The sequence below is a fragment of the Roseateles sp. GW821-FHT03B02 genome (assembly GCF_059421025.1).
Genome location: NZ_JBWKUV010000002.1, coordinates 591002 through 648672, shown reverse-complemented (window position 1 = coordinate 648672; position 57671 = coordinate 591002). Strand labels below are relative to the sequence as shown.

The 57671-nt window shown below is 68.4% G+C and carries 39 protein-coding genes (2 of these 39 running past the window's edge); 19 read left to right on the top strand and 20 right to left on the bottom strand.

The features are described 5' to 3' along the window. On the bottom strand, positions 1 to 560 hold the 5' portion of the coding sequence (locus tag AC07VX_RS09305; RefSeq protein WP_493164424.1) for an efflux RND transporter periplasmic adaptor subunit. Its footprint begins 595 nt before the window's first position; the window shows 560 of its 1155 coding nt (coding positions 1-560); the start codon lies at positions 558 to 560; its stop codon lies off the left edge, out of view. 154 nt (positions 561 to 714) lie between these two features. Continuing rightward, the gene (locus AC07VX_RS09300) at positions 715 to 2628 is read right to left on the bottom strand and encodes a glucokinase (RefSeq protein ID WP_493164423.1); all 1914 of its coding nucleotides are present in this window, start codon (positions 2626 to 2628) and stop codon (positions 715 to 717) included. Between the two features lie 349 nt (positions 2629 to 2977). Here AC07VX_RS09300 and glk point away from each other — a divergent pair, with 349 nt between their 5' ends. The 8 genes from glk (at position 2978) to AC07VX_RS09260 (ending at position 13821) form a co-directional block, all read left to right on the top strand. Further along, on the top strand, positions 2978 to 3970 hold the full coding sequence (glk, locus tag AC07VX_RS09295; RefSeq protein WP_493164422.1) for a glucokinase: 993 nt from the start codon (positions 2978 to 2980) through the stop codon (positions 3968 to 3970). A gap of 442 nt (positions 3971 to 4412) precedes the next feature. Next, on the top strand, positions 4413 to 7244 hold the full coding sequence (locus tag AC07VX_RS09290; protein WP_493164421.1) for a TonB-dependent receptor: 2832 nt from the start codon (positions 4413 to 4415) through the stop codon (positions 7242 to 7244). Between the two features lie 98 nt (positions 7245 to 7342). Continuing rightward, the gene (locus AC07VX_RS09285; protein ID WP_493164420.1) at positions 7343 to 8863 is read left to right on the top strand and encodes a tryptophan halogenase family protein; all 1521 of its coding nucleotides are present in this window, start codon (positions 7343 to 7345) and stop codon (positions 8861 to 8863) included. 15 nt (positions 8864 to 8878) lie between these two features. Continuing rightward, positions 8879 to 10381, top strand: a complete 1503-nt coding sequence (locus AC07VX_RS09280) for a tryptophan halogenase family protein (RefSeq protein WP_493164419.1) — start codon at positions 8879 to 8881, stop codon at positions 10379 to 10381. Between the two features lie 15 nt (positions 10382 to 10396). Beyond that, the gene (locus AC07VX_RS09275) at positions 10397 to 11686 is read left to right on the top strand and encodes an alpha-amylase family glycosyl hydrolase (protein ID WP_493164418.1); all 1290 of its coding nucleotides are present in this window, start codon (positions 10397 to 10399) and stop codon (positions 11684 to 11686) included. A gap of 182 nt (positions 11687 to 11868) precedes the next feature. Continuing rightward, positions 11869 to 12615, top strand: coding sequence for a sugar nucleotide-binding protein (locus AC07VX_RS09270; protein WP_493164417.1), 747 nt, complete (start codon positions 11869 to 11871; stop codon positions 12613 to 12615). Next, on the top strand, positions 12608 to 12985 hold the full coding sequence (locus AC07VX_RS09265; protein ID WP_493164416.1) for a Rid family hydrolase: 378 nt from the start codon (positions 12608 to 12610) through the stop codon (positions 12983 to 12985). Before AC07VX_RS09270 ends, AC07VX_RS09265 begins: the two co-directional genes overlap by 8 nt. Continuing rightward, positions 12982 to 13821 carry a PA4780 family RIO1-like protein kinase gene (locus tag AC07VX_RS09260; RefSeq protein WP_493164415.1) on the top strand — a complete coding sequence of 280 codons (840 nt, stop codon included), beginning with the start codon at positions 12982 to 12984 and terminating at the stop codon, positions 13819 to 13821. The genes AC07VX_RS09265 and AC07VX_RS09260 overlap by 4 nt, the downstream gene beginning before the upstream one ends. On the opposite strand, the gene AC07VX_RS09255 is transcribed toward AC07VX_RS09260, so the two are convergent. Genes AC07VX_RS09255 through AC07VX_RS09215 form a run of 9 tightly spaced genes read right to left on the bottom strand, consistent with a single transcriptional unit; the run spans position 13818 to position 25478 of the window. After that, positions 13818 to 14705 carry a hypothetical protein gene (locus tag AC07VX_RS09255; protein ID WP_493164414.1) on the bottom strand — a complete coding sequence of 296 codons (888 nt, stop codon included), beginning with the start codon at positions 14703 to 14705 and terminating at the stop codon, positions 13818 to 13820. The two genes, AC07VX_RS09260 and AC07VX_RS09255, sit on opposite strands and share 4 nt — an antisense overlap. A gap of 43 nt (positions 14706 to 14748) precedes the next feature. Then, the gene (locus AC07VX_RS09250; RefSeq protein ID WP_493164413.1) at positions 14749 to 15849 is read right to left on the bottom strand and encodes a protein kinase family protein; all 1101 of its coding nucleotides are present in this window, start codon (positions 15847 to 15849) and stop codon (positions 14749 to 14751) included. Beyond that, a complete protein-coding gene (locus tag AC07VX_RS09245) occupies positions 15831 to 16709 on the bottom strand; it encodes an aldo/keto reductase (RefSeq protein WP_493164412.1) in 879 nt (292 codons plus the stop codon). Before AC07VX_RS09245 ends, AC07VX_RS09250 begins: the two co-directional genes overlap by 19 nt. Further along, complete coding sequence (locus AC07VX_RS09240; protein WP_493164411.1) at positions 16706 to 19093, bottom strand: glycoside hydrolase family 13 protein; 2388 nt, start codon at positions 19091 to 19093, stop codon at positions 16706 to 16708. The genes AC07VX_RS09245 and AC07VX_RS09240 overlap by 4 nt, the downstream gene beginning before the upstream one ends. A gap of 50 nt (positions 19094 to 19143) precedes the next feature. Next, positions 19144 to 20700: an alpha-amylase family glycosyl hydrolase gene (locus tag AC07VX_RS09235; protein WP_493164410.1), complete on the bottom strand. Its 1557-nt coding sequence runs from the start codon at positions 20698 to 20700 to the stop codon at positions 19144 to 19146. Beyond that, on the bottom strand, positions 20697 to 21587 hold the full coding sequence (gene malG, locus AC07VX_RS09230; protein WP_493164409.1) for a maltose ABC transporter permease MalG: 891 nt from the start codon (positions 21585 to 21587) through the stop codon (positions 20697 to 20699). The genes AC07VX_RS09235 and malG overlap by 4 nt, the downstream gene beginning before the upstream one ends. 5 nt (positions 21588 to 21592) lie before the next feature. Further along, positions 21593 to 23188, bottom strand: a complete 1596-nt coding sequence (malF, locus tag AC07VX_RS09225; RefSeq protein ID WP_493164408.1) for a maltose ABC transporter permease MalF — start codon at positions 23186 to 23188, stop codon at positions 21593 to 21595. Then, on the bottom strand, positions 23185 to 24354 hold the full coding sequence (gene malE / locus AC07VX_RS09220) for a maltose/maltodextrin ABC transporter substrate-binding protein MalE (protein WP_493164407.1): 1170 nt from the start codon (positions 24352 to 24354) through the stop codon (positions 23185 to 23187). Before malE ends, malF begins: the two co-directional genes overlap by 4 nt. After that, complete coding sequence (locus AC07VX_RS09215) at positions 24351 to 25478, bottom strand: ABC transporter ATP-binding protein (RefSeq protein WP_493164406.1); 1128 nt, start codon at positions 25476 to 25478, stop codon at positions 24351 to 24353. Before AC07VX_RS09215 ends, malE begins: the two co-directional genes overlap by 4 nt. A gap of 350 nt (positions 25479 to 25828) precedes the next feature. Here AC07VX_RS09215 and AC07VX_RS09210 point away from each other — a divergent pair, with 350 nt between their 5' ends. From AC07VX_RS09210 to AC07VX_RS09190, 5 genes are all read left to right on the top strand, one after another. Then, positions 25829 to 28285, top strand: coding sequence for a glycogen/starch/alpha-glucan phosphorylase (locus tag AC07VX_RS09210; protein ID WP_493164405.1), 2457 nt, complete (start codon positions 25829 to 25831; stop codon positions 28283 to 28285). Positions 28286 to 28287: 2 nt separating this feature from the next. After that, positions 28288 to 30465, top strand: coding sequence for a 1,4-alpha-glucan branching protein GlgB (glgB, locus tag AC07VX_RS09205; protein WP_493164404.1), 2178 nt, complete (start codon positions 28288 to 28290; stop codon positions 30463 to 30465). Positions 30466 to 30476: 11 nt separating this feature from the next. Then, positions 30477 to 32555 (top strand): glycogen debranching protein GlgX, encoded by a 2079-nt coding sequence (glgX, locus tag AC07VX_RS09200; protein WP_493164403.1) that lies wholly within the window; start codon positions 30477 to 30479, stop codon positions 32553 to 32555. Continuing rightward, positions 32552 to 34060, top strand: a complete 1509-nt coding sequence (malQ, locus tag AC07VX_RS09195; protein WP_493164402.1) for a 4-alpha-glucanotransferase — start codon at positions 32552 to 32554, stop codon at positions 34058 to 34060. Before glgX ends, malQ begins: the two co-directional genes overlap by 4 nt. A gap of 138 nt (positions 34061 to 34198) precedes the next feature. After that, a complete protein-coding gene (locus AC07VX_RS09190) occupies positions 34199 to 34870 on the top strand; it encodes a PEP-CTERM sorting domain-containing protein (protein WP_493164401.1) in 672 nt (223 codons plus the stop codon). A gap of 78 nt (positions 34871 to 34948) precedes the next feature. Here the strand turns inward: AC07VX_RS09190 and AC07VX_RS09185 are convergent, their stop codons facing one another. Genes AC07VX_RS09185 through AC07VX_RS09175 form a run of 3 tightly spaced genes read right to left on the bottom strand, consistent with a single transcriptional unit; the run spans position 34949 to position 40112 of the window. After that, on the bottom strand, positions 34949 to 36859 hold the full coding sequence (locus AC07VX_RS09185; protein ID WP_493164400.1) for a glycoside hydrolase family 13 protein: 1911 nt from the start codon (positions 36857 to 36859) through the stop codon (positions 34949 to 34951). Then, positions 36856 to 38454: an alpha-amylase family glycosyl hydrolase gene (locus AC07VX_RS09180; RefSeq protein ID WP_493164399.1), complete on the bottom strand. Its 1599-nt coding sequence runs from the start codon at positions 38452 to 38454 to the stop codon at positions 36856 to 36858. The genes AC07VX_RS09185 and AC07VX_RS09180 overlap by 4 nt, the downstream gene beginning before the upstream one ends. 5 nt (positions 38455 to 38459) lie before the next feature. Beyond that, on the bottom strand, positions 38460 to 40112 hold the full coding sequence (locus AC07VX_RS09175; RefSeq protein ID WP_493164398.1) for an alpha-amylase family glycosyl hydrolase: 1653 nt from the start codon (positions 40110 to 40112) through the stop codon (positions 38460 to 38462). 115 nt (positions 40113 to 40227) lie between these two features. Here AC07VX_RS09175 and pulA point away from each other — a divergent pair, with 115 nt between their 5' ends. After that, positions 40228 to 42915, top strand: coding sequence for a pullulanase-type alpha-1,6-glucosidase (gene pulA, locus AC07VX_RS09170; protein WP_493164397.1), 2688 nt, complete (start codon positions 40228 to 40230; stop codon positions 42913 to 42915). 9 nt (positions 42916 to 42924) lie between these two features. Here the strand turns inward: pulA and AC07VX_RS09165 are convergent, their stop codons facing one another. The 3 genes from AC07VX_RS09165 to AC07VX_RS09155 all read right to left on the bottom strand — a co-directional run bounded on the left by AC07VX_RS09165 (position 42925) and on the right by AC07VX_RS09155 (position 47686). Then, entirely contained in the window at positions 42925 to 43449 is a 525-nt protein-coding gene (locus AC07VX_RS09165; RefSeq protein ID WP_493164396.1) for a c-type cytochrome, read from the bottom strand. Positions 43450 to 43541: 92 nt separating this feature from the next. After that, positions 43542 to 44096: a PEP-CTERM sorting domain-containing protein gene (locus AC07VX_RS09160; RefSeq protein WP_493164395.1), complete on the bottom strand. Its 555-nt coding sequence runs from the start codon at positions 44094 to 44096 to the stop codon at positions 43542 to 43544. Then, positions 44093 to 47686, bottom strand: coding sequence for an alpha-1,6-glucosidase domain-containing protein (locus tag AC07VX_RS09155; protein WP_493164394.1), 3594 nt, complete (start codon positions 47684 to 47686; stop codon positions 44093 to 44095). The genes AC07VX_RS09160 and AC07VX_RS09155 overlap by 4 nt, the downstream gene beginning before the upstream one ends. A 273-nt stretch (positions 47687 to 47959) precedes the next feature. On the opposite strand from AC07VX_RS09155, the gene AC07VX_RS09150 reads away from it, so the two are divergent. Next, the gene (locus AC07VX_RS09150; RefSeq protein ID WP_493164393.1) at positions 47960 to 49174 is read left to right on the top strand and encodes a tetratricopeptide repeat protein; all 1215 of its coding nucleotides are present in this window, start codon (positions 47960 to 47962) and stop codon (positions 49172 to 49174) included. Here AC07VX_RS09150 and AC07VX_RS09145 read toward each other — a convergent pair. Then, positions 49171 to 49497, bottom strand: coding sequence for a YkgJ family cysteine cluster protein (locus AC07VX_RS09145; protein WP_493164392.1), 327 nt, complete (start codon positions 49495 to 49497; stop codon positions 49171 to 49173). The two genes, AC07VX_RS09150 and AC07VX_RS09145, sit on opposite strands and share 4 nt — an antisense overlap. Before the next feature lie 62 nt (positions 49498 to 49559). On the opposite strand from AC07VX_RS09145, the gene AC07VX_RS09140 reads away from it, so the two are divergent. Further along, positions 49560 to 50231, top strand: coding sequence for a cupredoxin domain-containing protein (locus tag AC07VX_RS09140; RefSeq protein ID WP_493164391.1), 672 nt, complete (start codon positions 49560 to 49562; stop codon positions 50229 to 50231). 5 nt (positions 50232 to 50236) lie between these two features. On the opposite strand, the gene queF is transcribed toward AC07VX_RS09140, so the two are convergent. Then, the gene (queF, locus tag AC07VX_RS09135) at positions 50237 to 50677 is read right to left on the bottom strand and encodes a preQ(1) synthase (protein ID WP_310265053.1); all 441 of its coding nucleotides are present in this window, start codon (positions 50675 to 50677) and stop codon (positions 50237 to 50239) included. A 162-nt stretch (positions 50678 to 50839) separates the two neighbouring features. Here queF and smc point away from each other — a divergent pair, with 162 nt between their 5' ends. From smc to paeA, 3 genes are read left to right on the top strand one after another with little or no spacing between them, the layout of a single operon-like run. Further along, a complete protein-coding gene (smc, locus tag AC07VX_RS09130; protein ID WP_493164390.1) occupies positions 50840 to 54355 on the top strand; it encodes a chromosome segregation protein SMC in 3516 nt (1171 codons plus the stop codon). Next, complete coding sequence (locus AC07VX_RS09125) at positions 54352 to 55401, top strand: cell division protein ZipA C-terminal FtsZ-binding domain-containing protein (RefSeq protein ID WP_493164389.1); 1050 nt, start codon at positions 54352 to 54354, stop codon at positions 55399 to 55401. Before smc ends, AC07VX_RS09125 begins: the two co-directional genes overlap by 4 nt. Continuing rightward, positions 55401 to 56702, top strand: a complete 1302-nt coding sequence (paeA, locus tag AC07VX_RS09120) for a polyamine export protein PaeA (RefSeq protein ID WP_493164388.1) — start codon at positions 55401 to 55403, stop codon at positions 56700 to 56702. The genes AC07VX_RS09125 and paeA overlap by 1 nt, the downstream gene beginning before the upstream one ends. Here the strand turns inward: paeA and AC07VX_RS09115 are convergent. Beyond that, positions 56692 to 57671, bottom strand: the 3' portion of a protein-coding gene (locus AC07VX_RS09115; protein ID WP_493164387.1) for a carbohydrate-binding module family 20 domain-containing protein. 883 nt of this gene lie beyond the right edge of the window; 980 of the gene's 1863 nt are visible here — the last part of the coding sequence; its start codon lies off the right edge, out of view; its stop codon occupies positions 56692 to 56694. The two genes, paeA and AC07VX_RS09115, sit on opposite strands and share 11 nt — an antisense overlap.

The window sequence follows — 57671 nt, the reverse complement described above, 5'->3', positions numbered from 1 at the left end:
GTGTACGAGAGGTTGACCTTGCGCTTGTCCGCTTCAGCCTGCAGCCGCGTGAGGTTGGCGGCCTGGCCGCGCAGATCGGCCTCGATCTTGGCCAGCTCGATCTCCGCCTTCTCGGCCTCATTGCCCGAGGTGGCCTGGCCAGCCAGCAGGCGCTGCTGGCGCTTGAGCTCGCGGCGGGCGGCCTCGGCATCGACGCGGCGGCTGTCGATGGCGGCACTCGCCTGGGCCACGGCGGCCTCGGCCTGCGCCACGTCGCTGCGCGCCAGCTCCGGGTCGAGGCTGACGAGCAGGTCGCCCCTCCTGACCTGCTGGCCCAGCTCGACGTGGATGGTCTGGACCTGGCCGCTGACCTGGGCGCCGACGTCGACCTTGGTCTTGGCCTGCAGCACGCCGGCGGCCTGTACGGCCTGGGTGATGTCCGCCGGCGCCACGACGCCGCTGGGCGGCGGGGGCGGCGGGGGCGGCGTGCGGGTGAACCACCACGCGGCGCCACCGGCCGCGAGCAGGGCGATGACGATCAGGCGCAGGCGCCAGCGCCTCAGAAACGATGCCTTCTTCATGTCCCTCCCAGGACCTCGGGTCTGTGCCCTTTGTCGAACTTGGGGCTAGCCTATCGGTTGAACGGCGGCCAGTTGGCCCGCGAATGGCTCATCGTCGTGAGCGAATCGGGGCTTGGCGAAAGTCATGCGCCCGGGAGAGGCAGGCCCTGCCAGTTCAACGGCTGTGCGAAGTCAGGCGTGCCAGCGGCGAGGCCATGCTGACGCCGGGCGCTGCGGTGCTGGCGCCACGGGCTGGCTTGGCGTCGTCATCCTCGGGCGCGTCGGCCGACAGTGCTGCGATGCTGTCCGGGTTGCGCCGCATGGCCACGCCCACGGCCAGGATGTCGATGACCAGCAAGTGAAGGATGCGGCTGACCATGGGCAGGTGGGTGGCGATGTCTTCGATGTGGTCGACGATCAGCGTCACATCGGCCTTCTTGGCCAGCGGGCTCTGGCTGGCCGTGATGGCCACGACCTTGGCGCCGCGCTCCTGCGCCTTTTCGACGACGGAGATCAGCTCAGGCAGGCGGCCGCCGCTGCTGATGACGACGGCCACGTCGCCCTCGCGCAGCACGTCGGCAGCCAGCAGTTGCAGGCGTGGGTCGGTGTAGGCGCCGCAGGGCATGCCGAAGCGCAGGAACTTGAACTGCGCATCTTGCGCGACGACGCCGTAGTGGCCCAGCGCGAAGAACTCGATGCGGCTGGCGGCCAGCAGCATGTCGATGGCGCGGTCGATGGTGTCGCGATTCAGGTGGCTGCGCACCTGCAGGATGGCGCTGGCCGTGTTGCCCAGCACCTTGGCGCCGAGCTCCAGCATGGAGTCGTTGGTGTTGACCTGGGTGTGGGTGACGGGCACGGTGCCGGTCAGGCCAGAGGCCAGGCGCAGCTTGAAGTCCGACAGGCCTTCGCAGCCGAGGGAGCGGCAGAAGCGGATGACGGTGGGCTGGCTCACGCCGGCCGCGCGGGCGATCTCGGCGATGGGGTCGTTGAGCACCGAGCGCGGCTGGGCCAGCACGAGGTCGGCCACGCGCAGCTCGGCGGGCGACAGCTCGCTGCGGGCGCGGCGGATCTGGCCCAGGATGGCCGAGCCGGGCGAGGCCTGCAGGGTGCGCAGCTGGTTTTCCAGGATGGCCGAGGCGCCTTTGAAGGTGGCGTTCTCGGCGGTGATGACGAAGGTGGGGATGGCCGATACGTAGTCGCGGAATCGACCCTTGTCCTCGAAGCGCTCGCGGAACGGACTGCGGTCGAAGTACTCGCCCAGCCGCGGCACGATGCCGCCGCCGATGTAGATGCCGCCCAGCGAACCGAGCGTCACGGCCAGGTTGGCCGCGGCCGTGCCGAGCAGGCCGCAGAACACCTCGAGCGTTTCCAGGCAGAGCTTGTCGCTGTCCTCCAGCGCGCGCTGGGTGATGGCGGGGGCGAGCAGGGGCTCTGCGTTGACGATGCCGTTGCGGTCGGCCAGGGCCTTGTAGATCAGCTCCAGGCCGGGGCCGGAGATCAGGCGTTCATAGGAGACATGGTCCAGCGTCTTCCAGGCGAACTTAAGGATGTCCATCTCGCGCTCGTCGCGCGGTCCGAAGTTGACGTGGCCACCCTCGGTGCCGAGGGCAATCCAGCCTTCGCCGGCGGGGATCAGGCCGGAGACGCCCAGACCCGTGCCCGCGCCCAGCAGGCCGATGACGCTGGGTCGACGCGCCTGGCCACCACCGACCTGGCGCACGTCCACCTCGGCCAGGCGGGGCAGGGCCATGGCCAGGGCGGTGAAGTCGTTGACCACCACCAGCGTGTCCAGCCCGAGGCGCTGGCGCATCTCGTCGATGGAGAACTGCCAGTGGTAGTTGGTCATGCGCACCCGGTCGCCCTCGACCGGGTTGGCGATGGCAATGGCCGCGTGGGCGATCTGCTGCGCGCTGCCGTCCTGCCAGCTCAGGCCAGTCAGATAGGCGCGCACGGCGGCGTGGAAATCGGCATGGTCGGCGCAGCGCAGCGAGGCCATCTGCGTGAATTCACCGGGGCCCATTTCCAATGCGAAACGGGCGTAGGTGCCGCCAATATCGGCAAGCAGACGGGGGCTGTCGAAACGGGGCATGGGCGCTGGCGAAACCTGAGGGAATAGGACGGGCGATTATTCAGCAGGCCCGCAGGCCGCCCGGAGGGGCCGTCATCGGGGAAGGCGGGCTGGGTGCCAAACAGGTTGTAGCTTCACTACAGGCTATCGGCAATCGAGTTTCCCCAGGGCGAGGGACGAGTTGCCGGGATTTGAAAGCGTTTTCTGCGCCGCAAATCGAAACCTCGGGTGAGGCTGTATTGTCGATTTGATGTAGTTTTGCTACCGTCCGCTCCGACCGTAATTTCACCCTTTTCAGTCCTGTGTTTGCCAACGTCCGACTCCTGAATATCCGCAGCCTTTCAATCGTTCTCGTTTCGGGAGTCCCGGCATGAGCGCCGCCTATCCCTGGCTGGTGGCGGATGTTGGTGGTACGAACGCCCGCTTCGGCACGGTGGCCGGCCCGGGCGCGGCGGTGGAGGATGTGCGCGTACTGCCCGTGGCGGGCCACGCCGGCCCGGCGGCCGCGGTTCGCGCCTATCTGGACGGCCAGCCTGCCGGCAAGGCCGGGCCTCAGAGCGCTGCCTTCGCCCTGGCGACGGCGCTGGACGGCGATCGCATCGAGCTGACCAATGGCGCCTGGAGCTTCTCGCGCTCGGGAACCCAACAGGAGCTGGGCCTGAGCACGCTGCTCTGCCTGAATGACTTCGAGGCCCAGGCCCTGTCGCTGCCGCGCTTGCGCGCCGGTCAGCTGCGCGCCTGGGGAGCGCCGCCGCCGGCGACGGGCGACGTGGCCGTCGGCACCGTCATGGCCGTCATCGGCCCGGGCACCGGGCTGGGCGTGGGCGGGGTCGTGCGCGCGCCGGGGCGCTGGCTGGCGCTGCCGGGGGAGGGGGGGCATGCCACGCTGGCGCCGGCCGACGATTTCGAGAGCGCCGTTTTGAGCCAGGCGCGCCGCGAGTTCCCGCATGTGTCAGCCGAGCGTTTTCTGTCGGGCATCGGCCTGCCGGTGCTTTGCCGCTGTGTCGCAGCCGTGCTCGGCGAAGGCGAGGACGTCGGCACCCTGCCCACCGAGCAGATCGTCGCGCGTGGCCTGTCGGGCGAATCGCCGGCCTGTGTGCGCACGCTGGATGTGTTCTGCGCCATGCTGGGCGGCTTTGCCGGCAGCGTCGCGCTGACGCTGGGATCCCGTGGCGGCGTCTTCATCGGCGGCGGCATCGTGCCGCGCCTCGGCGAGCGTTTCTTCCAGTCGGAGTTTCGCCGCCGTTTCGAGGCCAAGGGCCGCTTCCAGGCCTTCCTGGCGGGCATCCCGACGGCCCTGATCACCGACACGCTTGCCGCGTTGTCTGGCGCCGCCCTGGCGCTGGAGCAGGCCGACGCCTGACCTGCCGCGCGCAGTCAGCGCGACGGCCCATCCCTGATCTGCACCCGTATCGCCACCCCGGATGGGATGGCGGTGCGGGTGTGCCTGCGCGGGCTGCGGTCGATCGCGCGCCCCGGCCGCCGTGGCTTTCTTCACGGATCCCGGGCTTGTTGTTAACCCCTAGGTTTGTGCTGTAGTTGAGCTACACATTGGTCATTGCCTCACCGTTCTCGTTGGCGTGCTTTGTTCGTAAATATCAATTCCATGCTGGTTTACCCTCGGATTCAAGCCGAAATCAGGTCGCTTCTGCGCAACGTCTAGGGTTTACGCAGGTGCGGAAAAAAATCTAGTTTTGATACAAAGCTGGTCGAGACGTTGGGTTCTCGCCCACCAGACGCAGGCCGATACCTCGGCGGGCGGACTTCGGGCCAAGCCGTTTTCCAATGAACCAGAGGAGACATTCATGACCATGAGCAAAGACAAGCGTGGCTCGGTTGCCACTGCGTCCTTCCGCATCAGTCCGGTGGCCGTCGGCTGCACGCTGCTCATCGCAGCCACGGGCGCGATGGCGCAGCAGCAGGAACAGCCCCAGCAACTGGAGACCGTGACGGTCACGGGCATCCGCAAGGGCATCGAAGCCGCGATCTCCGTCAAGAAGAACAGCGATTCGATCGTCGACGCCATCTCTGCCGAAGACATCGGCAAGCTGCCCGACACCAGCGTGGCCGAATCGGTGTCGCGCCTGCCCGGCGTCGCCGTGCAGCGCAACAAGTCGACCGGCAAGGCGTCGACCATCAGCATCCGCGGCATGTCGCCGGACTTCAACGGCTCGCTGTTCAACGGCCGCGAGCAGGCCTCCACCGGCGACAGCCGTTCGCCCGAGTTCGACGTCTACCCGGCAGAACTGCTGTCCGGCATCGTCGTCTACAAGACGCCCGACGCCACGCTGGTCGGCCAGGGCCTGTCGTCCACGGTCAACCTGACGACCGTGCAGCCGCTGAACTTCGCCAACCGCGTGCTCGCGGCCGGCTACCGCCGCCAGAAGACGGGCATCAGCTCGGGCGCGCCGCAGGAAGGCAGCGGCGACCGCTACTCCTTCTCCTACATCGACCAGTTCGCCGACCGCACCATTGGTGTGGCGCTGGCCGTCACGCGCCTGGACGAGCGCAACAACCAGCAGCTGAAGTTCGACAGCTGGGGTGGCTGGGCCGCCGACGTTCCCTACAACGGCAGCAACGTGAAGGTGCCGGGCGGCTTCAAGTCCGACATCGAGACCAACGACAACAAGCGCGACGGCTTCCTGGGCATCTTCCAGTTCCGTCCCAACAAGGACTTCAAGAGCACCGTCGACGTGTTCCAGTCGCGCGGCACGAACAAGCTCAAGCGCACCGGCCTTGAAGGCGGCATCCCGTTCGGCGCGAGCGGCGCGGGCAGCCTGTCGGACCAGTACGACCCGGCGGGCGTGCTGTCGGCGGCCACCATCACCAACGGCGTGGCCACCAGCGGCACGATGTCCAACTACAAGGCCGTCATCCGCAACCACCTGACGACCGACAAGGACAAGCTGACCAACTTCGGCTGGAACAGCGAGCTCAAGCTCAGCGACACCTGGAGCACCAATCTCGACCTGTCGCGCTCCAAGGGCGAGCGCCACACCAACCGCTACGAGACGACGGCCGGCCAGGCCGGCAACACGCCCGCCTCGCAGCTGAGCTCCATCTCCTGGACCGGCTTCAACGGCAACAACTTCCAGGACGTCAAGTACAAGACCAGCGTCGACTTCTCCAACCCGGCCAACGCACGCCTGACGGACGTGGAAGGCTGGAGCGGTGGCCCGAGCTCGCCGCAGGCCGGCTATCTGGCCCGCCCGGTCACGACCGACACCATCAACAACGGCCGCCTGACGTTCACCAACAGCACCGAGTTCGGCCCCATCCGCGCGACGACCGTTGGCCTGAACCTGTCGGACCGCAAGAAGATCCGCACCTCGGACGAGTACCGTCTGGCCATCAAGGGTGGCGACCCCTACGGCACCGCCCAGATGACCAACCCCAGCCCGGTGGTCGCCGGCTACAGCGGCGTGCCCATCCTGTCCTGGGACCCGACGGGCTCCGAGGGCGGGATCTACGACCTGGTCAGCAAGGTCGACGAGCCCATCCGCGTCAAGTTCTGGGACGTGAAGGAAAAGGTCTCGACCGCTTTCATCAAGGGTGACCTCGATGGCGAGCTGTTCGGCCTGAACTACCGCGGCAACGTCGGCCTGCAGGTCGTGCACACCGACCAGCACGGTGGCGGCTACTCCGTCGACAAGAACAAGTGCACGGGCAACACCGCGACGACCTGCCCGGCCGACTATGTCTCCGGCGACACCAAGTACACCGATGTGCTGCCCAGCCTGAACGTGGCGTTCGACCTCGGCAATGACCAGGTCATGCGCATGGGCCTGGCCAAGGTGCTGGCCCGCCCGGTCATGAACGACCTGCGCGCCGGTCTGTCCTTCAACCTGAGCACGCCCACCAACGGCGATCCTGCCCAGCTGACCGGCGGCGGCGGCAACCCGACCCTTGAGCCTTTCCGCGCCAAGGCCTTCGACCTGTCCTACGAGAAGTACTTCGGCAAGAAGGGCGTGATCAGCATCGCCGGCTTCTACAAGAAGCTCGACAGCTACATCCTGAACGTCGGCCGCCGCTTTGACTTCTCGCCCTATGTGACGCCGAGCACCCCGCTGCCCCCGAGCGGCTCGAAGATCGGCACGCTGACGATGCCGTTCAACGGCTCCGGCGGCAACATCAAGGGCATCGAGTTGAACGCCGACCTGCCGTTCTCGCTGGTCACCAGCTGGCTCGACGGCTTCGGCTTGCAGATCAACCACTCGGACACGCAGAGCTCGGTCAAGCTCCCGGTCAGCGGCTTCAACGGCGCCGACATCGGCAGCATCGACCTGCCGATGCCCGGCCTGTCGCGAAAGGTCACGAACGCCAAGCTGTACTACGAGGCCAACGGCTTCCAGATCGGCGTGGCGCGCAAGTACCGCTCCAAGTTCCTGGGCGAGATCCGCGACTACGAAGACACGCGCAAGCTGACCTTCGTCAAGGGCGAGGCCATCGTCGACCTGCAGGTCGCGTATGAGTTCCAGACCGGCTGGATGAAGGGCCTCTCGGTCAACTTCTCGGCGCAGAACCTGGGTAACACCGAGTTCAAGCGCTACCTGCCCGATGCCAACGGCAACGAGAACGTGGTCGAGTCCGTCAAGTACGGCAAGACCTATCTGCTTGGCGTGAACTACAAGTTCTAAGCCATGGCGGGGCATGGGTTCAAACCCTGCCCCTCTTCGGTTTGCGCCGGGGCCCCGCAGCGATATCGTCGGCGGGGCCTTTCCATTTCGAGAACCTCATGTCCGAGCATCTGATCAAAGACATCGTCATCGTCGGCGGCGGTACGGCCGGCTGGATGACGGCCGCGGCGCTGTCGTCCGCCGTGCGCGACCGCTACCGCATCCGCGTCGTCGAGTCCGACGAGATTGGCATCGTCGGCGTCGGCGAGGCCACCATCCCGATGATCCAGCGCTTCAACCGCGTCGTGGGCATCGATGAGAACGAGTTCCTGCGCGAGACCAGCGGCACCTTCAAGCTCGGCATCGAATTCGTGAACTGGGGGCGGCTGGGCGACCGTTACATGCACGGCTTCGGCCGCATCGGCCAGGACCTCTGGACCGTGCCCTTCGACCAGTACTGGCACCGCCTGCGTGCCGCCGGTCGCGCGCAGACGCTGGAGAACTACTCCATCACGCGCATGGCCAGCAAGGCCAACAAGTTCATGCCGGCGCGCCATGACATCGAGAACTCACCGCTGGCCGACATCAACTACGCCTATCACTTCGACGCCAGCCTGTACGCCCGCTTCCTGCGCCGCCTCAGCGAGAGCCGCGGCGTGCAGCGCATCGAGGGCAAGATCACGCACGCCACCCGCGTCGCCGAAGGCGCTCACGCCGGCCACATCGACGCCGTCGTCCTGGCAAGCGGCGAACGCATCGAAGGCCAGCTCTTCGTCGACTGCTCGGGCATGCGCGGCCTGCTGATCGAGCAGACGCTGCAGACCGGCTACGAGGACTGGCGCCACTGGCTGCCCTGCGACCGCGCGCTGGCCGTGCCCTGCGAGTCCGTTGCGCCGCTGACGCCCTACACCCGCTCGACGGCCCATCGTGCCGGCTGGCAATGGCGCATCCCGCTGCAGCACCGCATCGGCAACGGCCATGTCTACTGCAGCCAGTACGTCAGCGACGACGAAGCCGCGGCGACCCTGCTGGCCAACCTGGACGGCAAGCCCCTGGCCGAACCGCGGCGCATCCCGTTCGTCACCGGCATGCGCCGCAAGACCTGGAATGCCAACGTTGTCGCGATCGGTCTGTCCAGCGGCTTCCTGGAGCCACTGGAGTCCACCTCCATCCACCTGATCCAGGCGGCCATCCAGCAGCTCATCGACTTCTTCCCCGACCGCGGCTTCGACGCGACCGACGTCGAGGAATTCAACCGCACCAGCCGCTTCCACTACGAGCGCATCCGCGACTTCATCATCCTGCACTACCACCTCAACCAGCGCGAGGACTCCGAGTTCTGGAAGGCCTGCGCCCACATGGCCGTGCCCGAGACGCTGAAGGAGAAGATGGACCTCTTCCGCAGCCACGGCCGCATCGTGCGCTTCAACAACGAGCTCTTCACCGAGGTGGGCTGGCTGCAGGTCATGGAAGGCCAGAACCTCGTGCCCCGGCGCCACCATCCGCTGGCCGAACTGCAGACCGAGCAGGCGACCTTCGACTACCTCGACAGCGTGCGCGACGTCATCGCCAAGTGCGTGGCCGTCATGCCCGACCACGCCGACTACATCGCCCAGCACTGCGCGGCCCAGCCGATGTAGGCCGGAGCACCGCGCATGCCCGCCCAGCTCCAGGACATCGTCATCGTCGGCGGCGGCACCGCCGGCTGGATGACGGCACTGGGCCTGGTCACCGTCGTCGGCGACCGCTACCGCATCCGCGTCGTCGAGTCCGACGAGATCGGCATCGTCGGTGTCGGTGAAGCCACCATCCCGCTGATCCAGCGCTTCAACCGCATCGTCGGCATCGCCGAGAACGATTTCCTGCGCGAAACCGGCGGCACGTTCAAGCTGGGCATCGAGTTCGTGAACTGGGGCCGCGTGGGCAACCGCTACATGCACGGCTTCGGCCGCATCGGCCAGGACCTCTGGACGGTCGGCTTCGAGCAGTACTGGCACCGCCTGCGCCTGGCCGGCCTTGCCCGGCCGCTGGGCGACTACGCCATCACCCAGCAGGCCGCGCGCGCCAACCGCTTCATGCCGGCCCGCCCCGAGCCGGCCAACTCGCCGCTGGCGGACATTGCCTACGCCTACCACTTCGACGCCGGCCGCTACGCGCGCTATCTGAGACGCCTTGCCGAGGCGCGCGGCGTGCGGCGCACCGAGGGGCGCATCACGCATGCGACGCGCAGCGAAGGCGGTGACATCGACGCCGTCGTGCTGGCCGGCGGCGAGCGCATCATCGGCGAGCTCTTCATCGACTGCTCGGGTTTTCGTGCCCTGCTCATCGAGGAGACGCTCAAGACCGGCTTCGACGACTGGAGCCACTGGCTGCCCTGCGACCGCGCGCTGGCCGTGCCCTGTGAGCCGGCGTCCCCGCTGACACCCTACACACGCTCCACGGCCCATCACGCCGGCTGGCAATGGCGCATCCCTCTGCAGCACCGCACCGGCAACGGCCATGTCTACAGCAGCCACCACGTCAGCGACGACGAGGCCGCCGCGACGCTGCTGGCCCACCTCGACGGCAAGGCGCTGGCCGAGCCGCGCGCACTGCGCTTCATGGCCGGCATGCGTCGCAGGACCTGGAACGCCAACGTCGTGGCCATCGGCCTGGCCGCCGGCTTCCTGGAACCGCTGGAGTCCACCAGCATCCACCTCATCCAGCAGGCCATCCAGCTGCTGATCGACTTCTTCCCCGACCGCGGCTTCAGCCCGGCCGACATCGCCGAGTTCAACGCCCAGAGCCGCTTCCACTGGGAGCGCATCCGCGACTTCATCGTGCTGCACTACCACGTCAACCAGCGCGACGACTCCGCCTTCTGGCGCGACTGCGCCCACATGGCCGTGCCCGAGTCGCTGCGCGAGAAGATCGCGCTCTACCGTGGCCATGGCCGCGTCCAGCGCTTCAACGGCGAGCTTTTCACCGAGACGGCCTGGCTGCAGGTGATGGCCGGGCAGAACCTGATGCCCGAGAGCTACCACCCCTTCGCCGCGCTGCAGGCGCAGGACAAGGTGCACGACTACCTCGAAGCTGTCCACCGCGCCGTCACGAACAGCGTGGCGCAGATGCCTGACCACGCCGACTACATCGCCCGCCATTGCGCGGCGCCCTCCTGAACCAAGGCCCACACCATGACCCTGCCCCTGCGTCGCCGTACCGTGCTGACTGCCGCTTCCTCCCTCGCCCTGCCCGCCATGAGTGCCACGAAAGACATGCCCCATCTGCCCTGGTCCCGCCAGGCCGTCATCTACCAGATCAACGTCCGCCAGTTCTCGCCCGAGGGCACGCTGCAGGCCGTGCAGTCCGACCTGCAGCGCCTCAAGCACCTGGGCGTGGACATCCTGTGGCTGATGCCCCTGCAGCCCATCGGCAGGCTCAACCGCAAGGGCAAGCTGGGCAGCTACTACTCGATCAGCGACTACACGGCCGTGAACCCCGAGTTCGGCACGCCGGCCGATGCCAAGGCCTTCGTCGCCGCTGCGCACAAGCTGGGCTTCAAGGTCATCCTCGACTGGGTGGCCAACCACACCGCCTGGGACCACCCCTGGGCCGCGGCCCACAAGGACTGGTACAAGCTCAACGCCAAGGGCGAGATCTATCCCGTCACCTTCAACGAAGGCCAGGCCAGCGAGGAGCACTGGGACGATGTCGTCGCGCTGAACTACAAGAGCGAGGGCCTGCGCGCCGCGATGATCGACTCGATGAAGTTCTGGGTGCGCGAGGTCAACCTCGACGGCTTCCGCTGCGACGTCGCCAGCCTAGTGCCGACCGACTTCTGGGTCCGCGCCCGCAAGGAACTGGATGCCGTCAAGCCGATGTTCATGCTGGCCGAGTCGGACGCCATCGACCTGCACACCAGCGGTGCCTTCGACATGACCTACTCCTGGGACCTGGCCGACCAGGTCTTCAAGAAAATCGGCAAGGGCGAGGCCGGTGCACCGCTGTTGCGCGAGTGGCTGGCCAAGCAGCCAGCGGGCTACCCGGCCTATGCCTACCGCATGCGCTTCACCAGCAACCACGACTTCAATTCCTGGCATGGCACCGATGCCGATCTCTACGGTGACGCCTACCAGGCCCTGGCAGTGCTGACCTTCACGCTGCCCGGCATGCCGCTGATCTACAACGGCCAGGAGTCGCGGCTCACCAAGAAGCTGGAGTTCTTCGAGAAGGATGCCATCGACTGGAAGCGATATGAGCTGAGCGACTTCTACGCCCGACTCGTGGCGCTCAAGCACGCGCATCCGGCGCTGGCCGCCGGCCAGTACGGTGCGCCGGTCAGGCTGCTGGAGGCGCCGGCCGACGTCGTCGCCTTCGAGCGCCGCCTGGGCGAAGACGCCGTGCGCGTCGCCGTCAACCTGTCCAAGGCCGAACAGACCTGGCAGGGCCACAAGCTCGGGCCCTGGGGATGGCATCTGTCTTGAACGAGCATCGACCCCATGTCCATTTCGCGGCGCGCAGGAACTAGCTCAGCGACTCCAGCGGCCTTGTCTTCGACGCGGCCACCGGGCTCTGGCACTTCTGGCGAGTCCAGCCTTGACGGCACCGTGTTGAAGCAAGGCCGCAGCGACTGGCTGCGCAGCGTCTTGACCCTCCTGACCCTCTCATGAAGATTCTGATCACCGGCCTGAGCGGCACGCTGGCCCCGCGCTTGGCCGAAGCCGCACGGGCTGCAGGCCACCAGGTCATCGGCTGGGACCGCCAGGCGGTCAACCCGGACGACGAGGCGCTGTCGGCCGCCTGGCTGGCCGCCCAGTCCGTGGACGCCGTGGCCCACCTGGGCATGGCGTCGGCGCGCTTCGCCGGCTGGCTGGCGTCGCGCTGCCCGAACTTCCTGTTCACAAGCACCGTGATGGTGTTTGATCACGAGCCCGACGGCCCGCATGACGTGGCCGATGCGCGCAACGCCAAGGACGACTACGGCCGCTACAAAGCCGACTGCGAGGATGCCGTGCTGCTGGCCAACGAGCGGCCCGTCATCGCCCGCATCGGCTGGCAGATCGACGCGACCCGGCCCGGCAACAACATGCTGCTGACGCTGGACGAATGGCAACAGCGCGATGGCCGCGTGGCGGCCAGCAGCGCCTGGACGCCGGCCTGCTCCTTCATGGAGGACACGGCCGCAGCCCTGCTGGGGCTCATCGAACGACCACTGGCCGGCGTGCACCACCTGGACAGCAATGCCGAAGAGGCCTGGCGCTTCGACGAGCTGGCCCGGGCACTGGCGCGCAAGTTCGCGCGTGACTGGCGCGTCGAGGCCCACGAGGATTACCGCCACGATCAGCGTCTCGTGGGCGGCTCGAGTGCCTTGCCGCCGCTGTCGGCCCGCTTGCCGGGCCTTGCCCGTGATTGAGCGCTGGCCCATCGACGGCAAGGGCCGCAGCCGCACCGTGGCTCATGGCGGCCTGGTCTGGACGGTGGCCAACGCGACCGACCCGGCGGCGGGCTTCGAGGCCCAGGTCGGCCAGAGCCTGCAGATGCTCGAAGCGCATCTGCTGGAGGCCGGCTCGGCGCGGACGCATCTGCTGTCGCTGCAGGTCATCCTGACCGACATCGCCAACCGCGACGCTTTCGACAGGCAATGGCAGGCCTGGATCGGCCCCTGCCCCGAGCATTGGCCGCAGCGGGCCTGCTTCCAGTCGGGCCTGGCGCCGGGGCTGCAGGTAGAACTGATCGCCGTCGCGACGTCCCTCGCCGCGGGGGCATCGACAATCGGCCGATGAAAGCACCCGCCCGCCTGCAGGCACTGATTGAAGAAGGCCTGATCGACAGCGTCGTGCGGCAGCTCAAGAGCGGCAAGGAAGCCGACGTCTACGTCGTGCGCTGCGGCGACGACACCTGCGCCGCCAAGGTCTACAAGGAGGCCAACAAGCGCGGCTTCCGCCAGGCCGTCGACTACACGGAGAACCGCAAGGTCCGCAACAGCCGGCAGGGGCGCGCGATGGCCAAGCGCACTGCCTATGGCCGCCAGCAACAGGAGGCAGCGTGGCAGAGCGCCGAGGTCGACGCGCTCTACCGCCTGGCCGCGGCCGGCGTGCGCGTGCCGCAGCCGGGCAACTTCCATGATGGCGTGCTGTTGATGGAGTTGGTGGCCGACGAGCATGGTGACGCGGCGCCGCGGCTGAACGACCTGACCTTCACCGAGGCAGAGGCGCAGCAGCACCACGCCACGCTGATCGGCGAGGTGGTACGCATGCTGTGCGCCGGCGTCATCCATGGCGACCTGTCGGAGTTCAACGTGCTGCTGGCCGCCGACGGGCCGGTCATCATCGACCTGCCGCAGGCCGTGGACGCGGCCGGCAACAACCACGCACCGCGCATGCTGATCCGCGACGTGAACAACCTGCGCAACTTCTTCGGCCAGCACGCACCCGCGCTGCTGGCCACGCAGTACGGCCCCGAGATCTGGGCCCTCTATGCCGCCGGCCGCCTGATGCCCGACACGCCGCTGGCGGGGCGTTACGAGCACAAACCCGGTGAGGTCGACCTGTCGGCCGTGCTGCGCGAAATCGAAGACGCGCGGCGCGAAGAGGCGGACCGCCTGCTGCGGATGAGTTAGGCCTCGCCGGGCTGCATCCACAGCTCGCTGCGGGTCACCGGCGTCTCGGGCGGCAGCAGCGGGTTGCTCAGGCGCAGCACGCGGCCGGCCGAAATGGGGTGGGCCTTGAGTACCGCGCCGTAGAACTCGCGGTGCAGGCGCTGGAAGCTGCCATCGGCGACGGCTGCCTCCAGGCCGGTCCTGAGCTCCGCCGCAAGGTCGGGACGGCTGGGGCTGACGAAGAGATAGGCCGCCGCCGGGTAGTGCAGCATCAGCCCGGGCTCGATGGCCAGCTCGGGGTAGCGGCCGCTGGCGAGCTCGGCGTCGATCTCAAGGATGGAGCGTGGGAAGTAGTCGATGCGCCCGGCCGCCAGCATGCGGAACAAGGCCTCGTAGCCGCTGCTGGTGCCTACCTGCAGGCCGTTGGCGCGCAGGATGGTGGTGTCGGGCCAGTCGTGGCCCTGGCCGGCCACGCGCTGGCGCAGGTCTTTCAGCGTGCGCACGCGCTGCCATTGCTCCAGCTCGGCACGCCGCACCAGCAGCAGGCGCCAGCCGAGCATGCCGCGGTCGATGGGAATGCGCACCGGCAACAGGCCGCCCGACTCACGCTGGTTGTCCGTCATCGTCCACATCAGGTCGATGGGGCTGTGGCCCGTGGCCAGCTCGATCAGCGTGCGGCCCTGCGTCATGTCGAGGTCGACGAGGCGGATCTCCAGCTTGCTGCCGGCACGGGCCAGGGCCAGTTCGACGACGCGGCGCACGTAGCCCAGCTGCGGGTCCGGCATGCTGATGTGGCGGGGCAGGCGCGCCGGCTCGCCGGGCTGGGCGCAGACCGGCTGGCCGGCAAGCAGCAGGGGCAGGAGCAGCAGCTGGCGGCGTCGCATCGGCGGCGGGATCGATTGCATGAACCGCCATCATGCGGCAGCCGGCGCGGCCGGCGCGCTGGCGTCAACCCGAGGCGCTCGGGTTTACCCTGAGTTGGTGTTGTTGCGCTTCGGCTTCGTGCTCGCGCAGCCTCTGCAGCAGGCGCGCATCGTCCAGGGCGGCGTCCTCGGGTGCCAGCGCGCCGCAGCCGCGCAGGGCTGGTCCGTGCTCTTGCAGCGCCCGCTGCAGCCACCGGGCGCGCCTGAGCGTGCGCGGCGTGCAGGAGCGGCCACGCAGGTCGTCGTCGAGATCGCTGCGGTGAGCCTGCCAGGCGTCGGTCAGGTAGAGCTGCGCCGGTGCCCGGGCCAGCTCACGCCGCCAGCGCGCGGCCAGGCTACGGTAGTGACCGAGCACGTGCGGCGTCGCGCCGCGCCGCGCCAGCCGCCCGGCCAGCGCTTCATAGGCGGCGCCGGCCAGCTGCTTGAAGCGGACGAAGTGCGGCAGGGCCTGCGCGTCGCTGCCGGCGTCAAGCAGGGCGCCAAAGAGATGGCGACCCTCGATGCGCTCGGCCAGGTGATGCCGCGGGTTGTCGCAGCCATCGCCGGCGCTGTTGAGCTGTGTCAGCGGATCGAAGCGGTAGCAGTAGCCGAAGTCGTAGAGCCAGATGCGCTCACCGTCGTCCAGCAGGTTGCCGGCGCTGTAGTCCCATTCGAAGAAGCCGTGCTCGATCAAGGCGCAGCCGGCGTCGAGCAGGCGGCGGGCCTGGCGCTCGTCCAGCACGCCGGGGTGACGCCCCTCGATCCACTGCGAGACGACCAGGCCGGCGTGCAGCGAGCCGTAGACGGGTGCGACGATGCCGGGCAGGGCCAGCGAGGCCAGTTCGGCGTGGCGCTGCAGCTCGTTGAGGAAGGAGGTGCGGCCGTCGTCGTTGCGCACCCGGCATTCGGCGCGGGCGCGCTTGACGGCCCAGCGGTGGCCGTCGTGGTTGAGGCAGATCACTTCGGCGGTCAGGCCGCCATCGTGGAGGGCCTCGACGCCCGGGCTGTCGGCCGCGAGGGACTGCAACGCGGCGACGGGCAGGGGCAGGGCGGTTTCGCTGCCGAAGGCGAACTCTGCACCGCTGGCGATGAAGGCCAGGTTGGCCTGCTGGCGCCGGGCGTCCAGCGTCAGATCAGGCCCGGCCATGCATCGCCGTGGCGGTCGAAGGCGGCACGGATGGCGACGACCCGCTCGGCCGGCAACGGACCGCGGGCGATGGCGTCCAGGTTGCGGCGCAGGTTGGCCGGCTTGGCCGTGCCGACGATGGCGCTGGCGGCACCGGCGTGGAAGGCGGCGAAGCGCAGGGCGACGTCCGCCCAGTCCTCGGCGCAGGCGATGCCCATGGCCTGGAAGCGGTCCCAGTACTGGCCTTCGGCGAAGTCGGCGGGCCGCTCGGCGTGGCGCCACACGGCGCCGGCCAGCGGGCGCTTGGCGATGACGCCGATGCCGGCGTGGTCGGCCCGTGCGGCGCGAGTCTTCAGGTGGGCCTGGTCGCAGAGGCTGATGGAGGTCTGCAGGCCGCCGAAGCTGCCGCTTTCGATGGCGAAATCGATCTCGGCGTTGTCGCCGGAGTAGGCGGCCACGCGCAGCTTGCCGGCCGCACGGCAGTCATTCAGCGCGCGGGCCACGTCGCCCTGCTGCAGCACCGGCAGGGGGCAGGAGTGCAGGTGGACGATGTCGAGCCAGTCGGTCTTCAACAGCTTCAGCGCACGCTCGACGCCGGCGACGATGCAGTCGTAGGTCCAGTCCGGCACGCCCTCGACGCCGTAGCCGACCTTGGTAGACAGCACGAACTCCGCGCGGCGGTGGGCGATGTGGCGGCCGATGCGCGCTTCGCTGAGGCCATAGCCGCGCGCGGTGTCGATGAGGTTGATGCCTTGGTCGAGCACATGGTTGAGCAGCGCGCCGGCCTCGGCTTCGGTCGTGCGCTCGTCGTTGATGTGCATGGCGCCGAAGCCGAGCGCGGACACCTTGAGGCCGCTGTGGCCGAGAGGATTCAGGATCATGGCGTGACGAGGACGCGGCCGAACAGGGGCGGCACGGTGAGCTGGATCCAGCCGTGCTGGGCCGTCACCGCGTCGCCGCCGAGGGCGTCGCGCAGGGTGTCGGCCGGGAAGGGCAGGCCGACCTTGACGGTCCTGGCGGTGGTGCTGTTGTTGGTGGCGGTGAGGGCCCAGGTCTTGCCGTCCTGGCGGGCCAGCACGACGACATGCTCGTCGACATGCAGCGGCGCCGAGAGCGTGCCGTGGCGCAGCACGGGCAGGTCATGGCGAAGTTTCGTCAGCCGCTTGAAGTCGGCCAGCAGGGCCTCGTCGGGCTTGCCGCCTTCGTCGGCCCAGGGGTAGGGTGCGCGGTTGTAGGGATCGTCGCCGCCGCCCAGGCCCACCTCGTCGCCGTAGTAGATGGTGGGCGAGCCGGGGTAGGTCATCTGGAAGAACACGGCCAGGCGCAGGCGCTGCTTGGCGAGTTGGAGGTCCTGGCCTTCGCCGAAGTGGTGCAGGGCGCGCGGCTGGTCGTGGGTGGACAGCAGGTTCATCAGCGCTGAGAAGGCCTGCGGCGGATAGGCCTCGCGCATCAGCTCCAGGTTGGCGGCCATCATCTGGGCCGACTTGCCGGCGGCGTAGTCCAGCACGGCGTTGCGGAAGATGTAGTTCATGGTGCTATCGAACATATCTCCGAGGAAATATTTCGAGCTGTCGAACCAGGTTTCGGCCACCGTCAGTGCATCCGGCTTCTTGGCCTTCACCGCCTGGCGCCACTCGCGCCAGAAGTCGTCGGGCACCCAGGGCGCCACGTCCATGCGCCAGCCGGCCGCGCCGCGGTCCAGCCAGAGGTTGGTGACGGAGTCCTTGTCGCGGTAGGCGTAGGCGCGAAAGGACGGGTTGCTCTTGTCGATCTCGGGCAGGTCGGCCACCCCCACCCAGCCCTGGTACTGCTTGTTCGGGTCCTTCTCCTCGGGCTTGAACTTGAACCAGCCGTAATAGGGCGAGGCGGGGTTGGGCTTGCCGTTGTCGAAGGCGCCGCCGGCGGGGAAGTTGCCGTAACGGTTGAAGTAGGGCGAGTCCGCGCCGACGTGGTTCAGCGAGGTGTCGGGGATGACACGGATGCCGCGCCTGGCGGCTTCGGCGCACAGGCGCACGAAGTCGTCGTTCGTGCCGAAGGCCGGGTCGATCTGCTTGTAGTCGGCCGCGTCGTATTTGTGGTTACTGGGCGCGCGGAAGACCGGGGTCAGGTAGAGGGCGTTGGCGCCCAGGCTCTGGATGTAGTCGAGCTTTTCGATGATGCCGGCCAGGTCGCCGCCGAAGAAGTCGTTGTTGTAGAGGGCGTCGGAGCCGTCGCCCTTCTCTCCAGGTCCAGCCGGCTTGAACGGCTTCTCGTTCCAGGTCGCATGGCGCTCGACGTCGCCGTTCTGGTAGCGGTCCTGCGGCCGGCCGCCGCCGGGGCGCGGGTCGTTAGCCTTGTCGCCGTTGCGGAAGCGCTCGGGGAAGACGTAGTAGTAGACGATGTCCTTCGTCCAGGCCGGCACCTGGAAGTCAGGTGCGTAGATGGTCTGGCGGTAGCGGCGGACTCGCTTGGCGCTGGCGGGCAAACGCTCGATGGCGGCCGGACCCATGGAGCCCTTCTCGCGCGTCCAGTAGACGGCGTCGCTGTTGTTCTGCAGCGCGTAGCGCGTGCCGTCATACATCTCCAACTCGAACCAGTAGCCGTAGACGCCGATGTCGGCAAAGCGATAGCGGGCCGTAAAACCCACGCCCAGGCCGCGCGAGTGCGGCGTCATGGCGATGCGGGCCAGCGGCTCGTAGCTCAGCTGCTCCTGGTTGCCGCTCATCTGGCGGCGTTCGATGACGAGGGTGGCGCTCTTGAGACCCGGCGCGTCGTTGCCGACGCTGAAGCGGATCTCGGTGCCGGCTGGCTGCGCGCCGAAAGGGGCCTTGAACTCTTCCGCCCGCGAGCTGAAGTGGGCGGTCAGCGCGGCGCGGTCGGTGATCGCTTGAGGCGGCGTGGGCTTGAAGGTCCTGGGCCCGACGACGAGGGCGGCACTGCCGTCGGCCGCGATGGCCAGGCGCAGCGTATGTTCGCCGCCGAAATCGCGCTTGACGTTGCCGCCGGCGCCACGAGCCGGATTGCCCTTGGCGTCGCCGCCGAAGGTCAGCGCGGGCGTCCAGTCCTCGTCGGCGAGCTTGAACTCCTGCGTGCCCTTGGCGGCGAGGTTGAGGTAGTAGGCGTCGCAGCGGTACTCGAACGCCTGCTCGTCCTGGGCCGCCCAGTTGTTCAGCGCGCCGCGCAGGTAGATCGTGGCATCGCCCAGCGGCGCGGGTTTGCAGTCGGCGGCGCGGGCAGCAGGGGCCAGCGCGAGCAGGGCGGCGCAGAGCGCGAGGGACTTGGGCATGGGGAAGGCGATCCGTGGTGCCGCGGATGCGGCAGAGGGGTGGGGCGGTGTCAGCGCACGCGCTTGTAGCGGCTGTAGCCGCCCAGCTCGCGCGGCACCGGCTTGAGCACCAGCACGCCACGGGGCGGCAGGTCCACCGTGACGAAGCCGGAGCCGATGGTCAGCGGCGTTGTCGTCGGCACCAGGCCCAGCACGTCCTGCAACGGCGTGTCGTCCATCAGCGCCCAGTTCGCCACCATCAGTCGGTCGCGCACGGGCTGGTCGGACGGGTTGGCGACGACGATGACGGTGTCGAGCGCCTTGTCGGTGTGGCGCTCGAAGGCGAGCAGCCGGGCCGACTCGACGAGGCGGAAGTCGCCCACGCGCAGCGCGCGGTGAGCCTTGTGCATGTCGACGAGCTTGCGCACCCAGACCGTCTCGGGGTTGGCGTCGCCGACGAGGTCCCAGCGCATCGGGCCGCGGTTCTCGGGGTCCGCACCGCCGGGCATGCCGACCTCCACGCCGTAGTAGAGGTTGGGCGCACCGGGCAGCGTGAACTGCAGGGCCTGCACGAAGCGGCGCTGAGCGGTGTCGGGGAACTGGCTCGCGACGCGCGGGATGTCGTGGTTGTCGATGACGATCCAGGACTTCAGCATGCCCTCGATGCCGGCGTCGCGCACCATGCGGTCGATCATTCGGCCGGCCGCAGGGCCGCTGAACTCGTCGGCGGCGCTGCCGTTGATGATCTGGCGCAGCGCGAAGTTCATGACGCCGTCCATGGACTTTAGCCAGGCGCCGGGGTAGTTGACGATCTCACCGACGACCAGCGAGCCGGGCTTTTCAGCGTGGGCGGCCTTCGTCAGCGCCGAGAGGTAGGTGGGGCCAAGCTCGAAGGCCGTATCCAGCCGCCAGCCGTCGGCGCCGTCGCGCAGGTAGCTGCGCACGACGGAGTCCGGCGCTTCGTAGAGGTAGCGGCGCACGGCAGGCGATTCGAGGTTCAGTTCCGGCAGGTTCTGGAAGCCCGTCCAGACCCGTGCGCCGCCGGCGTACTGCGGGCCGATGGCGAACCACTCGTGCCAAGGGCTCTTCGGGTTGGCCATCGCCGCCTTGAAGGCCGGCGAATTGCGGCCCATGTGGTTAAAGACGCCGTCCAGCACCACCTTGAGCCCGCGGCGATGGGCATCGCTGGCCAGCCGCTTGAAGTCCTCGCGGCTGCCGTACTCGGGCGAGATGGCCTTGAAGTCCAGCGCGTCGTACTTGTGGTTGGTGTAGGCGTGGTGGATGGGGTTGATGTAGAGCACGTCCGCGCCGAGCTGCTGGACATGGTCGAGCCTGCTCGTGGCGCTGGCGAGGTCACCGCCCCAGAAGTCCAGCTCGTGGGCCGACAGCTTCTCGGCTTCGAGATAAGGCCCCGGTGCGGGTACTTCGCTCCAGGCTCGCAAGCGCTTGGGCGCTGGATAGAGGGCGCGCTTGGCCTCCAGGTTCTGCGAGGGCGCAAAGCGGTCCACGATGATCTGATAGACGACGGCGCCGTTGCGCCAGTCGCGCTCGCGGTCTTCGTAGGGGCCAGCCTGCGCCTGCAAAGCACCGAGCAGGGCCAGACCTGTCGCGGCGAGGACGCGCTTCATCCCTTCACGCCGCCGGCCGTCAGGCCGGAGACGATCCAGCGCTGGGCCAGCAGGAAGACCAGCGTGATGGGCAGGCCCGACAGCACCGCCGCGGCCGCGAAGTCACCCCACAGGAAGCGCTGGTCGTGCAGAAAGTATTTGGAGCCGACGGCCAGCGTCAGGTTTCCTTCTTCACGCAGCAGGATGGAGGCGACCGGGTACTCGATGATGGTGCCGATGAAGGCCAGCACGAAGACCACCATCAAGATGGGCACGGCCATGGGCAGCAACACGCGGGAGAAGGCCTGCCAGTGCGTGGCGCCATCGACCTTGGCGTTCTCCTCGATCTCCACCGGGATGGTCTCGAAGTAGCCCTTGATGGTCCAGACGTGGGTGGCGATGCCGCCCAGGTAAGCCAGCACCAGGCCGGCATGGGTCTCGATGCCCAGTGCCGGCACATAGGTGCCGATGGTCTCGAAGATGGCGTAGATGGCCACCAGGGCCAGCACCGGCGGGAACATCTGCAGCAGCAGCATGCCGTTGAGCACGGGCTTGCTGAAGCTGAACTTCAGGCGCGCGAAGGCATAGGCCGCGGTCGTCGAGATGGCGACGATGAGGAAGGCCGAGGCGGTGGCGATCTTGATCGAGTTCCACAGCCAGGTCAGCACGGGGAAGGGCGGTTGCACCAGGCTGCCGTCGGCGGCCTGGTACGGAATGCCCAGGGCCAGCTTCCAATGCTCCAGGCTGATCTCGGTCGGGATCAAGCTGCCGGTGGCAAAGTTGCCGGGGCGCAGCGAGATGGACACGACCGCGAGCAGCGGGAAGAGGGTGATGGCGATGAAGACCCACATCACCGCATGGGCGGCGAAGGTGCGCCAGCGGGCTTGTTTGCCGAGGACGATGGCCATGATGATTACTTCTGCGCCTTTGCCGACATGCGGAGGTTGATGAGCGACAGCGCTGCGACCAGGAAGAAGATCAGCGTCGAGATTGCCGCGGCGAGGCCGAAGTCCGAGCCCGAGTCACGGAAGGCGATGCGGTAGGTGTAGCTGACGAGGATGTCGGTTTGCCCTGCAGGCAGCTTGGTGGACAGGAAGTCCGGCCGGCCGTCGGTCAACAGCGCGATCAGCACGAAGTTGTTGAAGTTGAAGGCGAAGGCACTTACAAGCAGCGGCGCCAGCGGCTTAATGATTAGCGGCGCGGTGATCTTGAAGAAGTTGGTCGCAGGGCTGGCGCCGGCCAGGGCCGAGGCTTCGTACAGGTCTGCGGGAATCGCCTTCAGCAGCCCCGAGCACAGGATCATGATGTAGGGGTAGCCCAGCCAGACGTTGACGATGAGCAGCATGGTCTTGGCCAGCAGCGGATCGGCGAACCAGGCCGGCTTGACGCCGAACAGCGCGTTCAGGATGGCGTTGATCTCGCCGAAGTTCTGGTTGAACAGGCCCTTGAACACCAGGATGGAGATGAAGCCCGGCACCGCGTACGGCAGGAACAGCAGCGTACGGTAGGTGGTGCGGTAGCGCATGCCCTCCCAGTTCAGCATCACGGCGAACAGCATGCCGATGGCCGTGGCGAAGGCGACGGTCAAGGCCGAGAACACCACCGTCCAGGTAAAGATGGACAGGAAGGGGCCGCGGAACTCGGCGTCGAAGAGCATGCGGGCGTAGTTGCCCACGCCGATGAAGGCCTTGAAGCCGGGCTGCAGCGTCTCGCCGGTGGCGGACTGGAAGAAGCCGGTGTCGCGGTTGGGCGTGAAGACGGTGCCGTCCGCCGTGCGGGTCAGGCTGCCGTCGGCATTGGCGGCCCACTGCGGCTTGACGGGGCCGAACTCGCGCAGGCCCAGGTAGTGCAGTTCGGTCTTGTCAGGGAGCACCAGCACGAGCCGCGCGAGCGCGTCGCGGTGCTTGATGAGTTCGGGCAAGGGCAGGGCGGCCTGCAGCGGCGCGGTGAGCGGCAGGCGCTCGGCATCTGCCGGGGTCAGGTCGACGCGCTGCGCGCGGCTGATGCTGCGCAGGGCCAGGGGCGAGGACACCCAGCGCGGCGCGGCGCCGCCTTCGGGTTGCAGCACGAGGCGGAACTCGTTGCCGTCGGCGTGCAGGCTGTAGGCCAGCACCTGGTCCTCGACGGCGTCGTGCTGCTCCAGCAGGTACTCGCGCACCCGGCTCTCGCTGAGCAGGTGGGTGCTGGAGTAGTTGGTGAAGCCGATCTGCGCCGTGTAGAGCAGCGGGAAGGCGATGAAGACCAGCATGCCGGCGATGCCGGGGAAGAGGTAGCGCCAGGCAAAGCCGCCGCGGCTCAGGTAGACGTAGAAGCCGGCCGTGAACAGCACAAGCAGGCCCGCGGCCCAGGCCGCCTGACCCGTGGTGTAGACGACGAAGACGAGGTAGAGCGCCGCCACTATGGCGGCCGCAGCCAGTGGCCAGCGCAGCCAATGGCTGAGCTTCTCGGTCAGTGTGGGCGGCAGCGTCGAGTAGGCGCCCTGGCCCAGGGAAGAGGAGAGCGCGTTCATTTGTTCAGCAGCATCCGTGCGGCGGCGCCGTCGAGCGCGTCCTTCGGTGATTGCAGGCCGTTGGTGATGGCTTCCAGCGCCGCGTCCATCGCGGTCCAGAAGCGCCCCACCTCGGGGATGTTGGGAATGGGCGCGCCGTTGCGGGCGTTGGTCATGCTGGCCGCGATCAGCGGGTTGACCGACAGCTCGGCATAGAAGGCCTTGTTGGCTGGCACGCCGATGGGTACGTCGGCGTCCAGCACCTTCAACGCCTCGGGGCGCATCAGGTGGTTCTCAATGAACTCCTTGGCGATGTCCTTGTGCTTGCTGGGCGCTGAAATCATGCAGCCCAGCACGCCGACGAAGCTCTTGCTCGGCTTGCCGGCCACGACGGCGGGAATGGGGGCCACGCCGAAGTCGATCTTGGCGCGCTTGGCGTTGTCCCAGGCCCAGGGGCCGGAGATCATCATGGCCACCTCGCCGCGTGCGAACGACGACTCCATCTCGGCATAGCGCGCGCCCCTGGGCATGTGGCCGTCCTTGATGAGGCGCTCGACCATCTGCGCGCCGGCCAGCGCCCCTGCGTTGTTGACATCGACCTTGCGGGCGTCGAAGTCACCCTGCGCGTCCTTGCCGAAGATGACGCCGCCGGCGCCGGCGATCATGGGCCAGGTGAAGAAGCTTTTGTTGTAGTCCCACAGCACAGCGTGCTTGCCGCTGGCCTGGAGCTTCCTGTCGATGGCGATCAGCTCGTCCCAGGTGGCGGGCGGCGTGGGCACCAGGGCCTTGTTGTAGATGAGTCCGGTGGTCTCGATGGCGATGGGGTAACCCCAGATGCGGCCGCGATAGCTCAACGCATTCCAGGCCTGCTCCTCGGACTCGGCCTTGAGCCTGGCCGAGGGGCGCAGCGGCGTCAGCAGGCCGGCCTTGGCCCATTCACCGACGCGGTCATGCGGCCAGCAGAAGATGTCCGGGCCCTTGCCGGCACCGGCGGCCTGCTGGAACTTGTCCGTCGGGTCGACCGGGTGCTCGACGACGACCTTGACGCCCGAGGCCCTCTCGAAGGCATTGCCTACCTTCTGCAGGCCGTTGTAGGCCTTGTCGCCGTTGATCCAGACGAGCAGCTTCGGGCTTTCGGCCAGGGCCGGCGCTGCGGCAAGCGCGGCCAGCAGGGGGAGCCACTTCATGCCGCCAGCTCCGGCGCGGCCAGGCGGCGCAAGGCGAGGCCGTCGGCGTTGAAGACGTACAGCGCCTCGGCCGGCAGGTGCAGGTCCAGGTCCTGGCCGCTGCGCAGACGGTCGATGCCGTTGCGGCCTTCGAACTGGCAGGTCAGGGCTTCCTCGACGCCGGGGTAGGGGCAGTAGGCGAAGGTGATGCCGCCCAGCGATTCGACGAAGGCGACGGTGCTCTGCAGCAGATTGCCCTGGCCGTGGTCGCCGCGGCGGATGTGCTCGGGCCGCACGCCCAGGGTCACCTTGTCGCCGACGGCCGAGCCGCTGCCGTCCACTCGCGCGCGCAGCATGACCTTGCTGCCGGTCAGCTTCACGTCCACGTGGCCCGGCTCGATGGCTGCCAGCTCGGCATCGATGAAGTTCATCTTCGGGCTGCCGATGAAGCCTGCCACGAAGAGGTTGCGTGGATGCTCGTACAGCTCCAGCGGCGAGCCGACCTGCTCGACCTTGCCGGCCGACAGCACGACGATGCGGTCCGCCAGCGTCATGGCCTCCACCTGGTCGTGGGTCACGTAGATCATCGTGGTCTTGAGGTCCTCGTGCAGCTTGGCGAACTCGTAGCGCATGCGCACGCGCAGCGCCGCGTCGAGGTTGGACAGCGGCTCGTCGAACAGGAAGACCTCGGGCTTGCGCACGATGGCGCGGCCGATGGCGACCCGTTGGCGCTGGCCGCCGGACAGGTCCTTGGGCTTGCGGTCCAGCAGATGCTCGATGTGCAGGATCTTGGCCGCGTTGCGCACGGCGGTCTCGATCTCGGCCTTGGGCACCTTGGCCAGCTTCAACCCGAAGGCCATGTTGTCGAACAGATTCATATGCGGGTAGAGCGCATACGACTGGAAGACCATCGCGATGCCGCGTTCACTGGGCGGCACCTCATTGACGATGCGGCCGCCGATAGTCAGCTCGCCCCCCGTGATCTCTTCCAGGCCGGCGATGGAGCGCAGCAGCGTGGACTTGCCGCAACCCGAGGGGCCGACGAAGACCATGAACTCGCCGTCGCGGATCTCCAGGTCGATGCCATGAAGGATGCGGATGTCGCCATAGGCCTTCTCCACGCCGGTCAGTCGAACGTCTGCCACTTCTAACCTTTCTGTCGCCGGGCGTCTGGCGGCCGGCTTGTCTCGTCATTTGGCGGCTAAATTTCTCTCATTCAGCCGTCTTTGTAGACAATATACATTCGTGACGCGCCGGCCACAACAGAAATGACCCGCTTGAATCTTCATGAAACCCTTGAAAATCAAGGCTTTGCAAAACGTTCCGGGTTTTCCCGATGTAGTCAAACTACACAACGAGCCGGAGCTGTCCGATACTTCGCCCAGCGCTGCCCTTCGAGTAGCATTCTTGCCCCCGTCGCCGGGGGCTGGCACTGATGAACACCCCAACCCGAATGCCCGTTCAACGCAAGTCAAGCCCCAAGGCCTCTACCGCGATGAAGAAGCCGTCTGCCCTCTCCGCCGAAGACAAGGCCTTGCGCGCCGCCTTCGAGACCGCCTACGAGCGTGAGCTGTCCCAGTCCAGCCATGGCGCTACGCCGCAGGCGGCCCTGCATGCAGCGGCCATCGCCTGCCGCGAGACCCTGGCCTGCCGCTGGGCCAGCACCCAGGCCGAAGACGCCCGGCGCGGCGAAAAGGCGCCGGTGCGCCGCGTGCACTATCTGTCGATGGAATTCCTGATGGGGCGTGCGCTGTCCAACGCGCTCGCCGCCCTCAAACTCACCGAACCGCTGGAGGCCAGGCTGGCCGAACACGGCACGACGCTGGGCGACGTGCTGGAGCGCGAGCCCGACGCGGCCCTCGGCAACGGCGGCCTGGGCCGTCTGGCGGCCTGCTTCCTGGACTCGTTCGCCGAGCTGGAACTGCCTTCCTTCGGCTACGGCCTGCGCTACCGCTACGGCACGTTCGCCCAGGTCATCCAGCAGGGTCGCCAGCTCGAACAGCCCGACGACTGGACGCGCGACTCGCCCGCCTGGGAGCTGCCGCGCCACGACCTGCGCTATCACGTCGGCTTCGGCGGGCGCGTCGAGGTTGACGCCTCCGGCGTGCGCCGCTGGATGCCCGCCGACGAGATCGAGGCCCAGGCCTTCGACTTCATCGTGCCGGCCCATCACAGCGACCGCGTCTCCACGCTGCGTCAATGGCAGGCCACGGCCGCGCCCATCGCCTTCAAGCCCTTCTGCGAGGGCGACTACGCGCGCGCCGCCCGCCATCAGGTGCTGGCCGATGCGCTGAACTGGGTGCTCTACCCCGACGACAGCACCGAGGCCGGCCGCGAGCTGCGCCTGAAGCAGGAGGCCTTCCTTGTCAGTGCCTCGCTGCAGGACCTGATCGCCCGCCATCTGCGCGAGTTCGGTTCGCTGCACAACCTCGGCAAGACCAACGCCATCCATCTCAACGACACGCATCCGGCCCTGGCGCCCGCCGAGCTGATGCGCCTGCTGCTGGACGAGCACGGCCTGGGCTGGGACGAGGCCTGGAAGATCACCCGCCAGGCGGTTGCCTACACCAACCACACGCTGATGCCCGAGGCGCTGGAGACCTGGCCGGTTCGCATGTTCGAGCAGCTGCTGCCGCGTCATCTCGAAATCATTTACGAGATCAACCACCGCTTCCTGGAAGACCTGCAAGAGCGCTTCCCCGGCGACCACTCCCTGGCCGGCCGCGTCTCCCTCATCGACGAGGGCAGCCACGGTGGTGAGCGTCGCGTGCGCATGGCTGCTCTTGCGCTGGTCGCGTCGCACCGCGTGAATGGCGTCGCAGCCCTGCACTCGGAGCTGATGGTGCAGACCATCTTTGCCGACTACGCCCGCATCTGGCCCGAGCGCTTCCACAACGTCACCAACGGCGTGACGCCGCGGCGCTGGCTGCAGCAGGCCAATCCGCTGTTGTCCGGCCTGCTGGACAGCCGCATCGGTGAAGGCTGGCGCAAGGATCTGGCCGAGCTGGGCGAGCTCAGCACCCTGGCGGCCAACCGCGAGCTGGGCGAGGAGTTCCTGGCCGTCAAGCGCGCCAACAAGGAGCGGCTGGCCGCCGTCATCCGCCGCGAGCTGGGCATTGCTGTCAACGTGGACAGCCTGTTCGACATCCAGATCAAGCGAATCCACGAGTACAAGCGCCAGTTGCTCAACCTGCTGCATGTCATCGCCCGCTACCAGGCCATCCGCGACAACCCCGACGCGAACTGGGTGCCGCGCACCGTCATCATTGCCGGCAAGGCCGCCTCGGCCTACCAGATGGCCAAGAGCATCGTGCGCCTGGCGCACGACGTGGCCCGCGTCATCAACAGCGACCCGCGCGTGGGCGACAAGCTCAAGCTCGTCTTCCTGCCCAACTACAGCGTCACGCTGGCCGAGAGCATCATCCCGGCAGCCGACCTGTCCGAGCAGATCTCGACGGCCGGCACCGAGGCCTCGGGCACCGGCAACATGAAGTTCGGCATGAACGGCGCGGTCACCATCGGTACCTGGGACGGCGCCAACATCGAGATGGCCGAGGCCATGGGCGTGGAGAACATGTTCGTGTTCGGCCTGCGCGCCGATGCTGTCGCCAAGATCAAGTCGCTGGGCTACGACCCGCGCCTCTACGTCGAAGAGAATCGCCAGCTCAAGCGCGTCATCGATGCCATCTCGGCGGGCGTCTTCAGCAACGGCGATACCGAGCGCTATCGCAGCCTCGTGGACAGCCTGCTGCACCGCGACGTCTACCTGCTGATGGCCGATTTCGCCGACTACGTCGCCACCCAGGCCAAGGTCGATGCACTGTTTGCCGACCGCGCCGCCTGGGCTGAGCGTGCCCTGCGCAATATCGCCGGCATGGGCCCGTTCTCGTCCGATCGCACGATCGCCGAGTACGTGGACCGTGTCTGGTCCGTGAAGAGTCTCAACAGCTGACGATGATCAACGAAGCCGACCTTGACTCCCTGCTGGCGGGCCGCCATGCCGACCCCTTCGGCCGGCTGGGCCTGCACGCGGACGACAACGGTCGGCTCTGGGTGCGCGCGCTGCTGCCCGGTGCCACCGAGGTGGCGCTGCTGGATGCCGGCAGCAAGAAGCACATTGTCGACCTGGAGGAACGCCGCGGCGGCTTCTTCGAGGCCCAGGTGCCGCGCCGCAAGCATCGTTTCGACTACCGCCTGGCCGTGCGCTGGGCAGGCGGCGGCGAGGGCGTCTATGCCGACCCCTACAACTTCTATCCCCAGCTCGGCGACGACGAGCTGAAGGCCTTTGCCGAGGGCCGGAACTTCCGCCCCTGGCTGAGCCTGGGCGCGCATGTCGTGCAGTACGGCGATGTGAGTGGTGTGCGCTTCGCGACCTGGGCGCCCAACGCGCGCCGCGTCAGCGTCGTCGGCAACTTCAACAACTGGGATGGACGGCGGCACCCGATGCGGCTGCGACATCAGGCCGGCGTGTGGGAGATCTTCGTGCCCCACGCCATCGAGGGCGATCTCTACAAGTTCGAGATCGTCAACGGCAACGGCCAGCTGCTGCCGCTGAAGGCCGACCCCTATGCACGCCAGGCTCAGCTGCGGCCCGACACGGCCAGTGTCGTCGCGCCCATGCCGCAGGTCACGCCACTGCCGCGCCAGCGCGAGCGCGCCAATCGGCGCGAGTCGGCCATCTGCGTATACGAAGTGCACGCCGCCTCCTGGCGCCGTGGGGTGACGGGCGACTTCCCGACCTGGGACGAGCTGGCCGAGCACCTCCCAGCCTACGTGGCCGACATGGGCTTCACGCATGTGCAGCTCATGCCCATCAGCGAGCACCCCTTCGACGGCTCCTGGGGCTACCAGACGCTCGGCATGTACGCGCCCAGCGCCCGCTTCGGCCCGCCGGACGGTTTTGCCCGCTTCGTCAAGGCCTGCCACGAGCAGGGGCTTGGCCTGCTGCTGGACTGGGTGCCAGCGCACTTCCCGGCCGACGCCCACGGCCTGGCCGAGTTCGACGGCACGCGGCTCTACGAGTATGCGGACCCCAGGGAAGGCTTTCACCGCGACTGGAACACGCTGATCTACAACTTCGGCCGCACCGAGGTGCGCGAGTTCCTGATCGGCAGCGCGACCTACTGGATCGAGCGCTGGGGCGTGGACGGCCTGCGCGTGGACGCCGTGGCCAGCATGCTCTACCGCGACTACTCGCGCCCGGCCGGCGAGTGGATTCCCAACCTGCGCGGGGGGCGGGAGAACCTGGAAGCCATCTCGCTGCTGCGCGAGATGAACGAGCATGTCGGCGAGATCGAGGGCGCCATCACGGTGGCCGAGGAAAGCACCAGCTTCCCCGGCGTCTCGGCGCCCACCTACGCGGGCGGCCTGGGCTTTCACTACAAGTGGAACATGGGCTGGATGAACGACACCTTGCGCTATATGGCCGAGGACCCGATCAACCGCCGCTGGCATCACGACAAGATGACCTTCGGCTTGATCTACGCGTTCAGCGAGAACTTCATGCTGCCCATCTCGCACGACGAGGTCGTGCACGGCAAGGGTTCGATGCTTTCCAAGATGCCGGGCGACGACTGGCAGAAGTTCGCCAACCTGCGCGCCTACTACGGCTTCATGTGGGGCCACCCGGGCAAGAAGCTGCTCTTCATGGGCCAGGAGTTCGCCCAGCGCCAAGAGTGGAACCATGCCGAGGGCCTGCCCTGGGGCCTGCTGGAAGACGACCGCCACGCCGGCGTGCAGCGCCTGGTGCGCGACCTCAACAAGCTCTATCGCGACCACACGGCCCTGCACCGGCTGGACTGCGAGAGCGGTGGCTTCGAGTGGATCAGCGCCCACGACGCCGAGCACTCCATCTACGCCTGGGTGCGCCGCGACGGCACGGGCCGCATGGTCATCGTCGTCTGCAACATGACGCCGGTGCCGCGCGAGGGCTATTCGCTGGGTGTGCCCGACGGCGTGACCGCCTGGCGCGAGGCGCTGAACACCGATTCCGCTTACTACGGCGGCAGCAATATGGGCAATGGCGTCGCCGCTGCCGGCCTGCCGGTGCAGGCCCAGCCGGCGCACGGCCGGCGCCTGTCCATCACGGTCAACCTGCCGCCGCTGGCGACGCTGTTCTTTGTTCCTATTTGAGTCGGTAGTCCATGGCTCACCTGCCTGATCTGCAACCCGGCTGGCACGAGCCGCTGGGGGCGCTGGCCCGCGATGGCGGCGTCAATTTCGCCGTCGCCAGCGAGAACGCGACGCGCATCGAGCTCTGCGTGTTCGATGGCGAAGGCCAGCGCGAGCTGCGCCGCTACGAGCTGGTGGGCCCGCATGACGGCGTCTTCCATGGCTTCCTGCCCGGCGTCGGCCCCGGCCTGGTCTACGGCGTCCGTGCCCATGGTCCCTACGCGCCCGAGCAGGGCCACCGCTTCAACCCGCACAAGCTGCTGCTGGACCCGTACGCGCGCGAGATCGTCGGCCATTTCGGCTGGCGGGCCGAGCACCATGGCTATGAGCTGGGCCACCCGGAAGGCCCCCGATCGCTCGACGCACGGGACAACGCGACGCAGGCGCTGAAGGCCCGCGTTGCACCGCCGCCGGCCGCTCCCTGGCGCGCTCACCAGCCGCGCCGTGCGCCGAACGAAGTCGTGCTCTACGAGGTCCATGTCAAGGGCTTCTCGAGGCTGCTGCCCGGCGTACCAGACGATCTGCGCGGCACCTATGCCGGCCTGGCCCATCCCGCGTCCATCGCCCACTTCAAGCGGCTGGGTGTGACGGCGCTGTCACTGCTGCCGGTGCACTACTGCATCGACGAACCGCACCTGGCCGAGCGCGGCCTGCACAACTACTGGGGCTACAACACGCTGGGCTTCTTCTGCCCCGACCCGCGCTGGGCTCATGCCACGCACCGCAACGACCCCACCGCCGTGACAGCCGAGTTCCGCCAGATGGTGGCGGCCCTGCACGAGGCCGGGCTGGAGGTGGTGCTGGACGTCGTCTACAACCACACGCCCGAGGGCAACGAGTTCGGCCCGACGCTGTCCTTTCGCGGCCTGGACAACAAGACCTGGTACCGCCTCGTCGCCGACGACAAGAGCCGCAACGAGAACCTGACCGGCTGCGGCAATACCGTCAACTGCGCCCACCCGCGCGTGACCCAGTTCGTGCTGGACTCGCTGCGCTACTGGGTGGCCGAGATGGGCGTCGACGGTTTCCGCTTCGACCTGGCGCCGGTGCTGGGCCGCACCAATCATGGCTACGACGCCAATGCCGCCTTCTTCACGGCGCTGAGGCAGGACCCCGTGCTGGCCGGTGTGCACCTGATCGCCGAGCCCTGGGATGCCGCCTACGACGGCTACCAGGTCGGGCGCTTCCCCGGCCGCTTCCTGGAGTGGAACGACAAGTTCCGGGATGCCGTGCGCGGCTACTGGCTGGGCGCCGGCCCGGGCGTGGGCCGCGGCGAGCTGGCACGGCGCTTCATGGCTTCCAGCGATGTGTTCCATCATGGCCAGCGCCTGCCGACGGCCTCGGTCAATTTCGTTGCCGTGCACGACGGCTTCACGCTCGCCGACCTGACCAGCTTCAGCACCAAGCACAACCAGGCCAACGGCGAGGACAACCGCGACGGCCGCGACGGCGAGCTCTGTGCCAACTTCGGCGCCGAGGGGCCGACCGGGGACACAGACATCAACGCCACCCGCGAGCGCGTGCGCCGTGCGCTGCTGGCGACGACCCTGCTGGCCCAGGGCACGCCCATGCTGTGCGCGGGCGACGAGATCGGCAACAGCCAGGGCGGCAACAACAACGCCTATTGCCAGGACAACGCCATCACCTGGATGAACTGGGAGCAGGCCAACGGTCGCACGACCGAGCTGGTCGCCGAAGTGCTGGCCCTGCGTGCTGCCGAGCCCCTGCTGCGCCACCCGCGCTGGTTCGCCGCCGGCCCGGGCGAGGCCAGCATCGCCTGGTACGCGCCCAGCGGCCACGAGATGACGCCGCACGACTGGCACGACGCCGGCCAGCGCGCCTTCGGCGCCCAGCTGCGCGAAGCTGGCGCCGCGGCGCCGCGGCTGATGATCGTCTTCAACCCCGACCCCGCGCCGCTGCCGTTTCTGCTCTGCAACGGGCCCTGGCAACTGGTGCTCGACAGCAGCGGTGAATCCGCCGCGCCCCTCGTCCTTCCCGGCCAGCCGCTCAATGTGCCGGCCCGATCTCTCCTCGTCCTGAGGCATCAATGAACCTGAACCAACGCTCCTCGGGTGTGCTGCTGCACATCACCTCACTACCCGGCCCGCACGGCATGGGCGACTTCGGCCCCGATGCCTACCGCTTTGTCGACTGGCTGCAGTCCGCCGGCCAGAGCATCTGGCAACTGTTGCCGACGACGCCCATCGGCCCGGGCGACTCGCCTTACCAGGGCGTGTCGGCCTTTGCCGGCAGCCAGTGGATGGTGGCGCTGGAGCCGCTGATCGAGAAAGGCTGGCTGGTCAAGCCACAGCTGCCCGACTTCAATGGCCAGCATGTCGACTACGGCCGCGTGACGCCCTGGCGCGAGCAGCAGCTGCGCGCGGCTGCCGCCGGCTTCTTCGCCAAGGGCAGCGCCGAGGACCGCAAGGCTTTTGCCGCCTGGTGCCAGACGCAGAAGAGCTGGCTGGACGACTACACCCTCTTCATGGCCATCCGCTCGCCGCTGAACGGCCAGCCCTGGTGGACCTGGACCGACGGCCTCAGGAAGCGCGAGCCCAAGGCCATCGCCCAGGCCCGCAAGGACTACGCCGACGAGATCGCCTTCTGGCAGTTCGTGCAGTGGCAGTTCGACGTGCAGATCGGTGCGCTTAAAAGTTATGCCAACGAGCGTGGCGTCCACCTCATGGGCGACCTGCCCATCTTCGTCGCCCACGACAGCGCCGACTGCTGGTCGCGCCCCGACCTGTACTACCTCGACGAGAACTTCCAGACCACGGTGGTCGCCGGCGTGCCGCCCGACGACCTGGGCCCGCTGGGCCAGCGCTGGGGCAACCCGCTCTACCGCTGGGACAGGATGGCCGCCGAGAATTACGCTTGGTGGACGGCCCGCGTGCAGCGCGCCCTGAGCCAGGCCGACGTCTTCCGCATCGACCATTTCCGCGGCTTTGCCGGCTATTACGAGATCCCCGGCGACAGCCCCGACGCCAAGCGCGGCGAGTGGAAGACCGGCCCCGGCATGGCCCTGTTCGACGCCATCAAGAAGGCCCTGGGCCCGCTGCCCATCGTGGCCGAGGACCTGGGCTTCATCACCGACGACGTGCACGAATTGCGCGACGGCTGCGGCTTCCCCGGCATGAAGATCCTGCAGTTCGCCTTCGGCGCCGAGGGCGACCACGAGTTCCTACCCCACATGTGGAACAAGACCTCGGTGGCCTACACCGGCACCCACGACAACGACACCGTGCGCGGCTGGTGGGACCAGGCCAAGCCCCGCGAGCGCGCCTTTGCCGGCTCCTACCTGGCCTGCGGCGAGCACGACGTGCACTGGGCCATGATCCGCGCCTGCGCCAACTCGGTGGCCAACATGGCCGTCTACCCGCTGCAGGACGTGCTGGGACTGAACAGCAGCCATCGCATGAACGTGCCCGGCGTGCTGGGCGGCAACTGGGGCTGGCGCTTCCACTGGGCCATGCTGGGCGACGAGCCCTCGCGCGTGCTGGGCCTGATCACCGCGGCCGCTGGCCGGGGCCCGTTCGAGCTGCTGCACCTGCCCTGAGCCCCGCAAATCGGGGGTGTTTTCATCCCCCTAGGACCATCAGTTTTGCGGGGGTGGTCGTATTTCCTTCAAAAGCCCTGGCTAGCATTGCCGGGCTTGCGCCGGGCCTTCGCCCCGCCAGGCAGGAGGAAGAACATCATGAAGTTGAAGTCCTTTGGCGCTGTCGCGCTGCTGTGCGTTTCCGGCTTGGCGAGCGCCACCACGACGGTGAACGCTGGCCCCTACACACTGACCTATGACGAGACCACCGCGGGCTTCGGCTGGGTCACCAGCCTGAGCTCGGCGGGCTTCGAGTGGAGCGTTCAGGCGGCCGTGCAGGCGCAGTCCTTTGCAGTCGGCACCGTGACGGCAACCTTCGTGCTGCCCGACTTCACGATCACCGCCAACCCGGGCTTCACCCTGAGCGGCGCGCTGACCGGCAGCCTGGGCAACGTGACCTATTTCGAGGGGGGCGTTGCCGCCTCCACCGGCATGGCCGCCGGCGCGACGCTGACGGTCGGCGCCAACCCGGCCGTCGTCATCCCCGTGGCCGGTCTCGTCAAGAACCCGACGAGCGCCAACTCGGGCTGGTTCGCCGGCGTCGCCTCGGCACCCATCGGCACGGTCGGCAGCCTGAGTGTCACCGGCGGCTCGCTGGTGCTGACGGCGACTGCCGGTGCCGGCAGCTTTGCGGCCATCACCGGCCAGCCGCAGAACAAGCTCAAGTTCGAGATCACGGCCGTGCCGGTGCCGGAGCCCGAGACCTATGCGCTGCTGCTCGCCGGCCTGGGAGCCATCGGCCTGATGGCGCGTCGCCGCCAGCCGCGCTGACCGGCTGAGGCCGAGACCGCAAAGGGCTCCGTGAGGAGCCCTTTTCCGTTCTGGCGCCTCTTGCGCCTCATGCGGCGCTCACCGCGAGATGTCGAGGATGAGCGGGCTGCGAGCCGGCACGGTGAGCGTCGCACCGAGGCTGAACGCCTTGCCGCCCAGCACATCGCGGGCGCGGGCGCCAACGGCCAGGCGCTCGGGAAAGCGCTCCAGCCGCAGTTCCGCCGGCTGGCTGTTCTTGTTCAGCGCGACCATCACCGTGCGGCCCGCTTCATAGCGGAAGAAGACATAGCAGCCGTCCAGCGGTGCGTACTGCATCAGCGCGCCGTCGTGGATGACGGTGGCGCCCTTGCGCCAGTTGAAGAGGCGGCGCGTCCAGTCCTGCATGTCGCGCTGCTCGGCGGTCAGCCCGGCACCGGTGAAGGCATTGATCGCATCGCCCGCCCAGCCGCCGGGCATGTCCGCGCGTACCAGGCCGTCGTCGCGCTCGACGGGGCTCTGCATCAGCAGCTCGCTGCCGTAGAAGAGCTGCGGGATGCGCCGCGTCGTCGCGAGGTAGGCCAGCGCGATCTTGGTCAGGCCGACGTCACGCCTGAGCACGGAGAAGAGGCGCGGCGTGTCGTGGTTGCCGTCAAACAGCACGAGGTTGGCTGGGTCGGGGTAGACGAAGTCGTGGGCCAGGCCCTCGTAGAGCTTGGTCAGCCCGGTGTGCGGGCCGTCGTCCTCCAGCAGCGCCGCCAGCAGGTTGGTCTGCATCGGGAAGTCCATCAGGCTGGGCGCGTAGGACACGTAACCGTCGTGGTTCTTTTTGCCGCGCTGCCAGTAGGACACGACGGCCGGATGCGGGCTCCATTCCTCACCGACGATGTTCAGGCGCGGGTACTCCTGCATGACGCGGGCCGACCAGCGGCTGAGGAAGTCGCGGTCGGAGTAGGAATAGGTGTCGGTGCGGATGCCCGACAGCCCGGCGCTCTCGATCCACCACAGCGTCATCTGCGTCAGATAGGTGGCGAGCTCGGGCCGACGCTGGTTCAGGTCGGGCATGCCGGGCACGAACCAGCCGTCGGTGAAGCGCTTGCGGTCGCTAGCCGCGGCGTAGGGGTCCTGTAGCGTCATGCGCGCGTGGTGCGTTTCGACGTACTTCGAGCCCTCGGGGATGCCCGGAACAGGCATCCCTCCTCCCGAGGGGGGCGACGAGGCCTGGGAGCGGCCCGGCGCCTCGTCCTGCGGCCAGGCATTGATCCAGTCGGGCGCCGGCAGGTCCGTCATCCACCAGTGGCCGCCGCCGATGTGGTTGAGCACGATGTCCTGGATGACGCCGACCCCCTTGGCGCGGGCCTCGGCCGCGTAGGCGCGGAAGTCGTCGTTCGTGCCGAAGCGCGGGTCGACCTTGTAAAAATCGGTCGCGGCGTAGCCGTGGTAGCTGTACTTCTCGCTGTTGTTCTCGACGAGCGGCGTCGGCCAGACCTGGGTGAATCCCAGGCCGGCGATGTAGTCGAGGTGCTGGCGCATGCCGGCCAGGTCGCCGCCGTGGCGTCCGCCCGGATGGCTCCGGTCCTGGCCTTCCTTCATGCCCGCCTGACGGCCGCTGCCGCCCTGGGCGAAGCGGTCGGGCACGACGAGGTAGATCGCATCCCTGGGGCCGAAGCCCTGGCGCTGCGCCGAGCCCGGCGTGCGGGCCAGCAGCGGGTAGCGCAGGGTCTGGCCGGCCAGCGTCAGCACGAGTTCGCCCGGCTTGGCCTGCGGGCCGATGTCGAGGTCGACGAAGAGGTAGTTGGCGCTGGTCGCGCGATGGCTGCCCTTGAGCGTGACGCCGGGGTAGTCGGCGAGCGCCGGTCGGGCGTCGGCGATGCCGTCGCCGTGCAGCATCAATTGCAGCGAGGTGTCGCGCATGCCGGTCCACCAGTTCGGCGGTTCGACATGTTGCAGGCCGGCGGCCATCGTGTTCAGGCTCATCAACAGGGCAGTGCTCAGGGCGATCAGGGATTTCATGGCGCTTCCAGGCGGTAGACACGCAAGGACAGAGGCGGCAGCGTAGCGCGACCGCGCCGTGCGGCGTTGTCCCTGGGGTAGAGCGCGCGGGCGCCGGCGGGCAGGTCCAGCGCGGCCGGCGCGTCGCCGTAGTTGATGGCGACGAGGACGCGCTCCTTGCCCAGCACGCGCTCGAAGCGCCAGACGGCGCCTTCGACATGGTCGGCTTCGTAGTGCCCCCGTGTCAGCGCACCGGAGGCGCTGCGCAGCGCGATCAGCTCGCGGTAGAAGTTGAACAGCGAGCCCGGGTCGCGCTGCTGGCTCTCGGCGTTATGCCTGCTGCGGTTCAGCGACAGCGGGCGGTAGGGCTGGGCGTTGGTCGAGAAGCCGCCTGCCGCTGTCCAGCTCATGGGTGCGCGCAGCGGCTCGTCCGCCTTGCCGTCGATGCCGGCCAGCCCGATCTCCTCGCCGTAGTAGACGAAGGGCGTGCCCGGCAGCAGCAGATAGCTCGCGGCCGCGAGGCGGTAGCGGGCCTCGTCGCCGTGCAGCTGGTCCCACACGCGCTGGCCGGTGAAGATGTCGTGGTTGTGCAGGAAGGTCGCCATCGTGGGCGACATGCTGCGGTAGTAGTCGGCCACCTTCTGCACGGCTGCCGTCTCGCCCTTGGCGGCCTTGATCATCTCGTAGTTCAGGTTGAAGGCGAAAGCGCCGCCGCACAGGCTGGGGTCGCCGTAGGCGATGGGCTCGGCCGTGGCTTCGCAGACGACGTAGCGGCCGGGGTAGCTCTTGATGAGGTCCTGGAAGTGCTTGGTCAGCACACGGCTTTCGGGCTGGTCGTTCCAGTCCTTGGCGTTGTTCTCGATCAGGTGGGGCACGGCGTCCAGCCGGTAGCCGTCCAGGCCGCGGTTGAGCCAGAAGCGCATGGAGTCCTCGTGGTACTGCACCACGGCGGGGTTGCGCATGTCGAAGTCGGGCATGTGGGGCCCGAAGGTGCCGAAGAAGATGTCGGGCGAGCCCGGCGTGATGGCCGGCATGTCCTTCCATTCGCCGGTCCAGGTCCAGGGCTTGGTGGCCGCGTCGTACCAGGGGACCTTGCCCCAGATGTCCCAGCCCGGGCCGGGATTGGGATTCCAGACGAACCAGCTGCGCCAGGGGCTAGCGCGGTCGGCCACGGCGGCCTGGAAGGGCGGGAACTGCCAGGACGCGTGGTTGATGACGTAGTCCATGACGATGCCGATGCCGCGCTTGTGCGCCTCGCGGATGAGCTCGTCGAAGTCGGCCAGAGTGCCGTACTGCGGCTCGATGCCACGGTAGTCGGTCGTCGCGTAGCCATGGTCGTGGTCGGAGCTGGCGGTGATGGGCATCAGCCAGACGCCGCTGATGCCGAGCTTCTTCAGGTAGTCCAGCCTGCGTGTGAGGCCGCGCAGGTCGCCGACGCCGTCGCCGTCGCTGTCCTGGTAGCCGCGCACGAAGATTTCCATGAAGACACCGTGCTGCCAGTTTGCCGGCAGGGTACTGGCGCGCGGCTGGGCGGGCACGGGGCGGGTGTCGATCTGGGCCGGGGCTGCAGTGGCAGCGGCGGCCAGCGCCAGGGTGAGCAGCAGTCGCTTGTGCATGAGGTTCAGCGGGTCGTGGTGTAGACGCGCAGGGACTGCGCGGGGATGTTCAGCCGGGCCTGGCCGGTCGCATCGCTAGCGGCGCTGGCGCCGTCAGCAGGGTAGGCCGCCTGCAGCGTCGCGTTCGCAGGCAGGCCCGTCAAGCCGGCCTCGGCCGCCGTGCTGCCGAAGTTGATGACGACGACGGCCGTCTGCGTGGCCGTGCGGCGCTGGAAGCTCAGCACCGCGCTGCTGGCGGCTGCGTTGGCGTAGTCGCCGTCGTGCAGGGCCGGCGTGCCGTTGCGCAGGGCCAGCAGCGCGCGGTAGTGGTTGAGCAGCGAGTCGGCATCGGCCTGCTGCACGGCGACGTTGTTGGTCGCGGCGTTGGCCGCCAGCGCGCGGTAGGGCGTGCCCGTCGTGAAACCGCCGCTGGCACCGGCGCCCCAGGCCATGGGGGTGCGGATGGCGGCGTCGCCGCTCAGCGAGCTTGCACCGCGCAGGCCCACCTCCTCGCCGTAGTAGATGAAGGGAGTGCCCGGCAGCAGCAGATAGGCGCTGGCTGCGAGCTTGAGCTGGGCGAGGTTGGCGCCGAGCTGGTCGGCGGGGCGCTGGCCGGCGAAGCTGTCGTGGTTGGACAGGAAGGGCGCCATGCCCGTCGGCGCCGTCCTGAAGTAGCTGGCAAGCCTGGTGACCGAGGCGGCGTCGCCGCGCGCAGCGGCAATCAGCGCGCCGTTGAGGTCGAAGGCGAAAGCGCCGCCGCAGGCCGAGGGGGCGCCGAAGCCCTGAGGGTCGGCCGGGCCTTCGCAGACCATGGTGCGGCGTGCGTAGCCGTTGAGCAGCACGCGCATCTCGTTCATCAGCGTGTAGTTGCGCGGCTGGTCTTCCCAGGCGGCGGGGCCGTTCTCGACAAGGTTGCCGACGGCGTCGAAACGGAAGCCGTCCACGCCGCGGTTCAGCCAGAAGCGCAGCGTGCTCTTGTGGAAGTCCACGACCTCGGGCTTGAGCAGGTTGAAGTCGGGCATCTGGTCCCAGAAGGGCGCGTAGTAGGCGCCGTTTGCGGTGCTGCGCCAGGGGTTGCCGCCATAGACGCTCCAGCCCGTGGGCGCCGGGTTCTGCCAGACGTACCAGTCGCGCCAGGGGTTGGTGGCCGAGTCCTTGGCATTGACGAACAGCGGGTGCTGGCCGGCGCTGTGGTTCATCACGTAGTCGAGGATGACGCCGATGCCGCGGGCGTGGGCCTGCTTGACGAGTTCGTCCAGGTCGGCCAGCTTGCCGTAGGCGGGCTCGATGTCGCGGTAGTCGGTCACCGCATAGCCGTGGTCGCCGTCCTGGCTCTTGGTGACGGGCATCAGCCACAGGCCTTTGACGCCGAGGTCCTTCAGGTAGTCCAGCCGGCTGACGAGGCCGCGCAGGTCGCCGATGCCATCGCCGTCGCTGTCCTGGTAGCTGCGCACGAAGATCTGCATGAAGGCGCCGCGCTGCCAGCCCTCGGGCAGGGGGCTGCCGGGGTCGGCCGCTGCGACCGCGCTGACGTCGGGCGTGGGCAGCGTCGACGGCGTTGGCGCGGGAACCGGCGCGGGGACCGCGGCGGGGCTGCTTCCGCCGCCGCCGCAGGCAGCGAGGGCCAGCATGGACAGCGAGACGGCAGCGAGCGAAATCCTGTTGGCGAGATCGGGCATGTAATCAAACTACGTGAATTTTCAGTCAAGCATAGTCAATTTGTTCAGCTCAGCGCCAGAGGGATTTCAATGAATGTAGTTTTGCTACTATTTGCAAAACACGAAGGAGACCTTGATGCCCACCCGCCCGACGTTGCTCGTGCTGCTTGGCCTGGCGTTGATCGCTGGCGCCGCGAGCGCGACCGATCTTGACGACTGCAATGCCGACGTGCCGGTGCCGGCGCCTGCCGCCCGCCCCCTGGCCGAGGCCTACTGGCTGGATGCACGCACGCTGCAATGGCCGGGGCTGAAGCTGCAGCCGGGCGAGCGGGTGCGGCTGCATCACGCGCGTGCAGCGGGTGTGCGGGCGGTGGCGGGTGAAGGAGTGAAGGGGGCCGACGGCGCTCTCGAACTGCGGCCGAGTGCCGCGCCGCTGCCGACACGGCTGCGCTTCATCGGCGACGGCCCGCGTTTCACCGTCGCGGGTGCCGACGTGGCGGCGTTGTTGCGCGAGCAGTTGCTGCTGGTGCATGAAACGGCGGACGGCCGCGTCATCGCGTCCACCGGCCTGCAGATCGCCGGCGCGCTGGACGATCTGTACGCAGCGGCCGAGCAGGTCGCCGACCTGGGCGCGCACCCGGCCCGCGCAAGCACCGTTTTCGCCGTCTGGGCGCCGACGGCCCAGCGCATGCTGCTGTGCCGCTACGGCGGCCCCGGGTCGCCAGCTCTCGCCGCGGATGCGATGCACCTGGACGCCGCCACCGGCGTCTGGCGGGCCGAGCTGCCGGGCGACCTGAGCGGCCAGGCCTACCGCTACCTCGTCGACGTCGTGACACCCACGCACGGCCGCGTGCACAACCTCGTCACCGACCCCTACTCGGTTGCGCTGACGGCCGACTCCCGGCGCAGCGTGGTCGCCGATCTGGGGGCGCAGGCCCTCAAGCCCAAGGGCTGGGATGCCGCCCCGCGGCCGGCCCGCGTGAAGGCGGCGACCGACCAGCTCATCTACGAGCTGCACGTTCGCGACTTCTCCGCGAGCGATGCGACGGTGCGCCCGGAGTGGCGAGGCAAATACCTGGCCTTCACCGAGGGCGCCTCCAACGGCATGAAGCACCTCAAGGCACTTTCCCGGGCCGGCATGACCGACGTGCATCTGCTGCCCGTCTTCGACCTCGCCAGCGTGCCCGAGCAAGGCTGCAAGTCGCCTGCGGTGCCTGCGGCGCCTGCCGACAGCGAGGCCCAGCAGGCGGCCGTCATGGCGGTGGCGGCCGACGACTGCTTCAACTGGGGCTACGACCCCTGGCATTTCAATGCGCCGGAGGGCAGCTATGCGACCGACCCGCTGCAGCGGGTCATCGAGTTCCGCGCCATGGTCATGGCCTTGCACCGGGCCGGGCTGCGCGTGGGCATGGACATGGTCTACAACCACATGTCCGCAGCGGGGCAGGCCCCCAGGTCCGTGCTGGACCGCCTGGTGCCCGGCTACTACCACCGCCTCACCGACAAGGGCGAGATCGAGCGCTCCACCTGTTGCGACAACACCGCCACAGAGCACCGCATGATGGCCAAGCTGATGATCGACTCGGCCGCACTGTGGGTGCGCGAGTACCGCATCGACTCGATGCGCTTCGACCTCATGGGCCACCAGCCGCGCGAGGCGATGGAGCGCCTGCAGCGGCGCGTCGACGCCGAGGCCGGGCGGCCCGTGCAACTGTTGGGCGAGGGCTGGAACTTCGGCGAGGTCGCCAACGGTGCGCGCTTCGTGCAGGCCTCGCAGCTGAGCCTGAACGGCAGCGGCATTGGCGCGTTCAGCGACCGCGGCCGCGACGCGGCGCGTGGCGGCTCGGCGGGCGAGGGCGGCGACGACAGCGTGCGCCGCCAGGGCTGGCTCAACGGCCTGGTCTATGCACCCAACGCACTGGCCAAGGCCGGGCCGGAGGAACTGCTGACCGCGGCAGAAATGATCCGTGTCGGCCTGGCCGGCTCGCTGCGCAGCTTCACGCTGAGCACCTGGCGCGGCGAGAAGAAGCGTCTGGATGCCATCCCCTATGGCGATCAGCCGGCCGGCTTCGCCTCGCAGCCCGGCGAGGTCGTCAACTACGTGGAGAACCACGACAACCAGACGCTGTTCGACGTCAACGCGCTGAAGCTGCCGCGCGACACCTCGCGCGAGGACCGGGCCCGCGTGCAGATGCTGGGTGCGGCGCTGGTTGCCTTCAGCCAGGGGGTGGCGTATTTCCACGCGGGCCAGGACATCCTGCGCAGCAAGAGCATGGACCGCAACAGCTACGACAGCGGCGACTGGTTCAACCGCCTGGACTGGAGCTACCAGACCAACCACTTTGGCACCGGCCTGCCGCCCAGGCAGGACAACTACGGCCAGAACGGCCGCGACTGGGAGCTCGCCCGCGAGCGGCTGGCCGACCCGTCCATCGCACCCGGACCCGCCGAGATCGCCTGGGCACGCGACGTCTTCCGTGATCTGCTGAAGATACGCGCCGGCACGCCGCTGCTGCGGCTGAAGAGCGCGGCGGAGATCGGCAAGCGCGTCAGCTTCCCGGGCAGCGGTGCGGGACAGAACCCGGTGCTCGTTGCAACACGCATCGACGGTCGCGGCCTGGGAGGATTCAAGGCCGTGATGACGCTGATCAATGTGGCGCCCACTGCTCAGGCGCTGGAACTGCCGGCGGAACGCCGCTCGACCTGGACGCTGCATCCCGTGCAGCGCCATGGCGCGGACGAGCGCCTTCGCCGCGAGGCCCGCGTGAAGGACGGACGCTTCGAAGTTCCGGCGCGCAGCGCGGCTGTCTTCGTTCTGGAGTGAAGGGGCGGCCTATCGGGGGCGGCCCGGCCCCTGCGTGCCCTCGGCGCGTGCCGACAGGTAGGCGTAGAGATCGATGATGTGGGCGGTCACGGCCGGGTCGCCCTGCCAGGCCGGCATCGTCAGCGCGCCCTCCTTGCCCTGCACGATCTTCTCGACCAAGCCGTCCTGCATGGCGGTCCCGGGGCTGGATTCCGCAGCCGCGAGGATCCAGTCGTAGCGCCTGAGAACGAGGCCGACGAACTGGTGGGCGCCCATCTCGCGGATCCGGGGCAGCAGATCGGGGCCGTTGGCCGTGCCCGTCGCGGAGGCGCCGTGGCAGGTGGCGCATTTCTGCTGGAACACGCGCCAGCCGATCGCCGGTTCGCCGACCGGCAGCGCGTCGCGCGCCAGTTGCCGGGCCGGCTGGGTGTTCTGCACCTCCACGGCGCAGCCCACCGCTGCCAGGGCCAGGGCGCCACCAGCCACCAGCCATGGCAGCCGACCGGTCAGGCCCGCCTTGATGCGGCGCTGTGCCGCGTTGGTTCCTGCGTTCATGAAGCCGTCCTCGCTGTCGATCGTCGATGCGACGACTGTAGGAGCTGTGGCGCGCCTTGGCTTGCGCTAGCGCAAGCGCGGAGGCCGGCGGCTCAGGGGCGGTTGCGCCGGGCGCCGAGCAGACCCAGGCCCAGCAGCGCGAGCCACGCGCTGGCCGGCTCGGGCACGGCACTGACGTCGAACATGAGGCTGCCGCTGAGCCAACGGCCTTCTGCGACGTTGAGCGCAAAGTCCTTGTAGCCCTCGCTGAACTCGATGCGCAGCAGCCCGTCGGCGCCGGCCGCTACGCCCAGGCCCGCCAGGCTCAATGAGCCTGTGTAGCTGCCGGCGCCACTGAAGCCGTCGAAGGCGTCGGGCGAGAGGGTGATCCGGTCCAGGCCGCTGGAACTGCCGAAGCTGAACTGCATCTCGGACAGGCCGCTGGGTGCGAAGGCATCGAGGGCGACCTGCCAATCCAGCGAGTTCAGCACGGCGTTGGCGCCGATGTTGACGAGCCAGACCGTGTTGCCGCTCTCGCCCGCCAGGTTGATGCTTTGTGCACCGCTGACGTCGACGACGATGGGGGTGGCCTGGGCGGCGATGCCGGCCAGGGCAAGGGCGGCGGCTGCCGCCAGGCGTCGGATGGGCTGCATGGCGAGGGTCTTCATGGCGTGCTCGGGCGGACGAAGACCACGGCGGTGCGAGCCGGCAAGCTGAAGCTGCCGGTGGCGCTGTTGAAGCTGGCCTGCGCGGCCCGCTTGTCGGCGGCGGTGGCGGCGGTGTGCACGGGGTGCAGCATCAGCGCGTGGCCGGCCAGGGCGGGCAGGGTCAGCTGTTTGTCGATCTTGTCGACGTTGATCAGGTAGACGAGCTCGTCGAAGCTGGCGCCGGCGTAACCTGTGCCGTCCACGCGGCCAACCAGCACGGTGGCTTCCTGGCCGGAGCCGGTGTTCAGGAAGGACAGGCGCGCCTTGATGTCGTCGGCCGTGCGCAGGCGCAGCAGCGTAGTGCTCTTGCGGATGCGCAGCAGGTCGCGGAAGGCGTCGCGCGTCCAGGCGATGTCGGCCGCGGTCGGCCTGACCAGTGGGTTGGCGAGCAGCGGGCGCGCGTAGCCCCAGTTGTCGGCGTTGTCGCGCGAGGGCGGCAGGCCGACGCCGAAGTTGTTGTCGGCATAGCTCCAGTCGAGCTTGTTGAACCAGTCGCCGCTGTCGTAGCTGTTTCTGTCGAGCGACTTGCTGCGCAGCGTGTCCACGCCGGCGTGGAAATAGGCCACCCCCTGGCTGAAGGCGTTGATGGCGCTGGCCAGGATCTGCACGCGGGCGCGGTCCTCGTGGGGGGTGTTGGCGGGCAGGCGGAAGGCGTTGTTGTCGAACAGGGTCAGGTTGTCGTGGTTCTCCACGTAGTTGACGACCTCGCCCGGCTCCAGCACCCAGCCGGCCGGAATGCCGCCGACGTCGATCTGGTCCAAGCGCAGCGTGGCGTCCCAGCTCGTCTGCATCTGGAAGCTGCGGATGGAGCCCGCCAGCGACGCCTTGATGCGGTCGGCCTGCCACATCAGCTCCCCGCGGCTCTGGCCGCTGGCGCTGGCGTTGCCGTCGTAGAAGAAGCCGTTGACAAAGCCCTGGTTAGCAACGACGGCGCTGCCGGAATCGCAGCAGCCACCGCCGCGCACGGCATCGCGGATGATGGGGTTGAAGCTGCCGATGCCGGAGCCGTTCAGGCTCAGCATCTCGGCCTGCACGAAGCGCGCACCGTTGGCGACCTCGCCGAAGTTCCAGCCCTCGCCGACGATCTGCACCTTGCGGCCGGCAGCTGCTTCGACACGGGCCTTCAGCGCCTCGATGACCGCCCTTGGGTGGTGTCCCATGATGTCGAAGCGCAGCGAGCTGATGCGGTAGTCGCGCACCCAGGTGACGGCCGAGTCGATCATCAGCTTGGCCATCATCAGGTTCTCGGCCGCCGTGTTCTCGCAGCAGGTCGAACGCTCGATGCCGCCGACCGCGTTCAAGCGGTAGTAGTAGCCGGGCACGACCTTGTCGAGCACGGAGTTGGCGTTCTGGCCGGAGGCGGTGGTGTGGTTGAACACCACGTCCATTCCCACGCGCAGGCCGGCGGCGTTGAGTGCCTGCACCATGCGGCGGAACTCGAGGACGCGGGCCATCGGGTCGTTGGCATTGCTGGAGTAGCTGCCTTCGGGCGTGCTGAACTGCAGCGGGTCGTAGCCCCAGTTGAAGCAGTCGGTGCCGGCCGTGGCGGCAACCGTGGCCTGCTGGGATTCGCTGTCCGGCGCGCCGCTGGGCGACGGCGTCACGCAGCCCTTCTCGTTGACGCTGGCGATGTCGAACACCGGCAGCAGGTGCACGTCCGTCAGACCGGCAGCGGCCAGCGCGGCGAGGTGCTTCATGCCATTGGACTGGCCTTCGGTGAAGGCCAGGTATTTGCCGCGCTTGGGCGCGGGGACGGTCGCGTCGTTGATGGAGAAGTCGCGGACGTGCAGCTCGTAGATGCTGAGGTCCGACGGCGCGATCACGGAGGCGGGCGGGGCGCTCTGGTCCCAACCGTTGGGCTTGGTCGCCTGTGCCTGCAGGTCCATGACGACGCTCTGCTGGCTGCCTAGCGTCAGGCCGAGGGAATAGGGGTCGGTGACGAGGTTTTTTACCAGGCCCGTGCCCTTGACGAACACCTGCACCTGGTAGCGGTAGGTGGCGCCCTGCAGGTGACCCTGCTTGGCGAGGCTCCACACGCCGGTGGCGGCGTCGCGCGCCATCGGCTCGGTCGTCGTGCGGCTCAGGCCCGAGTTGCCCAGGGACTGCGTCAGCACCAGGGACACGTTCTGCGCCGTGGGGGCCCAGAGCTTGAAGCTGGTGTTGCCGTTGCTGGCGACGGCGCCGAGGTCGGGCACGTTGTTGGCAGCGGCATAGAGGTCGTCCAGCGCGCCGGCGATCTGCGCGGTGGTGGCGTTCTGCACGCGGCCGGCGACATCTTCCTGCACGAGCACGAGCTGCTGCTGGTGCAGCGAGGGCAGCCGGGCGGTGTCGGCGGCGCGCACGCTGAAGACGGTGCCGCTGGCGACGTACTTGAAGCGCAGTGCATCGGCGGAGGGCACGCTGCCGGTGAAGGCATCGAGCGTGATGAAGCCGTCGGCGCCCTGCACGGGGGCGTCCAGGCCGACGCTGATCTGGCCGCTGGCCGAGTAGTACAGGCGCACCGGGCTGCTGGTGGCGATGCGCGGCCACTTCACGAGGCTCCTGTTCAGCCAGACGGCGCGAGCGTCGGTGCTGGAGACCGCGCGCAGGTCAGGCGGGGCGGTGTAGACCGTCGCGTCACGCTCCACCAGCCAGATCTGGCCGACCTGATTCTGGATGCTCAGCGCGGCGTACTCGACGCGGATGTTGTCGTTGCGGCCGTCCTTGTCGTTCTCGTTGGGCCGCATGCCGTGGATGATGAATTCGAGGCCCTTGCGGTTCACGTCGCCTTGCGGGTTCAGCACGGGGATATCGAACACCACCTCGCCGTCACCCGCGGCATGGCCGGGCATGGCACTCAGCGGCACCGGCTGACCCCAGTTCTCGATGGTGACTCCGGCGGGCAGGGCGGGCGCGTTCAGGCCGCTGCCGTTCCACAGGTGCAGGCCCCAGGCGCTGTAGCCGCCGTCGAAGCGCTTGTAGTGCACACGCAGGGTCTTGATGTCGGGCACCGGCAGCAGCAGCGGGTTGCCCGCATAGTTGGTGCTGTCACCCTGCAGGCGCCAGATCTCGTTGGCGCCGGACTGCAGCACGTAGCTCTGATCGGCGCCGCCGTTGTCCTTGTTGTCGCCGTTGTGGAAGAGGAAGCCGACCGTGCCGCTGCCCGCGGCGAGCGGCACGTCGTAGTAGACGCCGAAATCGTCGCTGCCCGAGGCATTGAAGCCGCCGTTCCAGTTCGGGCTCTGGGCGGCGTTCCAGGAGTGGATCTGCCAGCCGGTGTAGTCGCCGGCGGAGCGGCGGTAGTGCACGCGCAGCGAGGTGGCCGGCGCGGCAGGCGTGGCGACGGCGGCGATCTTGGCTCGGAGCACCTGCCCCGCCGTGGGCACGCCGGCCAGCAGCTCGACGCCGTTGTCGTCGACGGCGGCTGTGCCCACGCCGCTCATCGGCGCCTGCTGCGCGCCTTCAGCGCCGCTGCCGCCGCCGCAGCCCACCAGCAGGCCGCTCATGCCGAGGGCCAGCACCCCCAGCCACCGACGCGCCTGCAGCGCGATACCGTCTGCCCATGCCTTCATGTCCGAGTACTCCTTGGAATTGCGCGGATGCTATTGAAGTAAAACTACATTCGGAAGTTGGTGGAATCCCGGCCTCGAGCAGGCACTTATCGTGAGCAAATCCGCGAAAAGTCGCAAACTGCCATCACTATCAGCGCCAATTTGTAGTTTTGCTTCCCCATCTTTGGCGCTTGAAATCCGTCGAATCAACGGACGCTTCGACCCCGCAAAAGCGTGCGGGATGACTCAAGACAGGAGGGCAGGGCAGGACTAAGCTTGTGTCAGGAGGCTGACATGAAAAAGATCCGCGCCCTGGTCGCCGTACTCGTGCTTGCCGGTGTTGGCGCCGGGTTGGCAGGCTGTGCCGTGGAGCCCAAGGAGGCGCCCGGCACCGACGTCTTCGTCGACACGGCATTCCGGCCGCCCAGCGTCCCTATCGATGCCCAGGGGGCCCTGGCGATGAGCCCGGCGATGAAGCGCTTCGCCGAAACGGAGATGGCCAACGAGATCAGGCTCAAGGGCCTGCGCGACGGTCTGATCGACGCGCTCTACACGAGGGGGCGGCTGCAGCTGGACTACGACGCCGAGACCACCCGCACCGCCGCCGAGGCCTTCGATGCCAAGCGCGGCAACTGCATGTCGCTCGTGCTGATGACGGCAGCCTTCTCCCGCCACCTTGGCATGCCCGTGCGCTTCAACAGCGTCTATCTCGAAGAGAGCTGGACGCGCGCCAACGGCATCTTCTTCGTCGCCGGTCACGTCAACATCAGCCTCGCCCGGCCCATCTCCATGCAGTCGCGCGTCGTCTTCGGCGACCCCGAGCTGCTGACCATCGACTTCCTGCCTCCGAGCCAGGTGCGCAACCACCGCAGCCGCGTTGTCGACGAGTCCACCATCCTGGCCATGTTCCTCAACAACAAGGCCGCGGAGGCCTTGACCGTGGGCCAGGTGGACGACGCCTACTGGTGGGCGCGCGAGGCCATCCACACGGACGCGCGCTGGCTGTCGGCCTACAACACGTTGGCCGTGCTCTACCGCCGCAAGGGCCTGTACGACCGCGCCGAGTCCACGCTGCGCCTGGTACTGCAGCGCGAGCCGCTGAACACGCAGGCCATGTCCAACCTCATCCTCGTGTTGAGCGACACCGGCCGGCGCGAGGAGGCCCAGGTCTACGCGAACCAGCTGGCGCAGATCCAACCCGTGCCGCCCTACAAGTTTTTCGACGAGGGCGTGGCGGCGATGCGGGCCGGCGAGTTCGCGGCGGCGCGCCAGCTCTTCCGCAAGGAGGTGGCGCGTGCCGCGTACGTGCCCGAGTTCCACTTCTGGCTCGGCCTGGCCAATTACGGGCTGGGCGACGTGTCCGGCGCTCGCGGCGAGATCGCCAAGGCGCTGGAGAACAGTTCGACAGTCAAGGACCGTGAGCTCTATGGCGCCAAGCTGGCCTGGCTCAACGAACTGCGCGAGCAGCAGCGCCAGCGCATTCCGCTGCGCGGGGCCGCGGGGTCCTAGAGCGGCGGGAGTCCGTGCCGCGCCCGCGCCCGGGCGCAGGCCTCGTCGCCGATGCCCATCGGCGCGCGCTCGCCAAATTCGCGGCAGGGGGACGGGCGCCACTCATGGATCCCGCAACTCGCCTTGACGCCCACCTGGCCTGTGAATGCGGCGCAGCGTGGTTGCGCATGGTCGGTGCCGCGCATGCGCACGAGACGGCCGGTCAGCTCCACCGCCAGGCCGTCGGGCACGCTACCGCCCTGGCTCTCCAGTTCGCTGCAGTCGAAGTCGACGCGGAAACTCGCGCAGCAGGCGCCGCAGCTCAGGCAGGGGTTCGCACTCATCTTGTCAGTGTAGGCAGCGGTGAGACACTGGCCCGACTCCACTCCAGAGCCACGCCGACACCATGCGCGCCTTCCTGATCTCCGCTTTGCTGACGGCGGTTTGCGCTGCCCAGGCTGCCGACCTGACCGTCACCGTGTTCGACCGCAACGGCAAGCCGCTGGCCGATGCCGTCGTGCTGGTCGACAGCGCCGTGCAGGGCGCGCGCCCTGCACCCGTGCTGGAAGCGACGGTGGCTCAGGAGAAGCTGCGCTTTGTTCCCGCCGTCACCGTCGTCGGCCTCGGGGCCAAGGTCAGCTTCAGCAATCTCGACAGCTGGGACCACCACGTCATCCTCGGGCTGATGGGCGCGGGCGGCGTCTACGTCGACCCGGGCCAGAACACCCAGTTCCGCCTCGCCGGCCGCGTCGGCACCAAGCCGCCGGCCAGCGACAGCAAGGTGCTGGGCCAGCCCGGCGCCTATCTGCTGGGCTGCCACATCCACGGCTCCATGCGGGGGCACATCTACGTGGCCGACACGCCCTGGGCCAAGCTCGGTGGCGAGGACGGCAAGGCGGTGCTGCAAGGCCTGCCCGAGGGCCCGGCCCGCGTGCGCATCTGGCATGCCGACCAGCTCGTCGAAGCCGCTCCGACGGCCGTGCAGATCGCCGCCGGCGGCAGTGCGGTGTCGATCACGACGCAGATCTCGCCGGCGCGCCGGAAGCGGCCGGCGGGTGATCCCTATTTCGGCGGCTGAGTTCCTCAGCCCAGCATGCCCGATTCGAAGCCGTGCGCCGGCAGGTCCACCCGCGGCGCGGGCGTCCAGCCCGGCTTGCGGTGCTCGGCGACGACGTTGGTGTAGATGCCGCCGCGGACATACCACTTGGCCGTGATGCGGATGAAGCGCGGGTCGGTGACCTTGACGATGTCGTCCAGGATCTTGTTGGTGACCTTCTCGTGGAAGGCACCCTCGTTGCGGTAGCTCCAGAAGTACATCTTCAGGCTCTTGAGCTCCACGCAGAGCTCGTCCGCGATCATGTCGATCGTGAAGTGCGCGAAGTCGGGCTGGCCGGTCAGCGGGCAGTGGCAGGTGAACTCGGGCACCTGGAACTGGATGACGTAGTCGCGCTCGGGGTTGGGGTTCGGAAAGACCAGGATGTCCTTGCTGGGCTTGCTCGGCGGGTTCGGGGGCACCTCGCGCATCTTGGGCTTGCTGTTCTTCTTGGCGGGGGCGGCGGCGGACTTCTTGGTAGCCATGGTGCGTGGGTCTTTCTGAGAGGGGGCGAATGCTATCATCCAGCCCCGTCGAAGCGCCCTTGAAAGGCGCTTTTCTTTAGCCAAATCAAGGGCTTACGTCCGAGCTACATGCGGCTGAACTCGATCAAGCTGGCCGGCTTCAAATCCTTCGCTGAACCCACGACCTTCCAGTTGCCCGGGCAACTCGTCGGCGTCGTCGGCCCCAACGGCTGCGGCAAGTCCAACATCATGGACGCGGTGCGCTGGGTGCTGGGCGAGAGCAAGGCCAGCGAGCTGCGTGGCGAGTCCATGCAGGACGTCATCTTCAACGGCAGCGGCAACCGCAAGCCGGCGGGGCGCTCCAGCGTGGAGCTGGTTTTCGACAACCAATCCGCCCGCGCCGGCGGCCCGTGGAACCAGTTCACCGAAATCGCCGTTAAGCGAGTGCTGACGCGCGACGGCACCAGCTCCTACTTCATCAACAACCAGCCGGTGCGCCGACGCGACGTGCAGGACGTCTTCCTTGGCACCGGCCTAGGCCCGCGGGCCTACGCCATCATCGGCCAGGGCACCATCTCGCGCATCATCGAGAGCAAGCCCGAGGAGCTGCGCTTGTTCCTCGAGGAAGCCGCCGGCGTTTCCAAGTACAAGGAACGCCGCCGCGAGACCGAGAACCGGCTCAAGGACACGCGCGAGAACCTGACCCGCGTCGACGACATCCTGCGCGAGCTCAACAGCAACCTCGAGAAGCTGGAGCGCCAGGCCGAGGTGGCGGCCAGCTACCGCAGCCTGCAGGACAGCGGCACGCTGAAGCTGCACCAGCTGTGGTTCCTGAAACTGCGCGACGCCGGCAACGAGGCCACGCGCGTGAAGGCGGCGCATGCCGAGGCGCTGAACGCGCTGGAGTCGCGCACCGCCGAGCTGCGTGCCGTCGAGGCCGAGCTGGAGGAGGTGCGCCAGCAGCACTACGCCGCGGGCGACGAGCTGCACGCCTCGCAGGGCCGTTTTGCCGAGGCCCAGCTGGAAGTGAGCCGGCTGGAAGAGCGCATCCGCTTCGTCGTCGAGAGCCGCAACCGCGCCCAGCAACGCCTGGCCGAGCTGCATGCCCAGGACATGCAGTGGCGCGAGCGCATCGAGCAGGCCAAGGCCGAGCTGGAAGGCATTGCCGAGCAGATCGCCGGTGCCGACGAGCAGAGCGAAATCCTCGCCGCCCAGGCCGAGGAGCAGCAGGCCCAGCTGCCACAGAGCGAGGACGCGGTGCGCGCCGCCCAGGCCCGTGCCAACGAGCAGCGCGCCCTGGTGGCCCAGGTGCAGCAGCAGATCCAGGTGCTGGCCGCCGAGAGCCGCAGCGTGGACGAGCAGGCGAGGGCGCTGCGCCAGCGCGAGGACAAGCTGACGGCCGAGTCCCGTGCGCTGGGCGCGCCCGACCACGAGGCGCTCGAAGCCCTGCGCGCACGCAGCGCCTCGGCCGACGAGGCCCGCGACCTGGCGGATGCGCGGCTACAGGAGCTCGCCGAGCAGCTGCCCCAGCTCGAAGAACAACGCCGCGCGCTGCAGCAGGACGCCAATGCCCAACTCGCGAAGCAGTCCGACCTGACAGCCCGCCTGGAGGCGCTGAAGGCCCTGCAGGAAAAAGTGCAGACCGAGGGCAAGGTCAAGCCCTGGCTGGCAAAGCATGGGCTGGACGGCCTGCAAGGCCTGTGGACCCGGCTGCACATCCAGCAGGGTTGGGAGAACGCGCTGGAAGCCGCGCTGCGCGAGCGCATGGGCGCTCTCAGCGTGGGGCGGCTGGACACCGTGCGCGCCTTCGAACTCGACGCGCCGCCGTCCCGTCTGGCCTTCTACTCGACGCCTGGCGGAGCTATCGCCAACACCCACGAGACGCTGCCCACGCTGACCTCGCTGTTGAAGCTGGACGATGCCGGCCTCGTCGCGCTGCTGAACGACTGGCTGGAAGGCATCTACACGGCGCCCAACCTTGACGAGGCGCTGGCCGCGCGCAGCAAGCTCACGCATGGCGAGCTGATCCTGACGCCCCAGGGCCATGCCGTCGGCCAGTTCTCCGTCACCTTCTACGCACCCGACTCCGAGCAGGCCGGCCTGCTGGCCCGTGCTCAGGAGATCGAGCAGCTGACGACGGCTCAGCGCGCGCAGAACCTGATCGCCGACGAGGCCCGCCTGTCGCTGGGCCGCATCGAGCACCAGTTCAACGATGCCAACGGCCGCCTGACCGCCCTGCGCCGCGAAGCCAGCGAGGCGCAGACGCGGGCCCACCAGATCCACGTCGAGCTGCTGCGCCTGACGCAGCAGGCCGAAGCCAGCCAGCAGCGCCGCAGCGCGCTGGACGCCGAGCTGGCCGAGATCGCCGAACAGCAAGAATCTCTTCAGGAACGCCGCGCGGTTGGCGAGGCTCGCTTCGAAGAGCTGGACATCCAGCTCGGCGACGCGCAGCAGCGCCACGCCGAACTAGAAGACGGCACCATCGCCGCCGAGCGCAAGCTGAGCGATGCCCGCGAGCAGTTGCGCACGCTGGAACGCCGCTCGCAGGAAGCCCGCTTCGCCACCCAGACCCTGGCTGCACGCCGCGGCGAGCTGCAGCGCGGCGTCGAGACGGCCGACGCGCAGATCGCCACCGTGTCCGCCTCGGCCGCCAGCCTGCAGACCGAGCTCGACGGCTTCAACGACGCCGCCGCCCAGGCCGGCCTGCAGGATGCGCTGGCCCTCAAGCTCGAACGCGAACAGGCCTTGGCCGCCGTGCGCGCCAGCTACGACGACCTATCTCTGCGCCTGCGCAAGGCCGACGAGCAGCGCATGACGTTCGAGCGCAGCCTGGACCCGCTGCGCGAGGTCATCACCAAGCTGCAGCTCGAAGAGCAGGCCGCCCAGCTCGGCGGCGCGCAGTACCGCGAGCAGCTCGAAGCCGCCGAGGTCGACCTCGAAGCCTTGGCGAAGTCCATCGAGGAAGGCGCCGTCAAGCTCTACGGCTTGCAGGGCGAGATCGACCGCATCAACCGCGAGATCGCCGCGCTGGGCGCCGTCAACCTGGCCGCGCTCGACGAACTGACCGCCGCCCGCGAGCGCAAGACCTTCCTTGATTCGCAGTGCACCGACCTGAACGCGGCCATCAAGACGCTGGAGGATGCGATCCACAAGATCGACCTGGAAACCCGCGACCTGCTGGGCTCGACCTTCAACCAGGTCAACGAACACTTCGGCCGCATGTTCCCCGAGCTGTTCGGCGGCGGCCAGGCCAGGCTGGTGATGACGGGCGACGAGATCCTGGACGCCGGCGTGCAGGTGCTGGCCCAGCCGCCGGGCAAGAAGAACAGCACCATCCATCTGCTCTCCGGCGGCGAGAAGGCCCTGACGGCCATCGCCCTCGTCTTCGCCATCTTCCAGCTCAACCCCGCACCCTTCTGCCTGCTGGACGAGGTGGATGCGCCGCTGGACGACGCCAACACCGAGCGCTATGCGCGCCTCGTCACCAAGATGAGCGCCGGCACGCAATTCCTCTTCATCTCGCACAACAAGATTGCGATGGAAATGGCTGAACAACTGATCGGCGTGACGATGCAGGAGCAGGGCGTGTCCCGCATCGTCGCCGTCGACATGGACAAGGCCCTCGCGATGGCCGAAACAGCATGAGCCTGACCCTCACCCAACTCCTGGCCATGGCCGGCGGCATCGTGCTGGCCGGCGTGGTGGCCCATGGCGCCTGGGCGGCGCGCAAGGCCGGCCCCAAGCGTGCCGCGCCGCCGCTGGAGGAGCCGCATTTCGACGCCCCGCCAGTCGTGGGCGAGCGCGCCGAGCCCACCGTCGATCCGCTGGAAGTCACCCTGCCTGCCGTGACCCGCCCGCTGCGCCGGCCGTCGGCCCGCATCGATGCGCTGATCGACGCCATCGCCACCATTACCGTCGAGGCCCCCGTCTCCGGCGAGCTCGCCCTGCAGCATCAGCCCGGCAGCCGCCGCGCCGGCACCAAGCCGCTGCAGATCGAAGGCCTGAACGCCGCGACCGGCGACTGGGAGCTGCCCGCGCCGGGCCAGCGCTACAGCGAGTTCCAGGCCGGCCTGAAGATGGCCAACCGCAGCGGCCCGCTCAACGAGATCGAGTACTCCGAGTTCGTGCAGAAGATCCAGGCCTTTGCCGACGGCGTCGGCGGCTTCGTGCAGTTCCCGGACATGCTGGACGTCGTCGCCCGCGCCCGCGAGCTGGACCAGTTCGCCGCCAGCCACGACGCCCAGCTTGCGCTGCTGCTGCGCGCCAAGGCGGCGGCCTGGACGCCGGGCTTCGTGCAGCAGTCCGCCGGACGCCATGGCTTCGTCGCAGGTGCGTTGCCGGGTCGTCTGGTGCTGCCGTCGGACGAAGAGGGTGCGCCACCCGTGCTGACGCTGCAGTTCGATGCGCAGGCGGCGCTGGCCGAAGACCCTGAGGCGCTGTCGCTGCGCGAGCTGACGCTGGCGCTGGACGTGCCGCAGACGCCGGCCGAGGCCGAGCCCTTTGCCGCCTGGCAGGAGGCCGCGCGAGCGCTGGCCCGCGACCTAGAGGCCGAGGTCTGCGATGACCGCGGCCAGGTGCTGGGCCTGCATGCCTTCGCGGCCATCGACGTGGAGTTGAAGAAGCTTTACCAGGCGCTGGCCGAGCGTGATCTCGCCGCCGGCTCGCCCGCGGCACGAAGGCTGTTTTCCTGATGGCCACCTCGCTGCTGCTGATCAGCCTGCTGATCCTCGGCAGCGCCTTCTTCTCGATGGCCGAGCTGTCGCTGGCGGCCTCGCGGCGGCTCAACCTGCAGCAGCGCGCCGATGCGGGCGATGCCCGTGCGGCCAAGGTGCTGGCGGTGCAGGAGCACCCGGGCGACTACTTCACCGTCGTGCAGATCGGCGTCAACACGGTCGCCATCCTGGCCGGCATCGTCGGCGAGGGCGCGTTCACGCCGCATTTCGAGGCCGCGCTGCGGCTGGTGATGGCGCCCGAGCTGGCGGCCACGCTGGGCTTCGCGGCCTCCTTCATCAGCATCACCTCGCTCTTCATCGTGCTGGCCGACCTGGTGCCCAAGCGCCTGTCCATGAACGAGCCGGAGCGCGTCGCGATGACGCTGGTGGGCCCCATGCTGCTGCTGTGCCGGCTGCTGCGGCCACTGGCCTGGCTGTTCAGCGGCATCACGGAGGGCTTGATCCGCCTGCTGGGCCTGCCTGCCCAGCGCGACGAGACCATCAGCTACCGCGACATCCTGGCGCTGACCGAGGCGGGCTACCAGGCCGGCGTCGTTGCCGACGAGGAGCAGCAGGTCATCGAGAACGTGTTCGAGCTGGACACACGCACCGTCGAGACGGTGATGACCAACCGCGAGCGCATCGTCTTCTTCTCTCGCGACGATGACGACGCGCTGATCCGCAACCGCATCGCCGACGCGCCGCACTCCACCTACCTGATCTGCGATGGCGACGTGGACCAGGTCGTCGGCTACGTCGACGCGACCGACCTGTTCCAGCGCGTGCTGCGCGAGGAAAGCCTGGCGCTTCAGGGTGATGCCGGCGTGCTCGTCAAGAAGGTGCTCATCGTGCCGGACCGGCTGACGCTGTCCGAGATGCTGACCCAGTTTCGTGAGGCGCACGAGGACTTCGCCGTCGTCGTCAACGAGTACAGCCGCGTCGTCGGCGTCGTCACGCTGAACGACGTGATGAGCACCGTGATGGGCGCGCTGGTGGCGCCGCACGACGAGGAGCAGATCGTGCGCCGCGAGGACGGCAGCTTCCTGGCCGACGGCATCACGCCCATCCCCGACGTCGAGCGCTCGCTGGGCATCGAGGGCTGGCCGCATGCCGGCACCTACGACACGCTGGCCGGCTTCCTGATGGTGATGCTGCGCCGCATCCCGCGGCGCACGGATGTCGTCGAGTGGGAAGGCTGGCGCTTCGAGGTCGTGGACGTGGACAGCCACCGCGTGGACCAAGTGATGATCACCGCGGCGGCGCCGGCCGTCAGAACTTGAAGTTGCCGTCGGCGCGCGACTGAGCGCCGCTCGCGCAGCTCGTGAATTCGCGGTTGCCGCTGCCGGTGGCCTGGTTGCTCTCCCACACCGCCGTTGAGCCATCCCACTTCACGTACTTGTACTGGATGGCCGTGCCCGCGGCCAAGCTGACGGTGCCGCTCCACGGCACGTTGGCGCCCGAGCCCTGGATGGTCAGCGCGAAGCCCGAGCCCGGCGCCCAGGCCCCGAGACCGGTCACGTTGCCGACTACGCGCAGGTTCTGCCCGAACGCCGTGTTGGCATTGGCGATGGTGAAGGTCACCGCGCAGCTGCCGCCGCCGCTCGCCGTCTTCTGGCCTGTGTAGATCGCCACGGCAGGGTTGCTGCCGCTGTTGTTGGCCGGGACCGTGAAGCTGGCGTTGCCGTTGGCGTCCACCGTCACCGCGTCGGCCGTGCAGCCTGTGCCGGTGGCGTTCCTGGTGCCGTTGATGACGTTGCAGTAGGTGCCGGCGGGCAGGCCGGTGGCGAAGCTGCGCGTCCAGGCGCTGGCGCTGTTGTTCAGCGCCACGAAGCCCACGCTGCCGCGGCTGAATGCGACCTGGTTGCCGTTGTCTCCGACGACCCAGTTCTGCTGCGCCTGGCCCAGACTGGCGTTGCGGAAGGCCACCATGTTGGCCAGCGGTGTCCAGCGGTGGGCGAAGTCCCAGACCACGTTGATCTGCGGCGTGCCGCCGCTGTAGGGGCTGGCGCCGGGGCGATCGGCGCCGGTGTCGGTGAACTTGTAGCCCGAGTAGAGCTGGGCCTCGCCGTAGCCCTGGGCCAACATGAAGACATGGGCCAGCGTGTAGCGCTGGCCGGCCGCGTCTGCCCCGCCGTTGTTGTTGATGTTCAACGAGCCGCCGTTGCGCTCGGTGTCCCAGTTGGTGATGAAGACGGTGGCGTTCTGCGGCTGGATGAAGCCCCAGCTGCCGCCCCAATTGCCCCAGGTGC

Excerpts from the sequence above, each read along its gene's own strand:
- AC07VX_RS09300 (WP_493164423.1), bottom strand. The coding sequence starts at position 2,628 with ATGCCCCGTTTCGACAGCCCCCGTCTGCTTGCCGATATTGGCGGCACC.
- glk (WP_493164422.1), top strand. The coding sequence starts at position 2,978 with ATGAGCGCCGCCTATCCCTGGCTGGTGGCGGATGTTGGTGGTACGAAC.
- AC07VX_RS09290 (WP_493164421.1), top strand. The coding sequence starts at position 4,413 with ATGACCATGAGCAAAGACAAGCGTGGCTCGGTTGCCACTGCGTCCTTC.
- AC07VX_RS09285 (WP_493164420.1), top strand. The coding sequence starts at position 7,343 with ATGTCCGAGCATCTGATCAAAGACATCGTCATCGTCGGCGGCGGTACG.
- AC07VX_RS09280 (WP_493164419.1), top strand. The coding sequence starts at position 8,879 with ATGCCCGCCCAGCTCCAGGACATCGTCATCGTCGGCGGCGGCACCGCC.
- AC07VX_RS09275 (WP_493164418.1), top strand. The coding sequence starts at position 10,397 with ATGACCCTGCCCCTGCGTCGCCGTACCGTGCTGACTGCCGCTTCCTCC.
- AC07VX_RS09270 (WP_493164417.1), top strand. The coding sequence starts at position 11,869 with ATGAAGATTCTGATCACCGGCCTGAGCGGCACGCTGGCCCCGCGCTTG.
- AC07VX_RS09260 (WP_493164415.1), top strand. The coding sequence starts at position 12,982 with ATGAAAGCACCCGCCCGCCTGCAGGCACTGATTGAAGAAGGCCTGATC.
- AC07VX_RS09255 (WP_493164414.1), bottom strand. The coding sequence starts at position 14,705 with ATGCAATCGATCCCGCCGCCGATGCGACGCCGCCAGCTGCTGCTCCTG.
- AC07VX_RS09250 (WP_493164413.1), bottom strand. The coding sequence starts at position 15,849 with ATGGCCGGGCCTGATCTGACGCTGGACGCCCGGCGCCAGCAGGCCAAC.
- AC07VX_RS09245 (WP_493164412.1), bottom strand. The coding sequence starts at position 16,709 with ATGATCCTGAATCCTCTCGGCCACAGCGGCCTCAAGGTGTCCGCGCTC.
- AC07VX_RS09240 (WP_493164411.1), bottom strand. The coding sequence starts at position 19,093 with ATGCCCAAGTCCCTCGCGCTCTGCGCCGCCCTGCTCGCGCTGGCCCCT.
- AC07VX_RS09235 (WP_493164410.1), bottom strand. The coding sequence starts at position 20,700 with ATGAAGCGCGTCCTCGCCGCGACAGGTCTGGCCCTGCTCGGTGCTTTG.
- malG (WP_493164409.1), bottom strand. The coding sequence starts at position 21,587 with ATGGCCATCGTCCTCGGCAAACAAGCCCGCTGGCGCACCTTCGCCGCC.
- malF (WP_493164408.1), bottom strand. The coding sequence starts at position 23,188 with ATGAACGCGCTCTCCTCTTCCCTGGGCCAGGGCGCCTACTCGACGCTG.
- malE (WP_493164407.1), bottom strand. The coding sequence starts at position 24,354 with ATGAAGTGGCTCCCCCTGCTGGCCGCGCTTGCCGCAGCGCCGGCCCTG.
- AC07VX_RS09210 (WP_493164405.1), top strand. The coding sequence starts at position 25,829 with ATGAAGAAGCCGTCTGCCCTCTCCGCCGAAGACAAGGCCTTGCGCGCC.
- glgB (WP_493164404.1), top strand. The coding sequence starts at position 28,288 with ATGATCAACGAAGCCGACCTTGACTCCCTGCTGGCGGGCCGCCATGCC.
- glgX (WP_493164403.1), top strand. The coding sequence starts at position 30,477 with ATGGCTCACCTGCCTGATCTGCAACCCGGCTGGCACGAGCCGCTGGGG.
- malQ (WP_493164402.1), top strand. The coding sequence starts at position 32,552 with ATGAACCTGAACCAACGCTCCTCGGGTGTGCTGCTGCACATCACCTCA.
- AC07VX_RS09190 (WP_493164401.1), top strand. The coding sequence starts at position 34,199 with ATGAAGTTGAAGTCCTTTGGCGCTGTCGCGCTGCTGTGCGTTTCCGGC.
- AC07VX_RS09185 (WP_493164400.1), bottom strand. The coding sequence starts at position 36,859 with ATGAAATCCCTGATCGCCCTGAGCACTGCCCTGTTGATGAGCCTGAAC.
- AC07VX_RS09180 (WP_493164399.1), bottom strand. The coding sequence starts at position 38,454 with ATGCACAAGCGACTGCTGCTCACCCTGGCGCTGGCCGCCGCTGCCACT.
- AC07VX_RS09175 (WP_493164398.1), bottom strand. The coding sequence starts at position 40,112 with ATGCCCGATCTCGCCAACAGGATTTCGCTCGCTGCCGTCTCGCTGTCC.
- pulA (WP_493164397.1), top strand. The coding sequence starts at position 40,228 with ATGCCCACCCGCCCGACGTTGCTCGTGCTGCTTGGCCTGGCGTTGATC.
- AC07VX_RS09165 (WP_493164396.1), bottom strand. The coding sequence starts at position 43,449 with ATGAACGCAGGAACCAACGCGGCACAGCGCCGCATCAAGGCGGGCCTG.
- AC07VX_RS09160 (WP_493164395.1), bottom strand. The coding sequence starts at position 44,096 with ATGAAGACCCTCGCCATGCAGCCCATCCGACGCCTGGCGGCAGCCGCC.
- AC07VX_RS09155 (WP_493164394.1), bottom strand. The coding sequence starts at position 47,686 with ATGAAGGCATGGGCAGACGGTATCGCGCTGCAGGCGCGTCGGTGGCTG.
- AC07VX_RS09150 (WP_493164393.1), top strand. The coding sequence starts at position 47,960 with ATGAAAAAGATCCGCGCCCTGGTCGCCGTACTCGTGCTTGCCGGTGTT.
- AC07VX_RS09145 (WP_493164392.1), bottom strand. The coding sequence starts at position 49,497 with ATGAGTGCGAACCCCTGCCTGAGCTGCGGCGCCTGCTGCGCGAGTTTC.
- AC07VX_RS09140 (WP_493164391.1), top strand. The coding sequence starts at position 49,560 with ATGCGCGCCTTCCTGATCTCCGCTTTGCTGACGGCGGTTTGCGCTGCC.
- queF (WP_310265053.1), bottom strand. The coding sequence starts at position 50,677 with ATGCGCGAGGTGCCCCCGAACCCGCCGAGCAAGCCCAGCAAGGACATC.
- smc (WP_493164390.1), top strand. The coding sequence starts at position 50,840 with ATGCGGCTGAACTCGATCAAGCTGGCCGGCTTCAAATCCTTCGCTGAA.
- AC07VX_RS09125 (WP_493164389.1), top strand. The coding sequence starts at position 54,352 with ATGAGCCTGACCCTCACCCAACTCCTGGCCATGGCCGGCGGCATCGTG.
- paeA (WP_493164388.1), top strand. The coding sequence starts at position 55,401 with ATGGCCACCTCGCTGCTGCTGATCAGCCTGCTGATCCTCGGCAGCGCC.